At 69.4% G+C, this 56,885-nt stretch carries 57 protein-coding genes (2 of these 57 only partly in view); 24 read left to right on the top strand and 33 right to left on the bottom strand.

Going from position 1 to position 56,885, the window contains the following annotated elements; genetic code table 11:
* Positions 1-173, top strand: the 3' end of a protein-coding gene (locus DMH01_RS09830) for a hypothetical protein (RefSeq protein WP_125675272.1). 1,030 nt of this gene lie to the left of the window's left edge; the window shows 173 of its 1,203 coding nt (coding positions 1,031-1,203); the start codon falls outside the window, past its left edge; it ends in the stop codon at positions 171-173.
* On the opposite strand, the gene DMH01_RS09835 is transcribed toward DMH01_RS09830, so the two are convergent.
* Both DMH01_RS09835 and DMH01_RS09840 read right to left on the bottom strand, forming a co-directional pair.
* Entirely contained in the window at positions 165-374 is a 210-nt protein-coding gene (locus DMH01_RS09835) for a hypothetical protein (RefSeq protein WP_125675274.1), read from the bottom strand. The genes DMH01_RS09830 and DMH01_RS09835 overlap by 9 nt on opposite strands.
* Positions 371-958 (bottom strand): hypothetical protein, encoded by a 588-nt coding sequence (locus DMH01_RS09840; RefSeq protein WP_125675276.1) that lies wholly within the window; start codon positions 956-958, stop codon positions 371-373. The genes DMH01_RS09835 and DMH01_RS09840 overlap by 4 nt, the downstream gene beginning before the upstream one ends.
* 110 nt (positions 959-1,068) lie before the next feature.
* Between DMH01_RS09840 and DMH01_RS09845 the strand changes: the two genes are divergently transcribed.
* The 3 genes from DMH01_RS09845 (at position 1,069) to DMH01_RS09855 (ending at position 4,528) form a co-directional block, all read left to right on the top strand.
* Positions 1,069-2,247 carry a sensor histidine kinase gene (locus DMH01_RS09845; RefSeq protein ID WP_125675278.1) on the top strand — a complete coding sequence of 393 codons (1,179 nt, stop codon included), beginning with the start codon at positions 1,069-1,071 and terminating at the stop codon, positions 2,245-2,247.
* Complete coding sequence (locus DMH01_RS09850) at positions 2,244-2,897, top strand: response regulator transcription factor (protein ID WP_125675280.1); 654 nt, start codon at positions 2,244-2,246, stop codon at positions 2,895-2,897. The genes DMH01_RS09845 and DMH01_RS09850 overlap by 4 nt, the downstream gene beginning before the upstream one ends.
* 191 nt (positions 2,898-3,088) lie before the next feature.
* On the top strand, positions 3,089-4,528 hold the full coding sequence (locus DMH01_RS09855) for an APC family permease (RefSeq protein WP_125676659.1): 1,440 nt from the start codon (positions 3,089-3,091) through the stop codon (positions 4,526-4,528).
* On the opposite strand, the gene DMH01_RS09860 is transcribed toward DMH01_RS09855, so the two are convergent.
* The 3 genes from DMH01_RS09860 to DMH01_RS09870 are packed head-to-tail and all read right to left on the bottom strand — an operon-like array spanning position 4,503 to position 6,428.
* A complete protein-coding gene (locus DMH01_RS09860) occupies positions 4,503-5,171 on the bottom strand; it encodes a hypothetical protein (RefSeq protein ID WP_125675282.1) in 669 nt (222 codons plus the stop codon). The two genes, DMH01_RS09855 and DMH01_RS09860, sit on opposite strands and share 26 nt — an antisense overlap.
* Entirely contained in the window at positions 5,171-5,587 is a 417-nt protein-coding gene (locus tag DMH01_RS09865) for a GNAT family N-acetyltransferase (protein ID WP_125675284.1), read from the bottom strand. Before DMH01_RS09865 ends, DMH01_RS09860 begins: the two co-directional genes overlap by 1 nt.
* 46 nt (positions 5,588-5,633) lie before the next feature.
* Complete coding sequence (locus DMH01_RS09870) at positions 5,634-6,428, bottom strand: DMT family transporter (RefSeq protein ID WP_125675286.1); 795 nt, start codon at positions 6,426-6,428, stop codon at positions 5,634-5,636.
* Between the two features lie 339 nt (positions 6,429-6,767).
* On the opposite strand from DMH01_RS09870, the gene DMH01_RS43235 reads away from it, so the two are divergent.
* The 3 genes from DMH01_RS43235 to DMH01_RS09885 all read left to right on the top strand — a co-directional run bounded on the left by DMH01_RS43235 (position 6,768) and on the right by DMH01_RS09885 (position 8,504).
* A complete protein-coding gene (locus tag DMH01_RS43235) occupies positions 6,768-6,947 on the top strand; it encodes a hypothetical protein (RefSeq protein ID WP_016332937.1) in 180 nt (59 codons plus the stop codon).
* Positions 6,948-7,054: 107 nt separating this feature from the next.
* A complete protein-coding gene (locus tag DMH01_RS09880) occupies positions 7,055-7,918 on the top strand; it encodes an alpha/beta fold hydrolase (protein ID WP_125675288.1) in 864 nt (287 codons plus the stop codon).
* Entirely contained in the window at positions 7,899-8,504 is a 606-nt protein-coding gene (locus tag DMH01_RS09885) for a TetR/AcrR family transcriptional regulator (protein WP_125675290.1), read from the top strand. The genes DMH01_RS09880 and DMH01_RS09885 overlap by 20 nt, the downstream gene beginning before the upstream one ends.
* A 15-nt stretch (positions 8,505-8,519) precedes the next feature.
* Here DMH01_RS09885 and DMH01_RS09890 read toward each other — a convergent pair whose 3' ends face one another.
* The 5 genes from DMH01_RS09890 to DMH01_RS09910 form a co-directional block, all read right to left on the bottom strand.
* Entirely contained in the window at positions 8,520-9,701 is a 1,182-nt protein-coding gene (locus DMH01_RS09890; RefSeq protein ID WP_125675292.1) for an ROK family transcriptional regulator, read from the bottom strand.
* An 11-nt stretch (positions 9,702-9,712) separates the two neighbouring features.
* Positions 9,713-11,173 carry a sugar ABC transporter permease gene (locus DMH01_RS09895; RefSeq protein ID WP_125675294.1) on the bottom strand — a complete coding sequence of 487 codons (1,461 nt, stop codon included), beginning with the start codon at positions 11,171-11,173 and terminating at the stop codon, positions 9,713-9,715.
* 23 nt (positions 11,174-11,196) lie between these two features.
* Entirely contained in the window at positions 11,197-11,970 is a 774-nt protein-coding gene (locus tag DMH01_RS09900; RefSeq protein WP_005164482.1) for an ATP-binding cassette domain-containing protein, read from the bottom strand.
* An 87-nt stretch (positions 11,971-12,057) separates the two neighbouring features.
* Positions 12,058-13,191 carry a sugar ABC transporter substrate-binding protein gene (locus DMH01_RS09905; protein WP_125675296.1) on the bottom strand — a complete coding sequence of 378 codons (1,134 nt, stop codon included), beginning with the start codon at positions 13,189-13,191 and terminating at the stop codon, positions 12,058-12,060.
* A gap of 336 nt (positions 13,192-13,527) precedes the next feature.
* Positions 13,528-15,282 (bottom strand): DEAD/DEAH box helicase, encoded by a 1,755-nt coding sequence (locus tag DMH01_RS09910; protein WP_125675298.1) that lies wholly within the window; start codon positions 15,280-15,282, stop codon positions 13,528-13,530.
* Positions 15,283-15,546: 264 nt separating this feature from the next.
* Between DMH01_RS09910 and DMH01_RS09915 the strand changes: the two genes are divergently transcribed.
* Entirely contained in the window at positions 15,547-16,671 is a 1,125-nt protein-coding gene (locus tag DMH01_RS09915; protein WP_125675300.1) for a YihY/virulence factor BrkB family protein, read from the top strand.
* 132 nt (positions 16,672-16,803) lie between these two features.
* Positions 16,804-19,932, top strand: a complete 3,129-nt coding sequence (locus DMH01_RS09920) for an efflux RND transporter permease subunit (protein WP_125675301.1) — start codon at positions 16,804-16,806, stop codon at positions 19,930-19,932.
* A 206-nt stretch (positions 19,933-20,138) separates the two neighbouring features.
* Here the strand turns inward: DMH01_RS09920 and DMH01_RS09925 are convergent, their stop codons facing one another.
* A complete protein-coding gene (locus DMH01_RS09925) occupies positions 20,139-20,975 on the bottom strand; it encodes a hypothetical protein (RefSeq protein WP_125675303.1) in 837 nt (278 codons plus the stop codon).
* A 123-nt stretch (positions 20,976-21,098) separates the two neighbouring features.
* A complete protein-coding gene (locus tag DMH01_RS09930) occupies positions 21,099-21,341 on the bottom strand; it encodes a DUF3039 domain-containing protein (protein WP_005164469.1) in 243 nt (80 codons plus the stop codon).
* Positions 21,342-21,399: 58 nt separating this feature from the next.
* On the opposite strand from DMH01_RS09930, the gene DMH01_RS09935 reads away from it, so the two are divergent.
* From DMH01_RS09935 to DMH01_RS09950, 4 genes are read left to right on the top strand one after another with little or no spacing between them, the layout of a single operon-like run.
* Positions 21,400-22,206, top strand: a complete 807-nt coding sequence (locus DMH01_RS09935) for a sporulation protein (protein WP_125675305.1) — start codon at positions 21,400-21,402, stop codon at positions 22,204-22,206.
* On the top strand, positions 22,206-22,850 hold the full coding sequence (locus tag DMH01_RS09940; RefSeq protein ID WP_125675308.1) for a hypothetical protein: 645 nt from the start codon (positions 22,206-22,208) through the stop codon (positions 22,848-22,850). The genes DMH01_RS09935 and DMH01_RS09940 overlap by 1 nt, the downstream gene beginning before the upstream one ends.
* Positions 22,851-22,859: 9 nt before the next feature.
* Positions 22,860-23,777: a pseudouridine-5'-phosphate glycosidase gene (locus DMH01_RS09945; protein WP_125675310.1), complete on the top strand. Its 918-nt coding sequence runs from the start codon at positions 22,860-22,862 to the stop codon at positions 23,775-23,777.
* On the top strand, positions 23,774-24,646 hold the full coding sequence (locus tag DMH01_RS09950; RefSeq protein ID WP_125675311.1) for a carbohydrate kinase family protein: 873 nt from the start codon (positions 23,774-23,776) through the stop codon (positions 24,644-24,646). The genes DMH01_RS09945 and DMH01_RS09950 overlap by 4 nt, the downstream gene beginning before the upstream one ends.
* A gap of 234 nt (positions 24,647-24,880) precedes the next feature.
* Here DMH01_RS09950 and DMH01_RS09955 read toward each other — a convergent pair whose 3' ends face one another.
* Both DMH01_RS09955 and DMH01_RS09960 read right to left on the bottom strand, forming a co-directional pair.
* Positions 24,881-25,234 carry a DUF3099 domain-containing protein gene (locus tag DMH01_RS09955; RefSeq protein WP_125675314.1) on the bottom strand — a complete coding sequence of 118 codons (354 nt, stop codon included), beginning with the start codon at positions 25,232-25,234 and terminating at the stop codon, positions 24,881-24,883.
* A gap of 17 nt (positions 25,235-25,251) precedes the next feature.
* Positions 25,252-26,517 (bottom strand): amidohydrolase, encoded by a 1,266-nt coding sequence (locus tag DMH01_RS09960; RefSeq protein ID WP_125675316.1) that lies wholly within the window; start codon positions 26,515-26,517, stop codon positions 25,252-25,254.
* 27 nt (positions 26,518-26,544) lie between these two features.
* Here DMH01_RS09960 and DMH01_RS09965 point away from each other — a divergent pair, with 27 nt between their 5' ends.
* From DMH01_RS09965 to DMH01_RS09980, 4 genes are all read left to right on the top strand, one after another.
* Positions 26,545-28,041: a methyltransferase gene (locus DMH01_RS09965; protein WP_125675318.1), complete on the top strand. Its 1,497-nt coding sequence runs from the start codon at positions 26,545-26,547 to the stop codon at positions 28,039-28,041.
* Complete coding sequence (gene dtd, locus DMH01_RS09970; protein ID WP_125675320.1) at positions 28,041-28,466, top strand: D-aminoacyl-tRNA deacylase; 426 nt, start codon at positions 28,041-28,043, stop codon at positions 28,464-28,466. Before DMH01_RS09965 ends, dtd begins: the two co-directional genes overlap by 1 nt.
* Before the next feature lie 246 nt (positions 28,467-28,712).
* Entirely contained in the window at positions 28,713-29,744 is a 1,032-nt protein-coding gene (locus tag DMH01_RS09975; RefSeq protein WP_125675322.1) for a sigma-70 family RNA polymerase sigma factor, read from the top strand.
* 392 nt (positions 29,745-30,136) lie between these two features.
* Positions 30,137-31,795, top strand: a complete 1,659-nt coding sequence (locus tag DMH01_RS09980; protein WP_125675324.1) for a fumarate hydratase — start codon at positions 30,137-30,139, stop codon at positions 31,793-31,795.
* A gap of 90 nt (positions 31,796-31,885) precedes the next feature.
* Here DMH01_RS09980 and DMH01_RS09985 read toward each other — a convergent pair whose 3' ends face one another.
* The 9 genes from DMH01_RS09985 to DMH01_RS10025 all read right to left on the bottom strand — a co-directional run bounded on the left by DMH01_RS09985 (position 31,886) and on the right by DMH01_RS10025 (position 39,430).
* Positions 31,886-32,218 (bottom strand): hypothetical protein, encoded by a 333-nt coding sequence (locus DMH01_RS09985; RefSeq protein WP_233621465.1) that lies wholly within the window; start codon positions 32,216-32,218, stop codon positions 31,886-31,888.
* Positions 32,219-32,459: 241 nt separating this feature from the next.
* A complete protein-coding gene (locus DMH01_RS09990; protein WP_125675326.1) occupies positions 32,460-32,936 on the bottom strand; it encodes a hypothetical protein in 477 nt (158 codons plus the stop codon).
* A 35-nt stretch (positions 32,937-32,971) separates the two neighbouring features.
* Positions 32,972-33,769, bottom strand: a complete 798-nt coding sequence (locus DMH01_RS09995; RefSeq protein ID WP_125675328.1) for an ABC transporter permease — start codon at positions 33,767-33,769, stop codon at positions 32,972-32,974.
* On the bottom strand, positions 33,747-34,601 hold the full coding sequence (locus DMH01_RS10000; protein ID WP_125675330.1) for a 2-aminoethylphosphonate ABC transporter permease subunit: 855 nt from the start codon (positions 34,599-34,601) through the stop codon (positions 33,747-33,749). Before DMH01_RS10000 ends, DMH01_RS09995 begins: the two co-directional genes overlap by 23 nt.
* On the bottom strand, positions 34,598-35,659 hold the full coding sequence (locus tag DMH01_RS10005) for an ABC transporter ATP-binding protein (RefSeq protein ID WP_125675332.1): 1,062 nt from the start codon (positions 35,657-35,659) through the stop codon (positions 34,598-34,600). Before DMH01_RS10005 ends, DMH01_RS10000 begins: the two co-directional genes overlap by 4 nt.
* Positions 35,656-36,675, bottom strand: a complete 1,020-nt coding sequence (locus DMH01_RS10010; protein WP_125675334.1) for a 2-aminoethylphosphonate ABC transporter substrate-binding protein — start codon at positions 36,673-36,675, stop codon at positions 35,656-35,658. Before DMH01_RS10010 ends, DMH01_RS10005 begins: the two co-directional genes overlap by 4 nt.
* A gap of 16 nt (positions 36,676-36,691) precedes the next feature.
* Entirely contained in the window at positions 36,692-37,366 is a 675-nt protein-coding gene (locus DMH01_RS10015; RefSeq protein WP_125676663.1) for a phosphonatase-like hydrolase, read from the bottom strand.
* Positions 37,360-38,472, bottom strand: a complete 1,113-nt coding sequence (locus tag DMH01_RS10020) for a TIGR03364 family FAD-dependent oxidoreductase (RefSeq protein WP_125675336.1) — start codon at positions 38,470-38,472, stop codon at positions 37,360-37,362. Before DMH01_RS10020 ends, DMH01_RS10015 begins: the two co-directional genes overlap by 7 nt.
* Positions 38,473-38,653: 181 nt before the next feature.
* Positions 38,654-39,430 carry a GntR family transcriptional regulator gene (locus DMH01_RS10025; RefSeq protein ID WP_007033614.1) on the bottom strand — a complete coding sequence of 259 codons (777 nt, stop codon included), beginning with the start codon at positions 39,428-39,430 and terminating at the stop codon, positions 38,654-38,656.
* 349 nt (positions 39,431-39,779) lie between these two features.
* Here DMH01_RS10025 and DMH01_RS10030 point away from each other — a divergent pair, with 349 nt between their 5' ends.
* The gene (locus DMH01_RS10030) at positions 39,780-40,586 is read left to right on the top strand and encodes a trypsin-like serine protease (protein ID WP_125675337.1); all 807 of its coding nucleotides are present in this window, start codon (positions 39,780-39,782) and stop codon (positions 40,584-40,586) included.
* 211 nt (positions 40,587-40,797) lie between these two features.
* Here the strand turns inward: DMH01_RS10030 and DMH01_RS10035 are convergent, their stop codons facing one another.
* Positions 40,798-41,904 carry a nitronate monooxygenase family protein gene (locus DMH01_RS10035; protein ID WP_125675340.1) on the bottom strand — a complete coding sequence of 369 codons (1,107 nt, stop codon included), beginning with the start codon at positions 41,902-41,904 and terminating at the stop codon, positions 40,798-40,800.
* Positions 41,905-42,051: 147 nt separating this feature from the next.
* Entirely contained in the window at positions 42,052-43,668 is a 1,617-nt protein-coding gene (locus DMH01_RS10040) for an acyl-CoA synthetase (RefSeq protein WP_199745423.1), read from the bottom strand.
* A gap of 61 nt (positions 43,669-43,729) precedes the next feature.
* Here DMH01_RS10040 and DMH01_RS10045 point away from each other — a divergent pair, with 61 nt between their 5' ends.
* Entirely contained in the window at positions 43,730-44,518 is a 789-nt protein-coding gene (locus tag DMH01_RS10045; RefSeq protein ID WP_125676665.1) for a crotonase/enoyl-CoA hydratase family protein, read from the top strand.
* Positions 44,519-44,587: 69 nt separating this feature from the next.
* On the opposite strand, the gene DMH01_RS10050 is transcribed toward DMH01_RS10045, so the two are convergent.
* Positions 44,588-46,159 carry an acyl-CoA synthetase gene (locus DMH01_RS10050; protein WP_125675344.1) on the bottom strand — a complete coding sequence of 524 codons (1,572 nt, stop codon included), beginning with the start codon at positions 46,157-46,159 and terminating at the stop codon, positions 44,588-44,590.
* Positions 46,160-46,212: 53 nt separating this feature from the next.
* On the opposite strand from DMH01_RS10050, the gene DMH01_RS10055 reads away from it, so the two are divergent.
* Genes DMH01_RS10055 through DMH01_RS10065 form a run of 3 tightly spaced genes read left to right on the top strand, consistent with a single transcriptional unit; the run spans position 46,213 to position 49,462 of the window.
* Positions 46,213-47,241: a Zn-ribbon domain-containing OB-fold protein gene (locus DMH01_RS10055; protein ID WP_370323359.1), complete on the top strand. Its 1,029-nt coding sequence runs from the start codon at positions 46,213-46,215 to the stop codon at positions 47,239-47,241.
* 8 nt (positions 47,242-47,249) lie between these two features.
* Entirely contained in the window at positions 47,250-48,305 is a 1,056-nt protein-coding gene (locus DMH01_RS10060; protein WP_125675348.1) for a thiolase domain-containing protein, read from the top strand.
* Entirely contained in the window at positions 48,302-49,462 is a 1,161-nt protein-coding gene (locus DMH01_RS10065) for a thiolase domain-containing protein (protein WP_125675350.1), read from the top strand. The genes DMH01_RS10060 and DMH01_RS10065 overlap by 4 nt, the downstream gene beginning before the upstream one ends.
* 7 nt (positions 49,463-49,469) lie before the next feature.
* Here the strand turns inward: DMH01_RS10065 and DMH01_RS10070 are convergent, their stop codons facing one another.
* From DMH01_RS10070 to DMH01_RS10085, 4 genes are read right to left on the bottom strand one after another with little or no spacing between them, the layout of a single operon-like run.
* Positions 49,470-49,676 (bottom strand): hypothetical protein, encoded by a 207-nt coding sequence (locus DMH01_RS10070; protein WP_125675352.1) that lies wholly within the window; start codon positions 49,674-49,676, stop codon positions 49,470-49,472.
* A gap of 17 nt (positions 49,677-49,693) precedes the next feature.
* Positions 49,694-50,716, bottom strand: coding sequence for a YhjD/YihY/BrkB family envelope integrity protein (locus tag DMH01_RS10075; RefSeq protein WP_125675354.1), 1,023 nt, complete (start codon positions 50,714-50,716; stop codon positions 49,694-49,696).
* A 48-nt stretch (positions 50,717-50,764) separates the two neighbouring features.
* Positions 50,765-51,553: a transglutaminase family protein gene (locus DMH01_RS10080; protein WP_125675356.1), complete on the bottom strand. Its 789-nt coding sequence runs from the start codon at positions 51,551-51,553 to the stop codon at positions 50,765-50,767.
* A gap of 28 nt (positions 51,554-51,581) precedes the next feature.
* Positions 51,582-52,808 carry a cytochrome P450 gene (locus tag DMH01_RS10085; protein ID WP_125675358.1) on the bottom strand — a complete coding sequence of 409 codons (1,227 nt, stop codon included), beginning with the start codon at positions 52,806-52,808 and terminating at the stop codon, positions 51,582-51,584.
* Between the two features lie 244 nt (positions 52,809-53,052).
* Here DMH01_RS10085 and DMH01_RS10090 point away from each other — a divergent pair, with 244 nt between their 5' ends.
* The gene (locus tag DMH01_RS10090; protein ID WP_125675360.1) at positions 53,053-54,216 is read left to right on the top strand and encodes a steroid 3-ketoacyl-CoA thiolase; all 1,164 of its coding nucleotides are present in this window, start codon (positions 53,053-53,055) and stop codon (positions 54,214-54,216) included.
* A gap of 249 nt (positions 54,217-54,465) precedes the next feature.
* Here DMH01_RS10090 and DMH01_RS10095 read toward each other — a convergent pair whose 3' ends face one another.
* Positions 54,466-54,951, bottom strand: a complete 486-nt coding sequence (locus DMH01_RS10095) for a pyridoxamine 5'-phosphate oxidase family protein (RefSeq protein WP_125675362.1) — start codon at positions 54,949-54,951, stop codon at positions 54,466-54,468.
* Positions 54,952-54,992: 41 nt separating this feature from the next.
* On the bottom strand, positions 54,993-55,838 hold the full coding sequence (locus DMH01_RS10100; protein ID WP_125675364.1) for a hypothetical protein: 846 nt from the start codon (positions 55,836-55,838) through the stop codon (positions 54,993-54,995).
* Positions 55,839-55,902: 64 nt separating this feature from the next.
* On the opposite strand from DMH01_RS10100, the gene DMH01_RS10105 reads away from it, so the two are divergent.
* On the top strand, positions 55,903-56,769 hold the full coding sequence (locus tag DMH01_RS10105) for an N-acetyltransferase (RefSeq protein WP_125675365.1): 867 nt from the start codon (positions 55,903-55,905) through the stop codon (positions 56,767-56,769).
* Positions 56,770-56,859: 90 nt separating this feature from the next.
* Here DMH01_RS10105 and DMH01_RS10110 read toward each other — a convergent pair whose 3' ends face one another.
* Positions 56,860-56,885, bottom strand: partial view of an SDR family oxidoreductase gene (locus DMH01_RS10110; RefSeq protein ID WP_125675367.1) — the 3' portion only. 880 nt of this gene lie beyond the right edge of the window; only the last 26 of its 906 coding nucleotides appear in the window; its start codon lies beyond the right edge, outside the window; its stop codon occupies positions 56,860-56,862.

Consider the following 56,885-nt stretch of genomic DNA (forward strand, 5'->3'; position numbering starts at 1 on the left):
TGGAGCGGATCATCGCCCAGCTCGACCGCCAGGCCGAGGCGATGGACGAGGAGACCCGGTACGCCTACGAGAACACGGTGAGCGCGCGGGTCACGCGGCTCACCGTGGTCACCGTCGTCCTGACGGTCGTCACCATCGTCCTCGGCGTCCTTCAGGTGCTGGTCTCACTCTGACCGGCGGCGCTGCTTGCGGGCCCGTTCGGCGAACAGCAGCCCCACGCCCCCGGCCACCATCAGCGCGCTCACCACCACGTGCATCCCGGACGGGAGCAGGTGGAGCTGGACGAACCAGCTCGGGTTCGTGCTGCCCAGCAGCCGGTTGATCAGCCCGCCCCCGCCCTGCACCAGCAGGAGGATCCCCAGTAGTTCGATCATCGTCGAGCCCCTTCCTTGACCCTCTCGTCCTTGGGGGAGAGCTCCTGCCACAGCGGCCCCGTGGCGAACCAGATGGCCGTCACGACCCCCAGCCTCGGCAGCCAGCCCCACAACGGCTCGACCTGCTCGGTGTCGCCGACCATGAAGATCAGCAGGAGCAGCACCCCCGCGGCCAGCCCGCAGGCCAGCACGCATTTGACCCAGTCACGCCATTCGGCGCGCAGCTTTTCCCGGCCCCTCGGCTTGGGCGGCGGTGGCGGGCCGCCCGCGAACCGGTGGGCGAACCGGACGTCGGCCCACTTGATCATCGAATGCCCGAACACGACGCTGAAGCCCAGGTACACCGCGGCCAGTCCGTGCACGAAGTTCGCCGTGGCGCCGTTGCGCAGGTCGATGACCGTCGCGACCAGCACGACGAGATCGATCACCGGGGTCAGGAGCAGCAGCACGGCACTGGTCCGCTTCAGCTTGAGCAGATAGCGGGCCGCGAGGCCGGCGACGATGGCGACCCAGAAACCGATCTCCCCGCCGGCGACCACGGCCGCCATCGGGTTTTCCGCGATGAAGTCCCAGATCTTGTTCACGATCCGAGTCTGTCTCGCGAGCGGGAGAGCCCGCGTCGGCGTACGGCACGAGATCACCGTCATCAGTTAGTAGGACCCCGCGTCGCGTCCCGGTGTGCTGGGATGGTGCGGTGCCCACGTTCGTCCCGCGCCTGCACCACCTCGCCGAGTGGAAACAGGACCTCGTCATCGCCTTCGGCACCTGGGTCCTCGGTGTGCTGGTCTACCTCAGCGGGATGCACGTGCTGCTCGGCGGCAAGGACGACACTCCACTGTGGATCCGGCTGACCGAACTGACCGTGCTGTGCCTCCTGCAGGTGCTGCGCCGCAAGGTCCCTTTAGGACTGCTGTGCGGGCTCGTCGTCCTCGCCGTGGACATCGCGTTCGGTCCCTCGCTGCCGATCTTCGTCATCTTCACCGACTTCCTCTACTCGACGACTCTGTACGGTTCACGACGGGTCAGCCGGGTGATGATCGGCGTCGCCGCGGTCGGGACGCTCGCGGCGGTCTGCCTGGCGCTCCTCTTCTCCGCTCAGTGGCGCACGGCGATCCTCGTCGCGTTCGCGTTCCTGCCGTTCCTGGTCACCCCGGTGTGGTGGGCGGCCAACGTCCGTCAGCAGCGGGACATCGCCCACAACGAGCGGGCGAACGCGGTCCAGCTGGCCACGATCGGCGAACTCGACCGGCAGGCCGCCGTGGCGGGCGAACGGTCGAAGATGGCGCGGGATCTGCACGACGTCATCGCCGGGCATCTCTCGGCGATCGCGATCCAGTCCGAAGCCGCACTGTCGATGGCCACCGCCGACCCGAAGCTGTCCAGGAAGGTCCTGGAATCGGTGCGGGAGAACAGTGTCAGCGCGCTGGAGGAGATGCGCGCGATGATCGGGCTGCTGCGCGCGGACACCGAGATCGAGCCGACCGCGCCCGCCCGGCTGGCCGAACTGTCCAAATTGGTCGAATCGGCGCGGGCGAGCGGGCTGGCGGTCGAACTCGGCTCCGTGCCGGACCGGTCCGACCAGCTGCCCGCCGCGGTCGACCTGACCGCGTACCGGATCGCGCAGGAGGCGCTGACCAACGCGATGAAACACGCCCCCGGCGGGCGGGCCGTCCTCGACATCCGTTCGAGCGGCGGCATACTCACCGTCGAGGTGCGTAACGATCTTCAGCCGGGCCGCCCCGGCGACGGCGGGACCGGCCTCGGCCTGCTGAACATGCGGGAACGCGCCGCCGCGGTGGGCGGCACCTTCACCGCCGGACCGTCCGGCGGTCGCTGGCTGGTCCGTGCCGAACTGCCTCTGGAGGGGTCTTGACCGTCAAAGTCCTGGTCGCCGACGACCACGGCGCGATCCGTGCCGGATTGATGATGATCCTCGGCAACGCCGAGGGCATCGAAGTGGTCGGCGAGGCCGCGGACGGCGCCATCGCCGTCCGGCAGGCGAAGGCGCTGAAACCGGACGTCGTGCTCATGGATGTGCGCATGCCCGGCGTCGACGGCATCGCGGCCACGCGGGAGCTGACCGCGGAGGGACTGTGCGAAGTCCTCGTGCTGACGACCTTCGATCTCGACGAGTACGTCCACGCCGCGCTGCGGGCGGGCGCGGCCGGGTTCCTGCTGAAGTCGGTCGAAGCGTCGCGGCTGATCGAGGCGGTGAAACTGGTCGCGGCGGGTGAGGGAGTGCTCGCGCCGCAGGTCACGCGGAAGCTGATCGCCGCCTTCGCCGCCGGGACCCGCGAGCCTTCACTGGCCCCCGACGGGCTCGAAGACCTGACCGAACGCGAGCGCGAAGTGCTGGCGTGCCTGGGCGGCGGCCTGTCCAACGCGCAGATCGGGACCCGGCTGCACATCGGCGAGACCACGGTGAAAACGCATGTCTCCCGGGTGCTGACGAAGCTGGACCTGCGCTCACGGGTGCAGGCGGCGATCCTCGCCCAGGAGAACGGCGTCGTGCTGGAGGGATGAAATGCCCGGTGGACACCTCTCTGGGCCGTTCCCTTGCTGTCGCGTGGGCTGAAGGCTCCCTTCACCGCGTCTGATGCGGCGAAAGCTCCCTTCGCTGCGTCTGATGCGGTGAAAGCGTCCTTCGGCTCCCACCGATCTGCGAGGCAGCCGGTGATCTTCTAGCGTGACCGTTCATGCGGCGAACTCTGGACGTGGACGAGGTCCTGAAACGGCAGGACTCGGGTGAGCTGAAACGCCGGCTGCACGGACGCGACCTGATCGGGTTCGGGGTCGGCATCATCATCGGCACCGGGATCTTCACCCTCGCCGGGGTCGAGGCGAAATCGCACGCGGGACCGTCGGTCACCTTGTCGTTCGTGCTCGGCGCCGTCGTGGCCGGGATGGCCGCCCTCTGCTACGCCGAACTCGCGTCCAGCGTGCCGACGGCGGGAAGCGCCTACACCTACGCCTTCGCCACCCTCGGTGAGACCTTCGCCTGGATCATCGGCTGGGATCTGCTGCTCGAATTCGCCCTCGGCGCGGCCGTCGTGTCGCGCGGCTGGTCCGGCTATCTCGCGAATCTGATGGGGCTCTCCCCCGAGTGGTTCGGCGAAGACGCGAAAGTGAACATAGGCGCGGTGGCGATCATCGCCGTGCTGACCGTGATCGCCGTCCTCGGGATCAAGGAATCGGCGCGGGTGACGAATCTGCTCGTGCTGGTCAAGGTCGCGGTCTGCGTGCTGATCCTCGCGGTCGGCGTGTTCTTCATCCGCGGCGAGAACCTCACCCCGTTCATCCCGCCCGCCCAGGCGCCGACGGAGACGGCCGGGACCCTGCACCAGCCGATCGTGCAAGCCGCGCTCGGGCTCGAACAGTCCGTCTACGGGATCGCCGGGATGGTGACGGCCGCCGCCGTCGTCTTCTTCGCCTACACCGGTTTCGAGGCGCTCGCCAACCTCGGCGAGGAGACCGTGAACCCGAAACGCGATCTGCGCGTCGGCATCCTCGGCGCGCTCGGCGTCTGCGCGCTGCTCTACATCGGGGTCTCGCTGGTGCTGACCGGGATGGTGCCGTTCACCGAGATCGACGCGGGCGCCCCGCTCGCCGACGCCTTCGACCGCGTCGGGCAGCACTGGGTGGGCGCGCTGATCTCGCTCGGCGCGGTCACCGGGCTGACGTCGGTGATGATGGTGGAACTGGTGACGATCGGCCGGATCGGGTTCGCGATGGGCCGCGACGGCCTGCTGCCGAAGAAGTTCGGCACGGCGCATCCGCGCTGGGGCACCCCGCACCGGATGACCATCGCCGGCGCGGTGCTGATCGCGGCGCTGGCCGCGTTCGTGCCGATCTCCGAACTCGCCGACATGGTCAGCATCGGCGCGCTGTCGGCGATGATCATCGTCGCGGTGGCCGTCCCGGTGCTGCGGAAACGCCGTCCGGACCTGGAACGCCCGTTCACCGTGCCGTTTTCGCCGTACCTGCCGATCGTGGCGGCGCTGGCGTGCTTCTACCTGATACTGAACCTGGACGTGATGACGTGGCTGCGGTTCGCCGCGTGGCTGCTGCTCGGCTTGCTGATCTACGTCTTCTACGGGCGCACGCATTCCCGGTTCGCGAAGGACGGGCTCAGCTCCACAGACCGGCCGTCGTGATCGCGGCGACGGCGGCCTCGGCGTCGCCGTCGTCGACCACGATCAGCATCCGGCCGAGTGCCGCGGCCACCCATTCCACCGGCTGGTCGTGCAACCCGTTGTCCCCCAAGGACGGATAACCGTCCATAATGGACACCAAGGTTCCTTCGGCGCCGATCCGCATCCCGGCGGCCAGCACGTGGTGCGCGGCGGGCGGGCGCCAGCGGGACGACCACAGCGGCGGGATCCCCGTGTCGAGGTAGTCGAGCAGCGCTCGCGCCGGGGTGTCGTGCGCGCCGAATTCGGCCGGGTCGACCTCCGCGATCACCGCGACGCGCGGCAGATGCCACAGCGCGGCCAGGAGCAGGAACAGCGACTGCGGCGCCCAGTTCCCGCTGGCGGACACGGCGGCGAGCCGTCCGCCCGACAGCGCCCCGATCGCCCGGGACAGCCCTTCGGTCGTGGTACCGGACAGCGCCGCGACCTCGTCCTGGCCCGCGACGCCGAACCCCGCCGCGCGCAGGACGGCCAGCGCCGTGAACGGCCCGGCGAACCCGTCCTTCTGCGGCAGTTCGGCCCGCGCGACGGCGACGAGGTGCTCCCCGCCGGGGAGCCAGCGCCGCCCGGACAACCCCGTCCGGTCGCCGTCGATTCCGGAGGACATCAGTCTTCGAACGTCCACGACTGCATGACGAACGGCCCGTCGTTCGATGCCCCGGCCGAGGTGTAGGTCGCCAGCGCGGCCTTGTTGTCCGTTTCGACCCCGACCCACATCCCGCGGCAGCCGCGCTCCCGCGCGATCCCGGCCAGCGCGTCGACCAGGTCACGGCCGATCCCGCGCCGCTGATAGTCCGGGCTGACGTCGAGTTCGTTGAGGAACATCTCGGTGCCCTTGTCCGGATGCGTCACCTCGGTGCCGGTGATCATCCCCGCGGGTTCGCCGTCCTCGTAGGCGATCAGGAGATGGTTCTCCGCCCCCGCCAGGAACTTCTCGGACGCGTCCCGTTGCGCGGGCCCGTCGAACAGGTGCTGAGCGGCGACGACCTCCTCGACGGTGACCGCCCGCCGGATCTCGGCCACATGTCCTCCCGGTGCTCGCAGCGCCACAGACTGGTCAGTATCCCGCTCAGGGAGGCGCCGGGCCATCACGTTTGCCCGGCGATCGCAGCGCGACCCCGGCGACGACGGCCAGGGTGCCGATCGCCTCGGGCAGGGTGGGGACCTGCCGGAGCCACAGGAAGCCGATCAGTCCCGCCGTGACCGGCAGCAACGCGAGCAGCAGCGCGAACCGCGCCCGCCCGGCCTTGCGCAGGACCACCTGGTCGAGCGCGTACGGCACGACGGTCGAAAGCACCCCCACCCCGATGCCGAGCAGCAGCAGACGTGGCGAACCCCACACCGCGCCGGTGCCGAGCGCCAGCGGCGACAGCACCACGGTGCCCACGGCGAACCCGACGGCCAGCCCGTCGATCCCGTTCCCGCCGTCCGCGACCCGCTTCCCGAGCAGGATGTACCCGGCCCACGCCGCCGCCGCGCCGAGCGCGAACAGCACGCCGAGCAGGCTCCCTTCGAGCCGGACGTCCGCGATGGCGACCACCCCGGCCGCGACCAGCAGCAGCGCGAAGACGTCACGGCGCGTGCGCGAACCGAACGCCGCCACCACCACGGGCCCGGCGAACTCGAGGGCGACCGCGGTGCCGAGCGGCAGCCGCGCGATCGCCTCGTAGAAGAGCACGTTCATCCCGGCGGTGACGACGCCGAAGGCACCCGCGAGCAGGAACGCACGCCCGGTCCACGCCGAGCGGGGTGGCCTGCGCCACGCCAGGAGGACCACCGCCGCCCCGAGACAGCGGAGCCAGGCCACCCCCGCGGGTGAGGCGACCGAAAAGAGACCTACGGCGATGGCCGCACCGGCGTACATGGAAATTCCGCTGAGAACGAACAAGACCGGCGACGGCACGCTCGTAAGACGGTTCCGGACGACTGCGATACCCACCGCCGCATGGTGCCTGACGTGGGAAAAGACGGTGCGACGGGGAGTCGTCTCCCACGTTGCGTGATTACGCTACGGCATCCGAGGTAATTACCAGTGACAAATGAGACACCCGCACGGGAACACTTGCGGGTCGCCAAACGTCTGGAAGAGTGGAAGCACGAACACGGCGGGGCCGGGAACGAACGTTGCCGGCATCAGTGCCGAAGTGGTCGTAGCTGGATCGATGGCACCGGGCCACCGGTGCCGGGACGGAGGGAGACTCCAATGACTTCACCGACGCTCACCCGCCCCGAACTGACCGCTGCCGACCGATGCGACCGGTGTGGAGCTGCAGCCCAGGTTCGAGCCATTCTCAGCACCGGTGGCGAGTTGCTCTTCTGTGGTCACCACGCCCGCGCACACGAAACGAAGCTCAAGGAAATGTCCGCGGACATTCAGCGGTAGCCCACCAGTCCACGACCACCCGGCGGCCGGCCGCTCCTTCAGGGAGCGCGCCGGCCGCCCTGTTTTCCGCCCTTCAAAAACATACAGACAGCATGTATGTTACTTGCATGACGACCAGCGACCTCCTCGGCGAGGTGCACGAGACGGACCTCGGCGGCGCCCGCATCCGCTACCGCGACCGCGGCGAAGGCCCTCCCGTGGTCTTCGTGCACGGGCTGCTGACCAACGGCCTGCTCTGGCGCAAGGTGGCCCCCGCGGTCGCCGACGCCGGCTTCCGCTGCCTGACCCCGGACTGGCCGCTCGGTTCGCACGAGATCCCGGTCCCGAACGCCGACCTGAGCCCGCCCGGGGTCGCCGCGCTCATCGCGCGGTTCCTCGAAGTGCTCGACCTGACCGACGTCACCGTGGTCGCCAACGACACCGGCGGCGCGCTCACGCAGCTGCTCATGACCACGAACCCGGAACGGGTGGGCCGGGTCGTGCTGACCCCGTCGGACTCCTACGAGCGCTTCCTGCCGCCGCTGTTCGCGGGGATGAGCACGCTGGCCCGGATTCCCGGCGGCGTCCGGCTGATGGTCGAGGCGCTGCGCTGGCGGTGGCTGCTGACGAAGACGGACTTCCTCTGGTTGGCCAAACACCCGGTCCCGGACCACATCCTGGACGCGTATTTGCTGCCCAGCCGCCGGAGCGCGGAGATCCGCGACGATCTGCGCCGGTTCACGGCGAGCGTCGACAACCGGTACACGCTGACCGCCGCCGAGCGGCTGCCCGCGTTCACCAAGCCCGTGCTGCTGGCCTGGGCACCCGAAGACCGGCACTTCCCGCTGTGGCTGGGCCGCAAGCTCGCCGGGGTCCTGCCGAACGCCGAACTGAAGACGATCGAGGACTCCTACGCCTTCGTGCCGGAGGACCAGCCGGAGCGGCTGAGCGGCATGATGGTGGAATTCCTGCGTGCCCACGCCACGACGTAGCCAGACCGAACGATCGCACTCGACGCAGGCCGCGTTGATCACGGCGGCGCGGACGCTGTTCGCCGAACAGGGTTACGCCGCCGTGCCCGCCGACGAGATCGTCCGGGCGGCGGGCGTCACCCGCGGCGCGCTGTACCACCACTTCGGGGACAAACAGGGCCTGTTCCGGGCCGTGATCGAGCAGATCGAAACGGAGATCACCGAGGAACTGCAGACCGTCCTGCGGGCCACGGACGACCCGTGGGCGGGGGCGCTCGGCGTGCTGAGCCGGTTCCTGGACCTGTGCCTGCGGCCCGAGGTGGTGCGGATCGCGCTCACCGACGCCGTCTCGGTCCTCGGCTGGCAGGAATGGCGGGAGCTGGAGAACCGCTACGGGCTGGGCCTGATCACGGAGATCCTGGAGGCCGCCGCGGCGGACGGGCTGCTGATCGACGCGCCGATCCCGGAGCTGGCGCAGCTGGCGCTGAGCGCCTGCGCGGAGGCGGCGCTGATGATCGCGCACGCCGAAGACCCCACCGCCGCCAAGGAGAAGTCCCTCGCCGCCCTGGTGGCCCTGCTGTCCGGCCTCGTGAAAGACCGCGTTTAGTCCTCTGAACGCGGGCTAGACGGTGTCCAGGATCATCTCGAAGGCGGCTTCGGCGGCGCCCAGCAGCTTCACGTCCGCCCCAAGCGCCGAGCTCACGATCTGCGTCCCGCCCACGGCCCGGCTGACCAGGCTCCGCCGCCGGACCTCGGCCGCCACCGACTTCACGACCGAATCGGGCAGCACGGTGAGCAGGTCGCCCAGCACGACCAGCTGCGGGCCGAGCAGGTTGACCACGTTCACCAGGCCCAGCGTCAGCCATTCCGCGAACTCCGACAGCCGCTCCTCGGCCGCGCGCGGATCCCGGCCCAGTTCGCGCAGTTCGAACAGGATCGCCCCGCGCGGGGTGTCCTCGGGCAGGTCGAGAGCGCGGCACAGCGCCGCCTCGCCGACTTCGGTCTCCCAGCAGCCGCTCGACCCGCAGTAGCAGGGACGGCCGCCCGGCCGGATCGCCATGTGCCCGATCTCGCCGACGTAGCCGGCGCCGCCGCGCAGCGACGAACCGTCCGCGATGATCCCGCCCCCGACACCGACGTCGGCGGAGACGTACACGGCGTCGGAAGAGCCCCGCGCGGCACCGCGCAGGTGTTCGGCGATGGCGCCGAGTTCGGCGTCGTTGCCGACGAGGATCGGGATGCGCAGCACACCGCCGAGCCGTTCCCCGAGCGCCACGTCCGTCCAGCGCAGGTTGGGCGCTTCGTGGACGTACCCGTCGGCCCGGCGGACGACGCCGGGCACGGACACCCCCGCGGCGATCGGCTGCACGCCGAGGTCGCCCGCCAGCACGGTGGTCGACTCGATCACGTGCGTGATCACCTCGTCGGCCTCCCGCATCCGGCCGTGCAGGTTCCAGCTGTTGCGTCCGAGGATCTGCCCGCCGAACCCGACCAGCGCGATCGCCACGTGTTCGACCTGGAGGTCGACCGCGAGCACCACCGCCGCGTGCGGCTGCGGCAGGACCAGGAGCGAGGGGCGGCCCGCCCCTCGTCCCGGCCTCGGGACCCGCTCCTCGACGACACCCGCTTCCGCGAGGCCGTCGACGAGGGTCTTGATGGTGCTGCGGTTGAGCCCCAGCTCGGTGGCGAGGGTCGCCCTGGTGCTCGGGCCGCTGACGTGCAGCAACCGGAGCAAGGTCGTGCGGTTGTGCCTGCGCACCTCGTCTGGTCGTGCAACGGGTGTGCTGGTCACGGGCTTCATCATTCCATGCGGACTCAGCGCGGCGACGCAGCCGCGCGGCGCCGGGACAGCGCGTCCACCGTGGCCGCGAGAAGCAGCACCAAACCGGTGACGATGTTGACCACCGCCGCCGACTGCTTCAGCAGGCCGAGCGCGTTCTCCACGACCGCCAGCACGAGGCCACCGATCACCGCGTCGACGACCCGGCCCTTGCCGCCGAACAGCGAGGTACCACCGATGACGGCGGCGCCGACCGCGAACAGCAGCGTGTTGAGGCCACCGGCCTGCGGGTCGACCGAACCGACCTTCGACGAGTAGACGATCGCGCCGACCGCCGCCACCGCCGAGCAGATGACGAACACCGAAGCGCGGATCTTCTCGACGTTGATACCGGCGCGTCGGGCCGCCTCGCGGTTGCCGCCGACGGCGTAGATGTGGCGGCCGTACTGGGTGCGGTTGAGCACGTAGGTGCCCAGCACCAGCAGGCCGAGCACGATCGGCACGACGTACGGGACACCGGAGATGACGATGTTCGGGTTCGGCGCGCGGTTCAGCGTCAGCAGATAGGTCGCGATCGCGGCGACCACGGCGATCGCGCCGACCTTGAACAGCACCATCGGCGTCGGCTGGGTGACCAGGCCGCGTTTGAGCCGCGAGAAGTGCTGGCCCAGTGTCACCGCCGCGAACCCACCGGCGGCGATCAGGAAGAGGACCCAGCTGCCCACTGTGGACAGATTGCCGTTGGCGACCTTGAACAGCACGTCCGAGGTGCTGATGCCGAGCGTGCCGCCCTCGCCGATGAACTGGAGGATGACCCCTTGCCAGGCCAGGAAGAGCGCCAGCGTCACCACGAACGAGGGCATCCCGATCTTGGAGACGAGGAACCCGGTGAGGACACCGATCGCGCCGCCGACGCTGATCGCGAGCAGCATCTCGATCCACGGGTTCGCCGCGGTTCCCGAGAGCACGAGCGCGATGGCGAGCACGGCGAACCCGACGCCCGCCCAGATCCGCAGGACCACGCCGAGCAGCGCGGCGATCGCGAGCACCACGAGGAACGCGATGAACACGCCGTTCCCCATGCCGCCCAACAGGTTTCCGTTGCGGACGTAGTGCATCGCCAGCACCGCGGCGGTGACGCCGGACGCGGTGCCCGCGGACAGGTCGATCTCGCCGAGCAGCAGCACGAACACGATGCCCATCGCGATGATCGCCTTGCCGGCGCCCTGTGCCATCAGGTTCGCGATGTTGTTCATCGTCAGGAAGGTGTCCGACAGCGAGGCGAACACGATCACCAGCACGAGCAGGCCGAGCAGCGCCGGGAGCGAACCCAGCTGTCCCGCCTTGAGCCGGGAGAAGTAGTCGCCGACGGCCTCGCGGGTCGACATCGATGTCGTGTCGATGCCGAAGTCCGTGATGGCCGCCGACGGGTTGAGCGCGGCGGCCGCCGACTTGCCCCCCTCCGGCGAGGCGGGCTTTGCAGGTGTCTCAGTCATTTCCGGTTCTTTCTCGCCTCGGGTCAGAGGACGGCGGCTTCGGGGCGGGCAAGGCCGAGGTCGCCGGAGCGACCGGCGGTGATCAGTTCCACGACCTGGCCGTGGGTGACGTCCTTGGTGTGCACTTCGGCGACGAGACGGCCGAGGTAGAGCACCGCGATACGGTCGGCGACCTCGAAGACGTCGGCCATGTTGTGGCTGATCAGCACGACGCCGAGGCCCTGCTCGGCGAGGCGGCGGACGAGGTCGAGCACCTGGCGGGTCTGCGCGACACCGAGCGCGGCGGTCGGCTCGTCGAGGAGGACGACCTTCGAGTCCCACAGCACGGATTTGGCGATCGCGACGGTCTGCCGCTGCCCGCCCGAGAGGGCGGAAACGGGCGTACGGACCGATTTCACGGTGCGGACCGACAGGGACGCGAGCGTCTCGCGGGCGGCCTTTTCCATGCTGGCCTCGTCGAGCAGCCATTTGCTGCCGCGTTCCCTGCCGAGGAACATGTTCTGCACGATGTCGAGGTTCTCGGCCAGCGCGAGGTCCTGGTAGACGACCTCGATCCCCAGATCCGCGGCGTCGCGCGGACCGTGGATGTTCACCTGCTTGCCCTGGAACGTCACCGTTCCCGAGTCGTAGCCGTGGATCCCGGCGATCGACTTGACCAAAGTGGACTTACCGGCACCGTTGTCGCCGACCAGCGCGGTGACCTCGCCGGCGCGCACGTTGAAGTCCACGTCGTGGAGGACGTGGACCGGCCCGAAGCTCTTGTTGAGCTGCTTCAGTTCGAGGATGGGTTCACTCATGGGGGTTCTCGAATTCTCCCGGCTGGGTACCGGGCCGGTGCGCGCTGTCGGGAGCACGCACCGGCCCGGTCGTCTGGATTGAACGGGTCAGGAGATACCGAGCTGCGTGCACGCCGCGGCCAGGTCGCCGCCGCAGATCTCGGCCGCCTTGACGTAGCCCTGCGTCACGACCTCCTTGACACCGTCCTTGGTGGTCATCTTCGGCTCGAGGAGCACGGACTTGACCTCGCGGTTGCCCTTCGGGTCCTTCGCCTTGCCGGTGGCCAGCGCGTCGGCGCCCGCCTTGTCGCCCTTGGCCAGCAGGACGGCGAGCTTCGCCGCGGCTTCGGCCTCTTCCTTGATCGGCTTGAAGACGGTCATGTACTGGTCGCCGCGCAGGATCGCCATGAGGCCGTCCGCGGTGGCGTCCTGGCCGGTGACCGGGACCTTGCCGTTGAGGCCGTTCTTCTTCAGCACGGTGATGACCGCGCCGGCGAGACCGTCGTTCGCGGCGACGACGCCGTCGACCCTGCCCTTGTTGTCGGTCAGGATCTGCTCGAAGGTCTGGCCGCCCTTTTGGTTGTCCCAGTTGTCGATGGCCTGTTCCCGCACGAGCTTCAGGTCGCCGGCGGCGAACTTCGGCTGCAGCACGGACTTCTGGCCGTTGGCGAACAGCGTCGCGTTGTTGTCGGTCGGGGCACCCTCGATCATGACGACCTCGGCGCCCTTCTTGTCCTTCAGCGCGTCGGCGAGGCCCTGGCCCTGGAGCTGGCCGACCTTCTCGTTGTCGAACGAGACGTAGTAGTCCGAGCTGCCGCCGAGGTTGAGGCGGTCGTAGTCGATCGTCGGGATGCCCGCGGCCTGCGCCTTGCGGGCGACCGCCCCGCCGACCTCGCCGTTGATGGCGGCGATGATCAGGACCTTGACGTTCTGCGCGATCATGCCGTCGGCCAGCGTGGTGAACTTCTGGACGTCGCCCTGGGCGTTCTGGACGTCGGCGTCGAAGCCCGCGTCCTTGAGCGCCTTGGTCAGGAACGGCTTGTCGAAGGACTCCCAGCGCGCGGAGGTGGCGGTCTCCGGCAGGATGACGCCGACCTTGCCACCGGCGGCGGCACCGCCGGGGGCGGGTGCGGACTGCGAGGAGTTGCCACTGCCCGAGTCGGCGGTGTTGGCGCCACAGGCGGAGAGCACCAGGCCGGCGCCCACCGTCGCGGCGAGGAGGGTAAGGGTTCTGCTGCGCATCCTCTGTCCTTCCGGATCTTGCTCGCGGGCGGCGATCCTGGCGGACCGGTCGCACCATCGCGCATATGTTGTGGGCGACAACATATGCCGCCGAACGGGTTTCGCGGAAGACGGCTGAATCGATTAAGCCACATCAAATGGACACGGTTTGGCAACGTGGCCGTAGCAAGACGTACGAAGTCTAGGTGCGCTGACGGTGTGACCGCCACCACTCACTGAGCGTGATTAGCGCAGTTGGCCGAAGGGGACTTTCCCCGCGTCACATGCAGTGAAGGGAGCTTTCCTCGCATGACATGCGGGGAAAGCTCCCTTCAGCTCCTCACGGAAGTACTGGCGCTACCAGGAACGCAGGGTGACGATCCGCTCTTCGAGCTGCTCCACCGAAGCCATCGCCGTCGGCGGCCCGCCGCAGACCCGGCGCAGTTCGTTGTGGATCGCGCCGTGCGGCTTCTTCGTCCGGTGGTGGTGCACGCCCACCAGCGCGTTCAGCTCCTTGCGCAGGCTGCCGAGCCGCTCGCTGACCGACTGCGGCCGCGCGACCGGCGCGGCTTCCTCGGCCTTGGGCTTGCGCCGCTTCTCGTCGGAGAGCTGCTCTTCCTGCCGCTTCCGCAGCAGGGCGCGGACCTGGTCCGGCTCCAGCAGACCGGGCAGGCCGAGGTACTCCTGCTCCTCGTCGGAACCGGAGAACACCGCGGTGCCGAAGGAGTTGCCGTCGTAGATGACCTGGTCGAGCTCGGCGGAGGCGCCCAGCGAGGTGAACGCCTTCTCCTCCTCGCCCGGCTCGTCCTCGGTGCGGTTGGCCTGGGCCAGGAGTTCGTCGTCCCAGCCCTCCTTCTCGCGGTGCGGCTTGCCGAGGACGTGGTCGCGCTGCGCCTCCAGCTCACTGGCCAGTTCCAGCAGCACCGGCACGCTCGGCAGGAAGACCGAAGCGGTCTCGCCGGGTTTGCGCGAACGCACGTACCGGCCGATGGCCTGCGCGAAGAACAGCGGGGTCGACGCGCTCGTGGCGTAGACGCCGACCGCCAGCCGCGGCACGTCGACGCCTTCGGACACCATCCGGACCGCGACCAGCCAGCGGTCGGTCGAATCGGAGAACTCCTTGATCCGCCCGGACGCCTTGGGATCGTCGGAGAGGACGACCGTCGGGGTCTGGCCGGAGATGCGCTCCAGGATCTTGGCGTAGGCGCGCGCGGAGTCCTGGTCGGTGGCGATCACCAGACCGCCCGCGTCCGGGATGCCGTTGGCGCGAAGCTGCGCGAGACGCGTGTCCGCAGCCTGCAGCACCGAGGGGATCCATTCGCCTGCCGGGTCGAGCGCCGTGCGCCAGGCACGCGCGTTCTGTTCCGCGGTCAGCGGCTCGCCGAGCCGCGCGGTGAACTCCTCCCCCGCGCTCGTGCGCCAGGAGGCCTCGCCGGAGTAGGCGAGGAAGACGACCGGCCGCACCACGCCGTCGGCGAGCGCGTCGGCGTAGCCGTACGAATGGTCGGCCTTGCTGCGCTGGAAACCCGAGCCGTCGGCCTCGTAGGTGACGAACGGGATCGGCGAGTCGTCGCTGCGGAACGGGGTCCCGGTCAGCGCCAGACGGCGGACGGCGGGCGTGAACGCCTCACGGATCGCGTCACCCCAGGACTTCGCGTCACCGCCGTGGTGGATCTCGTCCAGGATGACCAGGGTCTTGCGGTTCTCGGTACGCACCCGGTGCAACGTCGGATGCGCGGCGACCTGCGCGTAGGTCAGCGCGACACCTTGGTAGTCGCGCGAGGTGACCCCGGTGCCGTTGCGGAAGTTCGAATCGATCGCGATACCGGCGGCCGCGGCCGAGGCGGCCCACTGGTGCTTCAGGTGCTCCGTCGGCGCGACGATGGTGATCCGCTCGACGGTCCGGTCGCTCAGCAGCTCGGCGGCGATCCGGAGACCGAACACCGTCTTGCCCGCGCCCGGCGTCGCGACGGCCAGGAAATCCTGCGGCTTCTTCGTGAGGTACTTCGTCAGCGCGCGCCGCTGCCAGGCACGCAGCGGGCGGGCGGTGCTGTCCTTCGCCGCGGGAGGCGCGCCCAGCTCGCCCCGATCGCGTTCAACCGTTTCCGCCATGCCGGTCCCCTCCTCCCACATCCGAAAACACCAGGTCATCCGCCCTGTCACAAGCGAAAACCCCCACTTGGGTATCCGGCCGCGACGCCGGCGCCTGAGGTGAGGGCACTCCGAGCAGCCTACCTCGCGGCCCGGTGGAACGCCGGAAGCGCCACCCCCGTTGTCGGGTTACTCACCCGAAAAACCAGGGGTGGCGAGCCGAATGGCGCGGCATGGACCATGCTGGACACGGTCAAGGGCGCTCGGCGCCGTCGGAGGAGCTGCATGAGCGAGGAGAACGGCCGTCCGGATACGGCCGCCGAGGTCGCGAAGGGCCGCAGGGGTCCGTTGCGCCTGCTCAGCCGCACGCTCAGCAAGGCCTGGGACGGCAACATCTTCTCCGAGGCCGCCGAAGCCGCGTTCTGGCAGACGCTGTCGCTCCCGCCGCTCCTGCTGGGTCTCCTCGGTTGCCTCGGTTTCGTCGGCGACTGGTTCGGCCAGGAGGTCGTGACCGCCGTCCACGACCGGATCATCACCTTCAGCAAGACGATCTTCAGCGACAACGCCGTCCACGACATCATCGAGCCGACGGTCAACAGCATCCTGTTCGTCGGCAAGGGCGAGATCGTCTCCGTCGGCTTCCTGATCTCCCTGTGGGCGGGTTCGTCGGCGATGTCGTCGTTCGTCGACGCGATCACCGTGGCACACGACCAGTACGGCGTCCGCAACGACGTCTGGCAGCGGATCTTCGCGCTGCTGCTGTACTTGGCCGGGCTGGTCATCCTGGTGGTCGGGCTGCCGCTGCTGGCGATCGGGCCGGATCTGCTCCCCCAGTTCTTCCCCACCGACTGGCGCGCCACGGTGTCGTACTGGGTCGGCACGCTGTACTACCCGGTGCTGGCCGTGATGATCGTGCTCGCGCTGACGACGCTGTACAAACTCGCCCTGCCGCGCAGGCTGCCGTGGCACCGCGGGCTCCCGGGCGCGATGCTCGCCATGGTCGTGTTCCTGCTCTCCAGCATCGGACTGCGGATCTACCTCAACTGGATCACCAAGACCGGCTACACCTACGGCGCGCTCGCCGCGCCGATCGCGTTCCTGTTGCTGATGTTCTTCATCGGGCTCGCGGTCGTCGGCGGCGCGTACTTCAACAGCGCGATCCAGGAACTGTGGCCCGCCAAGGCGACGAAACGGCAGCGCCGGAAATGGCGGCGACTCGAAATGGAACGCGCGAACGAACGGATCCGCGCCGAAGAGGGCCGCAAACTGTGGGAACGGACGACGGTCCCGCTCCGCCGTCCCCGCCAGAACGGCGATTCCCCGGGCAGTGACGCCGAACACGTGCCGGAACAATCGGTGAACGAAGAAACGCAGAGCGAAACCGATCAGGTGACAGAACGGCGAAATTGAGGCCGGTCGGCGTAGGACCTCATCCCGAAGTCGTACTCCGATTCCACCCGTGGTGTGAATCCACTCCACCCCCCGCCGTGAAAAGCTCGCGGTAACCCGCCCGTCCCGAGCTATTTCCTGGGGGATACCGCCATGTCCACGCTGGCCAGACTGAGCCTGCGCAACCGAAGTCTCATCGGGCTGCTCGCCCTGGTGGTGATCGGCTTCGGCGCCTTCGCCCTGCCACAACTGAAGCAGCAGCTGTTCCCGTCACTGCAGTTCCCGCAGGCGCAGATCATCACGCCGTACGCGGGCGCGTCGCCGGACGCGGTCGACCGTCAGGTCACCGAGCCGCTCGAAGGCGGGCTGCAGGGGTTGAAGGGCCTCGAAGAGCTGAACTCGACGTCGTCGGAGGGGCTGTCGCGGATCACCGCGCAGTTCGAGTTCGGCACGGACATCGACGCGGCGGTCGGGCAGATCCAGCGCGTCGTCGACGGGCTGAAGGCACGGCTGCCGCAGAACAGCGAGCCGTCGGTGTCGGCAGGCTCCACCGATGATCTCCCGGTCGTGCTGCTCGCCGCCGGGACCACCGGCGACCCGCAGGCGCTCGCGCCCGCGCTGACCGGGGAGGTCGCGCCGGAACTGCGGAAGATCGACGGTGTCCGCGAGGTCGAGGTGACCGGTGCGCGGCAGCCGCGGGTGACCATCGCGCTGGACTACGCGAAGCTTGCCGCCGCGGGGGTCGACCCGTCGTCGATCGCCACCACGCTGCAGACCGCCGGTGCCGCCGTCCCGGCCGGGACGCTGACCGAAGGCGACAAGACGCTCACCGTCCAGGTCGGCGGCGGACCGACCACAGTGGACACGATCAAGAACCTTTACCTGACCCCGTCGCAGCCGTCGCGCCCCGGGGCGCAGGCAGGCAAGCCCGTGAAGCTCGGTGATGTCGCCGATGTCCAGGCCGGGTTCGCGCCGCAGACCTCGATCACGCGCACCAACGGCAAGCCGAGCCTCGGGCTCTCGATCACCATGGTGGAGAACGGGAACGCGGTCGCGATCTCGGAATCGGTACGGGACAAGCTGCCCGAACTGTCGAAGAAGATCGGCGCCGAGATGAGCGTCGTGTTCGACCAGGGCACGCCGGTCAAGGACGCGATCAGCGGCCTGACCACCGAAGGGCTGCTCGGGCTGGCGTTCGCGGTCTTGGTGATCCTGCTGTTCCTGATGTCGGTGCGCTCCACCCTGGTCACGGCGGTGTCGATCCCGCTGTCGGTGGTCGTGGCGCTGCTGGCGTTGTGGACCGGCGATCTGTCGCTGAACCTGCTCACCCTCGGCGCGCTCACCATCGCCATCGGGCGGGTGGTCGACGACTCGATCGTGGTGCTGGAGAACATCAAACGACATCTGGCGTACGGCGAGGAGAAACAGCGCGCGGTCCTGGACGGCGTGCGCGAGGTCGCGGGTGCCGTGACGTCGTCCACCCTCACCACGGTCGCGGTGTTCCTGCCGATCGCGTTCGTGGGCGGGTTCGTCGGCGAGCTGTTCTCGCCGTTCGCGATCACGGTCACCGTGGCGCTGCTGGCGTCGCTCCTGGTGTCGCTGACGATCGTGCCGGTGCTCGCGTACTGGTTCCTCAAACCGCCCAAGACCCCGGCGAACGAGCACGAGGCCGAGCTCACGCGCCAGGCCGCCGAGGACAAGGAACGCCGCGGGCTGCTGCAGCGCGGGTACGTTCCGGTGATCCGGTTCGCCACGCGGCGCCGCGTCACCGTGGTGTTGCTTGCGCTGATCATCTTCGGTGGCACGGTCGGGCTGGCCTCGCAGCTGAACACCAACTTCCTCGACCAGTCCGGCTCGACGACGCTGAGCCTTTCGCAGAAGCTGCCGCCCGGCACCAGTTCCGAGGCCAAGGAGAAGGCCGCCGGCGCGGTCGAGCAGGCGCTCGCCGCCGAACCCGACGTCGAGACCTACCAGGTGAGCATCGGCGGGGGCGGTTTCTTCGGTGGCGGCGGGATGGCGACCAACATCCAGGTCACCGTCGCCAAGGACACCGATCTCGACGCGCTGTCGGATCGCTTGCGGGGCAAGCTGGACAAGCCGGAACTCGGCGAGGTCAAGATCGGCGCGGAAGCGGGCGGGTTCAACACGGACCAGGTCTCGATCACCGTCAGGGCACCGGACGAGGCGGCGCTGAAGCCCGCCGCCGAGCAGGTCCGCCAGGCGCTGTCCGGCGTCCCGGACCTCACCGAGGTGACCAGTGACCTCGCGCAAGGTTCGCCGCGGGTGCAGGTCGAGGTCGACGCCGCCAAGGCCGCCGCGAGCGGGCTTTCGGCGACCACGATCGGCCAGATCGCGAACCAGGCCATCGCCGGCCGCACGGTGACCCAGCTGCCGGTCGACGGTCAGCGCACGGACATCGTGCTGCGTGCGGGCACGGCCCCGGTGTCGGTCGACGCGGTCAAGGCGCTGCCGATCCCGAGCGCCGCCGGCGTCGTCCGGCTCGATTCGGTCGCGAACGTGTCCACAGTGGACGGACCGGCCGCGGTGCACCGCACCTCCGGCGAGCTGAGCACCACGGTCACCGCCAAGAACACCGGCGCGGACCTGGCCGCCACCACGAAGGCCATCCAGTCCAAGTTGGACGGGCTGGACTTCACCGGCGGCGCGGCGTACAAGCTCGGCGGCGTCAGCGAGGACCAGCAGGAGGCCTTCGGGAACCTGTTCCTCGCGCTGCTGGCCGCGGTCGCGATCGTGTACCTGATCATGGTGGCGACGTTCCGCAGCCTGATCCAGCCGCTGATCCTGCTGGTGTCGATCCCGTTCGCGGCGACCGGCGCGATCGGGCTGCTGCTGGCCACCGGGACCGCGCTGGGCCTGCCCGCGCTGATCGGGATGCTGATGCTCGTCGGCATCGTGGTGACCAACGCGATCGTGCTGATCGACCTGATCAACCAGTACCGGGCTTCGGGGATGAGCGTCGCCGACGCCGTCGTCGAAGGCGGCAGGCGACGGCTGCGGCCGATCCTGATGACCGCCGCGGCGACCATCTTCGCGCTGGTCCCGATGGCGCTCGGGCTGACCGGCCAGGGCGGGTTCATCGGGCAGCCGCTGGCGATCGTGGTCATCGGCGGCCTGGTCAGCTCGACCCTGCTGACGCTGATCCTGGTGCCGACGCTCTACACGATGGTCGAGACGCGGAAAGAGAAGCGTCGCGCGAAGAAGGAGGCCCGGCGGTCTTCTGCCCCGGCCACCGAGACGCTGACCCCGGAGCCGGCCGCGTAGACCTGGGGGCGGGGGACGGAAGGCGCGCCGGGGCCGGGTGGGCACCCGGCGCGCCTTCCACATTCAGTCGACCAACTGCGCAGGTGCGCCGTCAGGACCAAGTAGGTGAAGGCCCCCAACCTCGACGGCGTCGCCGCAACCCGTAACTCGCGTGATTGGACCAGGTACGCCTCCAATCACGCGAGTTACGCGTCTGATCACGCGAGTTACGCCTTCCGGAACCGCCAGGTCTTGCTGTCGAACGCCACGCACCACGAGGGCGAAAGCATGACGACCCGCAGGGTCCCGTCGGCGGCGACGTCGATGCCCTCGGTCTCGAAGTTCCCGCTGCAGGTGCTCTTCAACGGCAGCTGCCCCAGCGACGTGACCCGCCCGGTCACGTCCGAACCGGACAGCGCGCCGGAAAGGTCGACCTGCAGGAGCGGCTTGGTGGTCCCGAACAGGGCGCCCTCGGGGTCGTCGGACGCGCACAGCAGGCGGGTCGCGGTGACGAAGTCGCAGCCCTGGATGTCCCGCACCGGCTTGTCGAGCCGGATCGCGGACGCGTACGGCAGGTTCGCCGACGGATTCGTGTGCGCGACGCCGGGCATCGGGTGCACGAGGAGCCGGTCCATCGTGCCCCACTCGCCCGCCACCATCCAGCGCGCGTCGGGGGTCACGGCGGCGAACGAGTTGTTGTTCGCCTCCCACGACTCCAGCGTGTGCGTGTAGTTCGCCCAGGTCCCGTTGGGCGACTCGACGCGGAAGAGCTTCGCTCCCCTGTCGTCGCGCTGGTACGGCTCGACGTACCAGCCCTGCGCGGAGCCCGGATCGCCGACGTGGTTCCAGCCCTGGGACGAGAGGTTCACGGGAACGGTCGCGATCCCGGTGTAGCGGTAGATGGTCCCGGACGGCCGTTCGATGGTGGCCAGGCCCTGGCCCTCGTCGAGCGGGCGGGCGTTGTCCGAGCCGACCGTGGTCCAGCCGGTGACGGCTTGGGCGGCGGCGGGTGAGAACACCGCGACCAACGCGGCGATGGCGAGCACGATCCCGGTTCTACGCATGAAGGCTCCGTCCCGGCGGGTTTTCGCTGGCGCGTACTGATTACCAGCGAAGACCGGGACGGGCAGCCACCATGTGAAGGATTTTCAGATTTTGTCCGGTTTCGGGCACCGGCCGATCAGGTGTCAGTCGCCCGGCTTGAGACCGTCGTAGATCTTCTTGCAGTCCGGGCAGACCGGCGAACCGGGCTTCGCCGACTTCGTCACCGGGAAGACCTCACCGCACAGCGCCACCACGTGCGTGCCCATGACCGCGCTTTCGGCGATCTTGTTCTTGCGCACGTAGTGGAACATCTTCGGCGCGTCGTCGTCGGTGCCGTCGGTGCCCTCGGGACGGGTATCCGGCTTCGGAAGGGTCTGTGTACTCACCCCTCCATAATGCCCCAAATCCTCCTGCGCACACCGGCGACCTGGCAGGATCTCGCCCATGTTCCAGAAGGTGCTCGCGACGTTCGGCTCGGGCGGGGCGAAGATCGACGCCCGGCTGCTCGACCGCACGGTCTCCCCCGGCCGCCCGCTGCGCGGCGAGGTTCTGCTGCTCGGCGGCGAAGTCGATCAAGAGATCAACGGTCTCTCGGTGAAGCTGCTCGCCCGGGTCACCCTCCCGGACGAACGCCGTCCCGGCGTCGAGGACCTCGAGTTCGGCATCCAGCAGCTGGCGGGCAACGAGCGGATCGGGCCGGGACAGCAGGTCCGCATCCCGTTCGAGGTGGCCCTGCCGTGGGAGACGCCGATCTCCAGCGTCTTCGGCAAACCGCTGACCGGGATGGCCGTCGGCCTCCAGACCAGCCTCGACATCGCGAACTCCGTGACCGACCCGGTCGACGTCGACGGCGCCGCGATCGAGCCGCTGCCCGCGCAGAAACGGATCTTGGACGCCTTCAGCCGGATCGGCTTCGTCTTCCGCGAAGCCGTGCTGGAACGCGGCCGGGTCGACGGCGCCGTCCAGCAGCTCCCGTTCTTCCAGGAGATCCGCTTCACCCCTTCGCCGCGATTCGCCCCCGTCTTCACCTCGGTGGCGGTGACCTTCCTGTCCTCGCCGTCGGAGACGCAGGTCGTGCTGGAGGTGACCAAACGGGTCCGGGTGTCCAAGAGCGGCGGGTTCGGCGGACGCGGTCAGGAGTTCCTCGGCCTGTTCAAGGTCGACCACGCGGCGCTCGACCGGGTCAAGTGGGAGCCGCAGCTCGAAGGCTGGCTGCACGAGGTGGCCAAAGCGCGCGGGATCTTCGACTGATGGACTGGCCCACCGCGATCACCCGGCTCGGCGGCGATCACCTGCTCGCCGCCGTCGCGTGGGACGACCTCCGAACCCGCTACGCCGAACCGCATCGCCGCTACCACGATCTCCGGCACGTCACGGCGGTCGCGCACGACAGCGGCGACCTCGCCGTCGCCTTCGGCTTGGGGTCCCGCGAGCGAGCCCTCGTCGCCGTCGCCGCGTGGACGCACGACGTCGTGTACGACGCCCGTCCCGGCGAGGACGAACGGGCGAGCGCGGCCTGGACACGCGACGAACTCACCAACGCCGGCGTTCCCGCGGCGGACGTCGAACGCGCCGGAGAGCTGGTCCTGAGCACGATCCACCACTCCGCGCCGGACGACGACCTCCTCGCCACCGCGCTGCTCGACGCCGATCTCGCGATCCTCGGCGCCACACCGGAGCGCTACGAGGAGTACGCGAACGGTGTCCGGGAGGAGTACTCGATCTACTCCGACGAGGACTGGCGGGCGGGACGCGCGGCCGTGCTGGAGAACCTGCTGGCCAGGCCGCGGCTGTACCGCAGCGACATCGCGCGGGCACGCTGGGAGGGCAAGGCGCGCGCGAACCTCGCGAACGAACTGACCCGATGGCGTGACGCGGACCCACATCACCGATGATGTTCGTTCGTGACTCCGCAACTGTCCCTTCACGAAGAGGTCGCCTCCGCCCTCGCCGGCGGTGACCCCGTCGTCGCGCTGGAGAGCACCATCCTCTCCCACGGTCTCCCGCCCGGCCGCAACCTCGACGTCGCCCGGCGGCTGGAGAAGGTCGTGCGCGACGGCGGCGCCGTCCCCGCGACCATCGCCGTCCTCGACGGCGTCCCCCTGATCGGCCTCACCGGCGAGCAGCTGGAACGGGTCTGCGCGCCCGGCGCGGATCTGGACAAGCTCTCCCTGCGCGACATCGGCCCGGCCGTCGGCCTCGGCCGTTCCGGGGCGACGACGGTCGCCAGCACCGCGGCGCTGGCCGCCGCGGCCGGCATCGGGATGTTCGCCACCGGCGGGCTGGGCGGCGTGCACCAGGGTGCGGCGCAGAGCTGGGACGTCTCGGCGGATCTGGGCGTGCTCGCGAAGGTGCCGACCACGGTCGTCTGCTCCGGGGTGAAGTCGGTGCTCGACATCGCCGCGACCCTCGAAGTGCTGGAGACCAACTCCGTGCCGGTGCTGGGCTACCGCACCGGCGAGTTCCCGGCGTTCTACCTCCGCTCGTCCGGCTTCGAGGTGCCGTGGCGGGTCGACGACGCCGCGCAGGCCGCCTCGGTCATCGCCGCCCACCGGGCCCACGCGAATTCCGGTGTCCTGCTGGCGAACCCGATCCCGGAAGCGTCCGAAATGGACAGGGAGCTGCACGACCGGCTGCTCGCCGAAGGGCTGGAGCTCCTCAAGTCACGTGGCGTGCACGGCAAGGACGTCACCCCCGTGCTGCTGGAGCACTTCCACACCGCCAGCGAGGGCGTGAGCCTCGACGCGAACGAGGCGCTGGTGCTGTCCAACGCCGAACTGGCCACCGAAGTGGCCGTCGCGCTCGCCGGGACCGCGGCGTGAGCGGCATCGTCGTGGTCGGCGACGTCGGTCTCGACGTGGTCGCGCGGCACGAAGGCCCCATCCCGCACGGCGGCGACATCCGCGCGAAGGTCCACTTCACCAGCGGCGGCGCGGGCGCGAACACCGCGCTGTGGCTGCGGGCCGAGGGCGCGGAGACCACGCTGGTCGCGCGGATCGGGGACGATTCCGGCGGCCGCATGGTGAAGAGCGAACTGGAAGCGGCGGGCGTCCGCTGCGAGTTCGCGGTGGACCCCGAGGAACCGACGTTCTGCGTCGTGGTGCTCGTCGACGGCGCCGGTGAGCGGAGCATGCTCGCCGACCGCGCGGCCAACGCGAAGTTCAGCCCTGCCGACATCACCGAGGCCGCGTTGAGCGGGGCGAGCCACCTGCACCTCTCGGGCTACGTCCTGCTGTACCCGTCGTCACGGCCCGCGGCGCTCGCGTCGCTGGCGGCGGCGAAGAAGGCCGGGCTGACGACGTCGGTCGACCCGCAGGCGGCGACGCTGATCACCGATCCGGCGGCCTTCCTCGACGACGTGCGCGGCGTCGACCTGCTGATGCCGAACACCAGCGAACTGGTCGCGCTGACCGGGTCGAGCGATCCCGAGGCGGCGAAGGAACTGCTGGACTACGTCGGCGAGGTCGTGGTCACCGCCGGTCTCGACGGCGCCAGCTGGGTGGACGCGAGCGGCACCATCACCTCGGTGCCGTCGCAGCCCGCGGAGTGCGTCGACTCCACCGGTGCCGGTGACGCGTTCGACGCCGGTGTGCTGGCGGCGTGGCTGCGTGGGGAGTCCACGGTGGAGGTGCTTCGGGCCGGGACGCGGCTGGGTGCCCAGGCGGTGGCGAAGGTCGGGCCGCAGCCGTAGTCCCCTCGTGAGTGGTGAGGACGGTTCTAACCGTCCTCACCACTCACGAGGCCAGAGCCATTCCGTACCGGGGTTCTGTTGGGTGCTGGGCTTGGCCGGGGTTGCGAAAGCCACTTTCGCAACGTTGAAGGTTGCGAAAGTGGCTTTCGCAACGTCAGCCGTGGCCGCGCCCGGGCCCGGGCCCGGGATCAACGGCGGCCGGAAGGTACCGCCACTCACGAGGCGCGAAACGGGTCAGCCGCCGTCGATGACCTGATGACCGCCGCTCTCGATCCGCGTCGGTTCGGCCTGGTAGCGGTTGACCTTCTCGCTCTTGCGCGGCGGCCGGTCGTTGGCGATCAGGACGGCGACCCACGGCAGCGGGATCGAGATCGCGATCAATGCCAGCGCCAGCCACCAGGTCTCGTAGAAGATCCCGGCGAGGATCAGGCACGGGATGCGGAACGACATCATGATGATGTACTTCCGCTTCCGTTTGGCCAGCTGGTCTTCGTAGGACGGGGCGGCTTCGGTGATCAGCACCGGAGCGGGTTCCCTCGGCTCGGGACCGTGGGCGGGCGCGTTCACAGCACCACCTCCGGCTTCCATGCTCCCACTCGCCGGGCTCATCCGACACCCGGGTGGGTGAGCCGGTGCAGAGCCGCGACCACGAGCGTCTCGACACCTGCCGAAAGCGTCGGATGCGGGATCGGCGCGAAGAGCGGCGAATGGTTCGACGGGATGTCCTGTTCGAAGCGCCCGGCGGTCATCGCGGCGATCACCTTGCCCTCGTCCAGGCCGCCGACCAGCCAGAACACCGAGGGGACGCCGGCCGCGCGGCCGAACTCGCTGAAGTCCTCACTGCCGGTGACCAGGGGCGCGGGCATCACCCGGCTCTCGCCGAAGTGGTCGCGGAAGGCGGCGGTGAGCCCCTCGGTGGCCGCGTCGTCGTTCTCGGTGACCGGGAACGCGCCGATCCGCTCGATCTCCGGCGGTTTCGGCGCGCCCGCGGTGGCCGCCTCGCCCTGGACGATCCGCTCGACCGCCGCGACGACCTTCTCCCGCACGGCCTGGTCGAACGACCGGATGTTGACCTCGAGGACGGCGTGGTCGGCGATGATGTTGTGCGCGGTGCCGACGTGCAGCGACCCGACGGTCACCACGGCCGACTCGGTCGCCGAGATCTCCCGCGACACGATGGTCTGGAGCTTGAGCACCACGGAAGCGGCGAGCACCGCGGGATCCACCGTGGTCTCGGGCCGCGAACCGTGCCCGCCGCGGCCGTGCAGGGTGATGCGGAGCGCGTCGGTGGCCGCCATGATCACGCCCGGCCTGGTCAGCACCCAGCCCGCCGGACCGGGCACGACGTGCTGGCCGAGCACGACGTCGGGCTTCCCGGCGGGACCGAAGACCCCGTCGCGGACCATGCCGACGGCGCCGTCTCCCGCCTCCTCCCCCGGCTGGAACACGACCATCAGCGTGCCGGACCAGTGCTCGCGGCCGGCCGCGAGCAGCGAGGCGGCGCCGGAGAGCCAGGTGGCGTGCATGTCGTGGCCACAGGCGTGCATCACCGGGACCTCGCGGCCGTCGGCGTCGACCCCGCGCGCGGTGCTCGCGTACGGCAGGCCGGTCTTCTCCTCGACCGGCAGCGCGTCGATGTCGGCGCGCAGCATCACCTTCGGGCCGGGCCCGTTGCGCAGCACGCCCAGCACACCGGTGCGCCCGATGCCGGTGTGCACCTCGTAGCCGTCGGCCTCCAGGCGCTTCGCCAGTTCGGCGGCGGTGCGGGTTTCGGCGAACGACAGCTCCGGATGCCGATGGAGGTCGGTGTACAGGTCTTCCAATCCGGGCAGCGCCGCCTGCAGCGGTGCCAGGACACGTTCGAGGCTCACGACGTCATCCTGGCAGTATTACCCACCGTGAGCACACGAGCGGCCCTCCCCGACCTGTCCGACGACGTCTGCGCGAGGTTGCGGGACGCCTTCCGCCGGACGGGGTACGACACCGACGGCGTGGTCGGCGCCCTCGGCTCCGCGCACGCCGCCCTCGGCCGCGGCGAACCGGAACTCGCCTACCGAGCGACCCGCGACGCGGGTGAACTCGGCACGCTGATCCGGCTGTTCCTGCTGGGCTCGACCGAACCGGAGAAGGACGTCGAGGCCGCTTTCGCGCCACTGTCCCTCGATGACGCGGTCGCCGCCACGTTGCTCGTGCCCGCCGCCGACGGTTACCGGGCCGGCCTCGACGTCCGCCCGCACGGCGACGACGAGGGCTCGTGGTGGGTCGTTTCGGATCTCGACGCCGACGTCCTCGGCCAGACCGTGCCCGAGGACCACGTGCTCGGCGTCGGGCACGCGTCCCTCAGCCTGATCCGGGCCACGAGCCGCCGCGAGGTCGGCAGCCTGCTCGACGTCGGCACCGGCAACGGTGTCCAGGCGCTGCACGCCACGCGGCACGCGAAGCAGGTCACCGCGACCGACGTCTCGGCCCGCGCGCTGGCCCTGGCGGCGGCGACGTTCCGGCTCAACGAACTGGACGTCGAACTCGTCCGGGGCGAATGGTTCGCGCCGGTCGCGCGGCGCCGGTTCGACCAGATCGTGTGCAATCCGCCGTTCGTGGTCGGCCCGCCGCGGGTCGACTACACCTACCGCGACTCCGGTCTCGCGGGTGACGACGCCAGCGCCCTCGTGGTGCGGCAGCTGCCCGGGTTCCTCAACGACGGCGGCACCGGTCAGCTCCTGGCGTCCTGGCTGCACGTCAAGGGTGAGGACTGGGGCGATCGGGTGACCCGCTGGCTGCCCGCCAAGACCGACGCGTGGTTCGTCCAGCGGGACATCGCGGACCCGGGACTGTATGTCGGCACGTGGTTGCGTGACGCGGGTATCGATCCCCGTTCCCCCGAAGGCCGCGCGAAATCCGGAGCGTGGCTCGACTGGTTCGCCGAAAACGACGTCCAGGGGATCGGGTTCGGCTTCGTCACCCTCCGGCGGGCGGACGGCGCGACCCCGACGATCGTGTGCGAAGACCTGCGCCAGGCCTACGACGACCCGCTGGGAGCCGAGGCCGCGAACTGGCTGGATCGGGTGGAATGGCTTCGCGCCAACGGTGATTCGCTCCTCGACGTCCGGTTCCGGGTGCCGGAAACGGTTCTCCTGGAAAGCGTCGCCGAGCCGGGCGAGGAAGGCTGGGCCACGACCGTCCAGCGGCTGCACCGCACCGACGGTCCCGGGTGGTCGCACGAAGTGGACGAACTCGCGACACGGCTGCTCGCGGGCTGCCAGGGCGCGCTGCCCCTGGAGGACTTGATCGTGCTCCTGGCGGCCGCTCAGGGGCTCGAACCGGAGGAGCTGGCCGAAGCCGCGCTGCCCGTCGTCCGGGAACTGGTCCGGCACGGCATGCTCCTCCCGGCCGTCTGATGCGGGCGGTGGTGGCGAGGGTCACGGAAGCGAGCGTGACCGTCGGCGACGAGGTGACCGGCGCCATCGACGAGCCGGGTTTGCTGGTGCTGCTGGGAATCCACGTCGACGATGACCTATCCAAGGTGCCGACGATGGCCCGCAAACTGCACGAAGCTCGCATACTTCGCGACGAGGAGTCCTGCGCCACCACCGGCGCTCCCCTGCTCGTCGTAAGCCAGTTCACTCTTTACGGCGACACCCGCAAAGGCCGCCGTCCGTCCTGGACGGCGGCTGCGCGGCCCGAGGTCGCCGAACCCCTCGTGACGGCCGTCGTCGACGCGCTGCGCGAACGCGGCGCGCGGGTCGAAACCGGCCGCTTCGGGGCCATGATGGCGGTCCGGAGCGTGAACGACGGTCCGTTCACCCTCCTCATAGAGGTCTAGACCACGTTTCTTTGTCCCCGGCACGGGCATTCTCAGGAAAAGCTCAGGGTTGGTGGAGCAACGCCCCAGGTCAGCCGCCCGTCTCCTCTGTAGCGGCCGGGAACGTTTTCGGACCTCCCGGCGTTGAGCCAAGTGTCCAGCCAAGCTGGGCCGAGGAGGAGTAGCCGGTTTTCCACAGGGCCTGCTACGCCGAGACGGACCCGGCGGACAACCGCAGCACGTTCAGCCCGTGACCGGGGAGGCAGAATGTCAGTCCAGACTCTCGAACGCGAAGCGCGCGGGATTCGCGAGCGCCGTATCCCGGCGCAATCCACCCAGGAGCCGGTGAGCACGGGGGCGCTCACCGACGCCGACCTCGACGCCCAGAGCCCGGCCGCGGACCTCGTTCGCGTGTACCTCAACGGAATCGGCAAGACGGCGCTGCTGTCCGCCGCCGACGAGGTCGAGCTGGCCAAGCGCATCGAAGCGGGCGTGTTCGCCCAGCACATGCTCGACACGGCCGAGGGGCTCACGCCGAAGCGGCGTTCGGAGATGTCCGCTCTCGTGCGTGACGGCCACGTCGCGAAGAACCACCTGCTGGAGGCCAACCTCCGCCTCGTGGTCTCGCTCGCGAAGCGCTACACCGGCCGGGGGATGCCGCTGCTCGACCTGATCCAGGAGGGGAACCTGGGTCTCATCCGCGCGGTGGAGAAGTTCGACTACTCCAAGGGGTTCAAGTTCTCGACGTACGCCACCTGGTGGATCCGCCAGGCCATCACCAGGGGGATGGCCGACCAGGGACGCACCATCCGGCTGCCGGTCCACCTGGTGGAACAGGTGAACAAGCTGGCGCGCATCAAGCGTGACCTGCACCAGCAGCTCGGCCGGGACGCCACCCACGAGGAGCTGTCCGCCGAATCGGGTATCCCGGCGCACAAGATCTCCGACCTGCTCGACCACTCGCGTGACCCGGTGAGCCTCGACATGCCGGTCGGCACCGAGGAGGACGCCCCGCTCGGTGACTTCATCGAGGACTCCGAGGCGACCGACGCCGAGAGCGCCGTGATCTCCGGCCTGCTCCAGGACGACCTGCGCCGCGTGCTCGCGACGCTGGACGACCGCGAGTCCCAGGTGATCCGCCTGCGCTACGGCCTCGACGACGGCCAGCCGCGCACGCTCGACCAGATCGGCAAGCACTTCGGCCTTTCCCGTGAGCGCGTTCGGCAAATCGAGCGAGAGGTCATGTCGAAGCTGCGTCAGGGTGAGCGGGCGGACCGCCTGCGCGCCTACGCTTCGTAATGCCGCAACCCCTTTCGACGCGGAAAAAGCAACACCCGTTCGGCAGCGTTGACTTATGACCTGCGTCACGAGACCGTCGATCAGGCAATAAGTCTTCGCGGTCGGGCGTGCGCGCCCGGATCGCTTTCCCCGGGAGGTCGGGTCCGTCGGGGTGGGCCCGGCCTCCCGAACTAATTTGTGCGGCCCGGCGACAAAATGCAGAGTGCGAATTGCACTCGGTCCCATGGGTCGTGAGTGGTAAGGACGGTTCTAACCGTCCTTACCACTCACGAGACCCAGCACCGGCGCCCACTGGCAGTGGCCCCGGTTACGTCAGCCATGGCCTCGCGGACGCCGTGGCCGGGCTTGGGTACCGTGAGCGGGTTCCCGATGCCGGCAAAGGAGCCCGCGCAGTGGCGCCCACCACGTTCCAGTACACCGAAGTCCTTCCCCTCGCGAAGGACACCCACACCGAGTACCGGCTGATCGGCACCGAAGGTGTCGAGGTCGTCGAAGCCGCGGGCCGGAAGTTCCTCAAGGTCGAGCCCGAGGCGCTGACCAAACTCGCCAAGACCGCGATCACCGACATCCAGCACCTGTTGCGCTCGTCACACCTGGCGCAGCTGCGCGCGATCGTCGACGACCCCGAGGCCAGCGGCAACGACCGCTTCGTCGCGATGGACCTGCTGCGCAACGCGGCGATCTCCGCCGGCGGCGTGCTCCCGATGTGCCAGGACACCGGCACCGCGATCGTGATCGGCAAACGCGGCGAAGGCGTGCTCACCGGCGCCGACGACGAGCGTGCGCTGTCGCGCGGTATTTTCGACGCCTATCAGGAGTTGAATCTGCGCTATTCGCAGATGGCGCCGGTGAATTTCTGGGATGAGCGCAATACGGGCACCAACTTGCCCGCGCAGATCGAGCTCTATCACAAAGACGGGCAAGGCGACCCGAGCTATGAATTCCTGTTCATGGCGAAGGGCGGCGGCAGCGCGAACAAGACGTTCCTCTATCAGGAAACGAAAGCCGTCCTGAACCCGAAGCGGCTCGCGAAGTTCCTCGACGAGAAGCTGCGCAGCCTCGGTACCGCGGCCTGCCCGCCGTACCACCTCGCGATCGTCGTCGGCGGCACGTCGGCGGAGTTCAACCTGAAGGTCGCGAAGCTCGCCTCCGCGCGCTATCTCGACGACCTGCCCACCGAGGGTTCCGAGCTGGGCCACGGTTTCCGCGACGTCGACCTCGAACAGCAGGTGCTCGAGATGACGCGCCAGTTCGGCATCGGCGCGCAGTTCGGCGGCAAGTACTTCTGCCACGACGTCCGCGTGATCCGCCTGCCGCGCCACGGCGCGTCCTGCCCGGTCGGGGTCGCCGTCTCGTGCTCGGCCGACCGCCAGGCGAAGGCGAAGATCACCGCCGACGGCGTCTTCCTGGAGCAGCTCGAACGCGACCCGGCGCAGTTCCTGCCGGACGTCACCGAGGACGACCTGTCCGACGAGGTGGTGACCGTCGACCTCAACCGGCCGATGGCCGAGATCCGCGCGCAGCTCTCGCAGCTGCCGGTGAAGACCCGCCTGTCGCTGACCGGTCCGCTCGTCGTCGCCCGCGACATCGCGCACGCGAAGATCGCCGAGCGGCTCGACGCGGGCGAAGAGATGCCTCAGTACCTTCGCGACCACCCCGTGTACTACGCGGGCCCGGCGAAGACGCCCGAGGGTTACGCGTCGGGTTCCTTCGGGCCGACCACCGCGGGCCGCATGGACTCCTACGTCGAGCAGTTCCAGGCCGCCGGCGGCTCGCTGGTGATGCTGGCGAAGGGCAACCGGTCCAAGAAGGTGACCGCCGCGTGCAACGAGCACGGCGGGTTCTACCTCGGCTCGATCGGCGGCCCGGCCGCGCGGCTCGCGCAGGACTGCATCAAGAAGGTCGACGTCCTCGAGTACGCCGAGCTGGGGATGGAAGCGGTCTGGAAGATCGAGGTCGAGGACTTCCCCGCGTTCATCGTCATCGACGACAAGGGCAACGACTTCTTCGAGGCCACCTCGGAACCGGTGCTGCAGATCAGCTTCCGCTGACGTCCGTGAAGGCCTCCTTCACTACCTTCAGGGTAGGCAAGGAGGCCTTCACGGAACTTCCGGCACGTTCCCGGGACGCGCCCGTGAGCGTTATCGCATCTGCTTCAGGACCACGGTCCGCTCCCCCAGCGGCGCCGACAGCGCCACCGAGATCACCGGATGCCGGATGTCCATCGTGCACATCTGGCCGGTCTGGCCCTTCAGTTCGGTCAGGTTGACGGTGACCCTGGTCCCGTCCTGCTGCGCGGCCTCCGCCGTCGCGTGCCCGCAGCCGCCTTCCTGGCCGCGGACGTTCAGGATGGTCCCGCCGTTGCTGGTGTACACCTCGCGCGGGTAGTCCGCGGGCAGCGCCGACGCGTCGAGCTGCTTGTCCGGCAGCTTGGTGCTGCCTTCCGGAACCTCCTGCCGAGGCGCGCCCGGCACGCCCGGCTGGCTTCCCGGCTTGCTGCTCGGCGCGGGGGCCGGCGACGAAGACGGCGGTGCGGTCGGCGACGGCGGAACGGTACTCAGGGTGCCGCTCCCGGGTCCGGCCGCGGGTTCCGCTGCCTGGTTCTGCGCCCCGCAAGCGGATACCGCAACGACGATCAGGCCAAGGCCGATGACATTCGTTAAGTACCTCATGTGCCTAGGACGGAACGAGCCCGCGATGGGGTTGCACATGATCTCAACCCGCTTCCAGGACGACGGTCCGCGGCCCGAGCGGCTCGGCGAGTTTCACCGGCAGGACGGCGTAGCGGATGACCTGCGGGCACATCTGCCCCGGCTTCCCGTGGTCGATCTTCACCTTGACCACGACCCGCTGTGCGTTCTCCTCGGCGAGATCCGCCTTCGCCTCGTCGCAGCCGCTCAGTTCGATGTGCACGTTCAAGCCGCCGTTCTCCGCGCTGACCTGGGCGGGCACCTTCGCGTCGACCTGGGACGGCGGCAGCATCTTGTCCGAGGGCGGCGGGCCGGCGGTCGGCCGGGACATCGGCGGTTTCGCGACCGGCGGGCTCGCCGGGAGCGAGGTGGGCAGATCCGAGGGTGAGGTGACGACCGGAGGGGTACTCGTGTTCGCCGGTGCTCCGGGGCCGCCCGCGCCGCAGGCCGCCGTCGCGGCGAGCACGAGCCCCGCGCCCAGCGTCTTCGCTGCGTTCATCATGGTTTCAGGACGGAAGCAAGCGGCGAACGGTTGCATCAGCGCTGCGCCGCGCGGCCGCGGGCCAGCCCGAGGATCACCACCCCGGCGAGCGTGACGGCCAGCAGCAGCACGGTGCTCGCGGACGCCAGGAACACCTGACCCCGGTCGGTCAGCGCGAAGATGCTCGCGGGCAGCGTGCGCCAGTCCGGCGGGTACAGCATCATCGTCGCACCCAGTTCGCCCATCGACATCGCCAGCGCGAGACTGGCCGACGCCGAGATCGACGGCAGCAGGACCGGCAGCCGCACCCGCAGCAGCACCCGGACCGGCGAAGCGCCGAGACTCGCCGCCGCCTGCGCCAGCAGCGGGTCCATCCGCGCGATCGCGGCCGAGACCGTGCTGTAGGAGAACGGCAGCAGGATCATCACGTGTCCCAGCAGCACGATCCAGCGCGTGCCGTTGAAGGCGAGCGGCGGACGGCTGAACGCGACCAGCAGCGCCAGCCCCAGCACCACCGAGGGCACGGCGATCGGCAGGTGGAACAGGGTGTCGACGGCTTTCCGCAGCTTGGACGGCGCGGACTGCGACGCGAGCGCGGCCCACGTCCCCAGCAGCACCGAGACCACCGACGCGATGACGCCGGTCTGGATGCTCACCGAAAGGCTCGCGAACGTCTCCCCGGACAGCGCCTGCCCGAAATGCGAGCCGGTGAGCGCCCCCGGCAGCAGCCCCGTCCAGTTCCCGGCGACCGACGCCAGCACGATCATCAGCAGCGGCGCCAGCACGATCGCGGTGAACAGCACCGCGAACACCGCCCACAGCAGGACGCGGCTACGCCTGGTCCACAGCAGCACGACGGCCTCCCTTCGTCAGTCGCCGGTAGGTTCCGTACAGGGCAAGGGAGAAGACCACGTTGACCACCGCGATGACACAGGCCTGCGGGAAGTCGAAGGTGACGATTCCCTTGCCGTAGACCAGCATCGGCAGCGTCGTGACGTCCTTCGCGCCGAGGAACAGCACGATGCCGAACTCGTTCATCGCCAGCAGCATGGTCAGGCAGGCGCCGGAAGCCAGTGACGGCAAGGCTTCCGGCAGGATCACCTGCCGCAACACGCGGCCGGGCTTCGCGCCGAGGCTGGCCGCGACCTCCATCTGCGCCGACGAGACCTGGCCGAACGCGGCGAGCGCCGGCCGCATCACGAACGGCGTGTAGAAGGTGATCTCCGCCAGCAGGATCCCGAACGGCGAGTACAGGAACCCGCCCGCGCCCAGGATCCCGGCGCTGCCGTAGATGAAGGTGAACGCGAGCGCGATGAGGAACGACGGGAACGCGAGCACGGTGTCCACCAGCCGCGAAAGCGTCCGCGCGCCGGGGAACGGCACGAACGCGATCACCAGCGCGAGGAAGGTCCCCAGCACCACACAGCCCGCGGTGGCGCCGAGCGCGAGCGCGACGGTCTTCCAGGCGGCGTCCCGGAATTCCGCCGAGCCCAGCACGTCGAGCCACACCGAAAGACCGACCTCGCCGGTCTTCGACTCCAGTGATTGGAGAACGACCAGCACGAGCGGGTAGCCGAAGAACCCGAGCAGGACGAGCACCGGCGGCAGCAGGAGCCAGCCGCGGCCGGGCTGTTTCTCCCGGCGCCGCGCCGGTGCCGCCGTCGCGGCCAGTGCCAGGCCGGTCATCCGACGCCCACCAGCGGGCAACCGTCCGGAATGGACACTCCGACCCGCTCCCCCACACCCGGAAGTCCTTCGATGTCCGGCACTTCGGCCCGGACCTCGTCCCCGTTGTGCGCGAGTTCGAGGTCGAGCCGGAAGCCCGTGCCACGCCACTGGACACCGCGCAGCACCGCCGGCAGCGCGCCGGGGGCGTCCACCGTGGTGATCCCGACCCGGTGCGGCCGGACGCCGAGCGCGACCGGCTGTCCCGCCCGGATCGTGCCTGCCGGATCCGCGGCCAGCTCGCGGTCACCAAGCCGGACCCTGGTGCCGCCGGAATGGATCAGCTCGACCGGGATGAGGTTGGAAGCGCCGAGGAAGCTCGCGGTGAACTCCGTCGAAGGGCGCTGGTAGAGCTCGCGGCTCGGGCCGAGTTCGACCAGTTTCGAGTCGCGCATGACGGCGATCCGGTCGGCCAGCGCCAGTGCCTCGCCCTGGTCGTGGGTGACGTAGATCAGCGTGGTGTCGGGGAGTTCGGCCCGCAGCCGCAGGAGTTCCGCGACCATGTCCTCGCGCAGGGCGGCGTCCAAAGCGGACAGTGGTTCGTCGAGCAGGAGCACGCGTGGCCGGATCGCCAGCGCCCGCGCGAGCGCGACCCGCTGCTGCTGCCCGCCCGAAAGCTCACGCGGGTAGCGACGGGCGTACTTGCCCATCCCGACCAGCTCCAGCGCTTCGGCGACCCGGCTCGCCGTCTCGGCACGAGGCGTTTTGCGTGCCCTGAGGCCGAAAGCGACGTTGGCCTCGACCCGCATATGCGGGAACAGCGCGTAACTCTGGACGACGACGCCGAGACCGCGCCGGTGCGGCGGCAGCTCGGTGACGTCCTCGCCGTCGAGCAGCACCCGGCCGGTGCTCGGCACGACGAAACCCGCGAGCGCCTTCAAGGCCGTCGACTTGCCGGATCCCGACGGGCCGAGCATCGCCAGCGTCTCCCCTCTCGCCACGGTGAGATCCAGTGGAGAAAGGGCGGTCGTCCGGCCGAAGCGGACGGACACGCCGCGGAATTCGACCGCCGGGGTCATCGGCCCACGGCCTTCTTGTACGCGGCCAGGTCGGCGTCGAGCTTCGCGAGGACGGCGTCCCAGTCCGGCTGCCAGATCTCGACGCCGTCGAGAGCGGCCTTCACCTTGTCCGCCCGCGGGCCGGACGGCGTGACGTCGGTCCGCGACGGGGCACCGAAGGCGTCGACGACCTTGCCCTGCACCTCGGGCGAGAGCAGGAAGTCCAGGAACTTCTTGGCGTTCTCGGCATGCGGCGCGTTGTTCACCAGGCCCGCGTAGTACGGGAGGGCGAAGGTGGAGCGCTTGCCCTGCGCGTCGGCAGGGAAGAAGACCTCGAAGCCGCCGCTCTTCTCGATCGCGGCCAGGTTCATCTGGACGTCGCCGTTGGCCACCAGGATCTCGGCCTTGGCCACCTTCGGCTGCAGCTTGCCGGTGGAGGACGACGGGCCGACGTTGTTGGCTTCGAGTTTCGCGAGGTAGTCGAGCGCGCCCTGGTCACCGAGGACGTGCTGGAGTTGCAGCAGGACCGCGGTGCCGTCGCCCGCCTCGCCGGGGGTCGAGTACTGGAGCTTGCCCTTGAGCGACGGGGCCAGGAGGTCGTCCCAGGTCTTGGGTGAGACCTGCGGGTTGCGGATGAAGCTGAGGTAGTTGTTCATGATGGCGAAGTAGCGGCCCTGGCCGTCCTTCTGCCCGGCGGCGACCTGGTCGATCCCGGCGGGAGCGGTGGGGGCGAGCAGGCCCTGCGACGCGGCCCGCTGGATGAACGGCGGGAGCGTGATCAGGATGTCGGCCTGGGTGTTGGCCTTCTCCTTCTCCACCCGCGAGGCGACCTCGCCTGATCCGGCGGTCACCGCCTGCACGGTGATCCCGGTCTTGGCCTTGAACTCCTCGAAGCGCTGGGCGTACCAGTCTTCCAGACCGTCCACTGTGTACAGCGTGACGGTCTGGTCGCCGGAAGCGCCACCGGCGGTTCCGCCGCAGGCGCCCAGGGTGAGGGCGAGCAACCCGGCGAGGGCGGTGGCCGCGAGTTTCTTCATGTCGTCAAAGCTCCTTTTAGGACAGCAGGGCAGGGAGGTCGCGGACGGATTCGAGGACGTGGGTGGCGCCGGCGGCCTCGAATTCCGGCTTCTTCGCCGATCCGGTGAGCACGCCGGCGACGATCGAGGCACCGGAGCGAAGCCCGGTCTGGACGTCGGAAGCGGTGTCACCGGCGACAGCGATCCCGCGGACGTCGGTGATTTCGAGCCGCAGCGCGGCGGCGAGGACCAGGTCGGGGAACGGGCGTCCACGGACACCCTCGCCCGGCGCCAGCACGGCGTCGGCGAGGCCGTGCCAGCCCAGCGCGTCCAGGATCGCGTTCTGCGTGGCCGGCGCGAAGCCGGTGGTGAGCGCGACCTTCACCCCTTGGGCGCGCAGTTCCTGGATCGTCTGCTCGGCGCCGGGGATCGGCTCGCAGTGGCCGTCGGCGACGAGTTTCTCGTAGGCGTCCTGGAAGGCGGTGTTCGCGCGCCGGGCGAGTTCTTCGTCTCCGTCGAGCAGCGCGCGGAAGACGACGATCTTGGACTGCCCCATCGTTTCGACGACGTAGTCGAGCATGCCGGGGAACCGGCTGTCCTCTTCGGACACTCCGGCGGCGGCGATCGCCGCGGTGAAGGCGCGGATCACCAGGCCGTCGTCGGCGACGGTGGTCCCGGCCATGTCCAGGACGACGAGTTCGGTGTTCACCAGGACAGCTCCTCTGCGGTGTCTTCGGCGATGGCGGGGGAACAGGTCATCCCCCGGCCGCCCGGTCCGGTGACGAGCCACGCGTTGTCCGCGACGCGGGCGCGATGCACGATCCGGGTGGTGTCAGTGGTCTGGGCGTAGACGCCGGCCCAGCGGCGGGCGATGCGCGGGAGCGGCCGTCCGAGCAGCGCCCCGGCGACCTCGGCCAGGTGGTCGTACGGGTCTTCGGTGGTGTCGAACGAGAACGGCTCGTCGTATTCGTGGGTGTCACCGATGGTCAGCGAGCCGTCGAGGCGCTGGACCATGAGCAGCTGCATCTTGTTGACCGAGGCGATCTCACCCTGCGGCTGACCGGCGTTGAGGCCGTCGAGCGCCTCGCCGCGGTACGCCGGGTAGTAGCGGAAGCTGTCCGCGTCGGCGACCGTGGTGGTGAGGGTTTCCCCGAGCGGCTCGGTCTGGGCCATCTGCAACCGCACCCGGCGGACCGGGGTCTGCCCGGCGAGTTCCTTGACCAGGCCACCGGTCCAGGCGCCGGTGCACAGCACCACGACGTCGCCCTCGTGGGTCTCACCCGCGTCGTCGACGACGCCACGATCGGTCAGGTCGCGGATCTCGCGGCCCGGCAGCCAGGTGTAGCGGCCGGTTTTCGCCAGCTCGGCGCGCAGGGCGGGCTGGGCGACGCGCGGTTCGACGGCGGCGTCGCGGTCGCACCAGAGCGCGCCGAGGAAGTCGCCGCGCAGGGCCGGGTTCAGCTCCCGGGTCTCGGCGGCGTCGAGCAGCTTGAAGCCGCGGTCCTCCGTGCTCGCGGCCGCGGCCTCGGCGACGGCGAGTTCGGCCTCCGTGCGGACGACGGTGAGTGAGCCGTTCGGCCGGAAGCCGATCCCGTCGACGCGTTCCCCGATGCGCTCCCACAGCACTCGCGCCCGCGCGGCCGTCTCCAGTTCGGCGCCACTGGCACGGCCGCCGACCCAGACCAGCCCGAAGTTGCGTACGGACGCGCCCCTGGCCTCGGGTTCGCGTTCGATCTGGACGACGTCGTGGCCGCGTTCGACGGCCTGCCAGGCGTGCTGGGTGCCGAGCACTCCGCCGCCGATGATGAGGATTCGCACACCGCAGACGCTCGCCTGCGCGCACCAACGCTCCGTGACCCCCGCCCTAACCGCAGGTGAAGTGCCCCCGAAATGTGGACCAGACCTGTTATCTGAGCGTTACTTTACACCGCGTTTCGTCCTCTGGATGCGGTCGTTGAAAGTGCAAATACCGCGGTCAGAGGACTGGACGCGTGGCCGGCTACTCCACGCGGCCCAGTCGGGTCTCGAAGGACAGCCGGTCGCCGCGGAACAGCGACCGGACGCGCTCGAACGGGATACCGTCCGGCCCCCACGACGTCCGGTGCATCAGCAGCATCGGCAGCGCCGGGTTCGTCCCGATCAGCAGGGCCTCCCGGGGCGTGGCGAGCACGGTCTCGACCCGCTCCTCGGCTCCGTCGAAGACGACCCCGAGCCGCTCCCGCAAACAGGCGTAGAGCGACTGTGTGGGATCGAACACATCCATCAGCGTCGGGAATCGCGCGGCGGTGAGATAGGTCGATTCCAGCCCGACCCGCTCGTCGTCGGCGAGCAGCACCCGTTCGATGTGGATCACATCGTCTTCGGGATCGATTTCCAGTTCCGAAGCCAGCGACGGGCCCGCTTCGCGGCGTTCCAAAGAGATCAGATTCCGGCCGGGCTGAATGCCCTGCCTCCTGAGTCCTTCGGTGTAACTCACCAAAGCGAGCGGCTGGACGAGCTTCGGGCCCGCGACGTACGTGCCGCTGCCCTGCCGCCTGCTCAGGCGCCCTTCGAGCACGAGTTCACCGACGGCCTGGCGGACCGTCGCGCGGGAAACCTCGAATCGTTCGGACAGTTCCCTTTCGGTGGGAAGTACCGCTCCTTGCCCCAATTCGGAGATCACGTCGAGCAGATCGACTTTGACCGCGTAATAGCGGGGAATACGGCCGTGCTCGGGAATTCCGTCCCGGACCGGGCCGTCGGCGGGTGGATGAAGTCTTGGCGAACGCGCTTTCACGATCCAGATCCTAGGCCCGTTTCCCCATGCCTGTACTGACCCGAACGAAGTGTTCATGCCACGCTCACACTCGTGGACGAAAGGGGCACCTCGTTCGGCGGATCGGGCAGGTGTGACGGAGCGTTCAGCCTTCCGGCGGTTCCGGCGCTCGCCGGCCAAGGAGTAGAGGCGTTGGGCACTCCGGACTACGCCATTCGTCGGCACTCGGGGCCGGACGTCCGTTAATCACCACCATCGACCCAAAGATCCGAAGAAAGTCGGTTGTCCCGGTGTATGCCCACCTGCTGTAGTCAGTTGGCCGCAGTCAGTCTCCCTGCCTCCACTGTGGACAGCCGGAAGGAATGAACCCTTGGACATCAAGCGTCGGTTCAGCCTGCTCAAAAAGACCCTGATCGCCGTCGCGGCGGCCGGAACCCTGGCGGGTCTCGCCACGGCTCCGCAAGCCGCGGCCGCCGAGCCGCCGTCGACCGACGTGGTCGGTGGCACGCGCGCCGCTCAGGGCGAATTTCCTTGGATGGTAAGGCTTTCCATGGGCTGCGGTGGTGCGCTCTACACCCCGCAGATCGTGCTGACGGCCGCGCACTGCGTGTCGCGGACCGGGGCCAACACGGGGATCACCGCCACCCTCGGCGTCGTGGACCTGCAGAGCACGGCGGCCAAGAAGGTCAAGTCGACCTACGTGCACCGGTCGCCGACCTACCCCACCTCCACCGGCGGTGACTGGGCGCTGATCAAGCTCGCCAGTCCGGTCAGCGGCATCCCGACGCTGCCGATCAACACCTCGGCGGCCAACAACAGCGGCACGTTCACCGTGGCGGGCTGGGGTGCCGCGACCGAGGGCGGCGCGCAGCAGCGTTACCTGCTCAAGGCCAACGTGCCGTTCGTCTCCGACTCGACCTGCAAGGCACAGGGCGGCAGCTACGCCGACCTGATCGCCAGCGCCGAGATCTGCGCGGGCAACGTCAGCTCCGGCGGCGTCGACACCTGCCAGGGTGACTCGGGCGGCCCGATGTTCCGTCGCGACAGCGCCGGTGCCTGGATCCAGGTCGGCATCACCAGCTGGGGCGAGGGTTGCGCGCGGGCGCACGCTCCCGGCGTCTACACCGAGGTGAGCACCTTCGCGACCGCGATCAAGAACGCGGCCGCCGGTCTCTAGCCTCTCGCACGGCATGCCCTGAAGGTCCCCTTCACCACAACGGCGTGGTGAAGGGGACCTTCTCGTTTACGGGCCCTTCTGGGTCGCGGCGAGGGCAGTTTCTCCCGGCCGCCCCTGCCACCGTGTCTGTGGCCCAGCCACACCTCACCGACGTAGCGAAGGCCTCCTTCCCTACCCTGAAGGTAGGCAAGGAGGCCTTCACGGCAAAACCTCAGCGGGTCTTGTCCAAACGCGACAGTGTCTCTTCGTAGCCCGACACCAGCTCCGCGATCACGTCGGCGACCGGGCGCACCCGGTCCATCCGCCCGACGATCTGCCCCACCGGCATCGAGACCACGCTCGGATCGGCCGCGTGGTGGATCCGGTTGTGCGCGTGCGACACCAGCAGGTTCTGCAACGGCATCGGCAGCGGTTCGGGCGCGTCGGGCGCGGCCCACGCCTCGGTCCACCGCGTCTTGAGCAGGCGCGCCGGTTTGCCGGTGTAGATCCGTGTCCGGACGGTGTCGGACGAACCCGCCGCGACCAGCGCGCGCTGCATCGCCTCGGACTCCCCCATGGTCTGGAGGTATTCCTCGGTGGCGAGCCAGAAGGAACCCATCCACACCCCGGACGCGCCCAGCGCGAGCGCCGCCGCGACCTGCCTGCCCGAGCCGATCCCGCCGGCGGCGAGCACCGGGACGCGGTCGCCGACGGCGTCCACCACCTCGGGCAGCAGGACCATCGACGCGATCTCGCCGGTGTGCCCGCCCGCCTCATAGCCTTGCGCCACAACGATGTCGACGCCGTTGTCGACATGCCGCACGGCGTGTTCGGCCTTGCCGGCCAGGGCCGCGACCGGCACGCCCTTAGCGTGACACTGCTCGATGACGTCCACCGGCGGCGACCCCAGCGCGTTGGCGATCAACCGGATGGGGTGTTTCAGCGCGACCTCGACATGGGACCGGGCGACCGAATGCAGCCAGCCCAGCACTCCCGCGCGTTCGTCGGTGTCGTCCGGCAGCGGCGGCACCGCGAGGTCGCGCAGCGTCCGCTCCACAAAGTCGCGATGTCCCTGCGGGATGTGTTTCGCGAGATCGATCGACGTCCCTTCGGCCGGGATCTTCGCGGGCATCACGATGTCGACGCCGTAGGGCTTCCCGCCGGTGTTCTCGTCCATCCAGGACAGGACGGCGTCGAGCTCGGCGGCGTCGTTGAACCGCACGCAGCCCAGCACGCCGAGACCGCCCGCCCGGCTGATCGCCGCGGCGACGTGCTCGGACGGGGTGAACCCGACGATCGGCAGATCGATCCCGAGCCGGTCGCACAGAGACGTCCGCATGAAACTCCTTACGTGCCGGTTGGTGAACCCGCGTCCGCGATCGACGCCGGCAGAACGCCGATCGCCATCCGCCTCACCGATGCGGAGAGGCGGGTTCACGCGTTTGGTCGCTTTCCAGGTGACTCTTCAGCTCCGCCGACAGGCTGCTCACGCCGGTTGGCTGGTGATGGGCTCGTGCTCGGAGGCGTAGCGCTGCGCCCAGGGATAGTCCGGTTTCCCGCTGGGTGACCGCCCGATCTCCTCGGCGAGCCAAAGACTGCGCGGCACCTTGTAGCCGGCGATCTCGGTCCGCACGTGCGCTTCGAGCGCGGCGAAATCGAGCTCCTTGCCGGACCGTGGCTGGATCACCGCGGCCACCCGCTGGCCGAGCCGGTCGTCGGGGATGCCGATGACGAGCGCGTCGAAGACGTCCGGATGCGATTTGAGCGCACCCTCGACCTCCTCCGGGTACACCTTCTCGCCGCCGGTGTTCACGCACTGAGACCCCCGGCCGAGCAGGGTCACCGTGAGGTCGTCCTCGTAGCGCGCGTAATCACCCGGGACGACGTAGCGCTTGCCGTCGATCTCGACGAAGATCTTCTCGGTCTTCGCGGGATCCTTGTAGTACCCGAGCGGGACGTGCCCGCGCCGGGCGATCAGGCCGATCGCGCCCGGTTTCGGCTCGACGAGCGCGCCGTCGTCGTCCACCAGGATCGCGTCCTTGCCGAAGTTGACCCGGGGACCGGCGGAATGATCGCTGTCCTTGCTGACCATGCCGATGCCGGTGAACCCGCTTTCGGACGATCCGATCGCGTCGGTGATCACCACGTGCGGGAGCAGCGACAGGAATTCCTGCTTCACCGATTGGGAGAACAGGGCGGCGTGACTCGACACCGCGACGATCGACGACGCGTCGTAGTCGCCCTCGCGGTAGGCGTCGATCAGCGGCCGCGCCATCGCGTCGCCGACGATGGTGAGCACCTGGACCTTGTTGTCCTGCACGGCTTTCCAGACGTCGTGCGCGTCGAACCGCGGGACGAACACGACCGGGCTGCCGGTGAACAGCGCGCCGAACGCGGCCCACTGCGCGGCGCCGTGGATCAGCGGCGCAGCCGGGAGCCGGACCAGGCTGCCCGACTTGCCCTGTTCGGCGAGCGTCCATTCGTCCGGGACGTACTCGCCGGTGACGAAGTTGATGCCGCCGCCGAGCGCGCGCCAGATGTCCTCGTGGCGCCACAGGACGCCCTTGGGATACCCGGTGGTGCCGCCGGTGTAGAGGATGTAGATGTCGTCGGCGCTGCGCTCGGCGAAGTCCCGCTCGGGGGATCCTTCGGCGAGCGCGGCTTCGTAGTCCACGCCGCCGTAGGACGAGTAGTCGCCGTCGCTTCCGTCGTCGACAACGACAACGTGTTTCAGTTTCGGCGTCTCCGGCAGCACGGCGGCCACCTTGTCCGAATATTGGCGCTCGTGGACCAGTGCCACGAGGTCGGCGTTGTCGAACAGGTACCGCAGTTCGCCGTGGACGTAGCGGTAGTTGACGTTGACCGCGATCGCGCGCAGCTTGTACGCGGCGATCATCGATTCCAGGGCCTCGATCGAGTTCCGGGAATAGACACCGATGTGGGATCCGGGTCCCACGCCGTGTGCGGCGAGATGGTGCGCCAGCCGGTTGGCGCGCTCTTCCAGTTCGGCGAAGGTGACCCGCCGATCGCCGCAGACGACCGCGATGCGCTCCGGCACGGCGTCGACGGCGTGCTCGAGTAGATCCGCGATGTTGAGTGCCACTCCCACAAAGTAGAACATGTTATCGTTCCGGGCAATGGCCGCTCTTTTGACGGAGGTCCCGGTGGGCGAACCGCACGCGCTGGTGGAAAAGATCGAACACACCCTCGTGGTCACGATGAACCGGCCGGAGGCCCGCAACGCGCTCAGCGGCGAGATGCTCGGGATCATGGTCGAGGCGTGGAACCGGGTCGACGAGGACGACGACATCCGGTGCTGCGTGCTCACCGGCGCGGGTGGCGCGTTCTGCGCGGGCGCGGATCTGAAGTCGATGTCGAAGAACTCGCCGTCGGACTCGTTCGAGAAGGGCACGTTCGATCCCAGCCGCATCGAGGGCCTGCTCAAGGGCCGCCGGCTGACGAAGCCGTTGATCGCCGCCGTCGAAGGCGCCGCGATCGCCGGCGGCACGGAGATCCTGCAAGGTACGGACATCCGCGTCGCGGGCGAGAGCGCGAAGTTCGGCGTCTCCGAGGCGCGGTGGAGCCTGTTCCCGATGGGCGGTTCGGCCGTGCGGCTCCCCCGCCAGATCCCGTACACCGTCGCCGCCGACCTCCTGCTGACCGGACGGCACATCAAAGCGGCCGAGGCGCTGGAGATCGGCCTGATCGGCCACGTCGTCCCGGACGGGAAGGCACTGGACAAGGCGCTCGAACTCGCGGGCCTCATCTCCGCGAACGGTCCGCTCGCGGTCCGCGCGATCCTCAAGACCCTGCGCGACACCGAGGGCATGCACGAGGAAGAGGCCTTCAAGCTCGACGCCCAGTACGGCATCGAGGTCTTCGCGAGCGAAGACGCGAAGGAAGGCCCCCGCGCCTTCGCCGAAAAGCGCAAACCCGTCTTTCGGGGCCGCTAATCCCCCGCGTTTAGTCCTCTGACTGCGGTGGTTCGACGGCGAACTACCGCATTCAGAGGACCAAACGCGTCAGGGGACGGGGTGGCCGGCCCAGTAGGGGTCGCGGAGCTTGCGCTTGTAGAGCTTTCCGTTCGGATCGCGCGGGAGTTCGGGCAAGTAGTCGACCGAACGCGGGAGTTTGAACTTCGCGAGGCGCGACGCCGCGTACTCGAGGATCTCCGCGGTCAGCTCCTCGGAGGGCTCGACGCCGTCCGCGGGCTGGACGACGGCCTTGATCGCCTCGCCCCAGTCCTCGTGCGGGACGCCGAACACCGCGACGTCGGCGATCTTCGGATGCATCACCAGTTCGCCCTCGATCTCCGCCGGGTAGATGTTGACCCCGCCCGAGATGATCAGGTCCGCCTTGCGGTCGTGCAGGAAGAGATAGCCGTCCTCGTCGAGATGCCCGACGTCGCCGAGGGTGAACAGTTCCCCGACCCGCGCCTTGGCCGTCTTGGCCCGGTCCTTGTGGTACTCGAACTTCGAGTCGCCCATCTTCATGTACACCGTGCCGGTCTCGCCGGCGGGCAGTTCCGTGCCCTCGTCGTCGAGGATCTTGATCGTCGAACCCGGCCACGGCAGCCCCACCGAACCCGGCTTCCTGAGCCATTCCTCCCCCGAGATCGCCGTCCCGCCGCCTTCGGTGGCCGCGTAGTACTCGGTGACGACCGGGCCCCACCAGTCGAGCATCCGGCGTTTGACCTCCAGCGGACAGGGCGCGGCACCGTGGATCATCACGCGCAGCGAACTCAGGTCGTAGGCCGCGCGGACGTCGTCCGGCAGCGCGAGCAGACGGCGGAACTGCGTCGGGACCATGTGGCTGTGCGTGACGCGGTGCCGCTCGATCAGCCGCAGCATGTCCTCGGCGTCCCAGCGGTCCATCAGCACCGCGGTATGCCCCAGCTGCAGGGAGATCGCGACGAAGTTCAGCACCGCCGTGTGATAGAGCGGCGACCCGCACAGGTGCACGTGGTCGTCGTGCGGCGCGAGCCCGAAGATGCCGAAGAACCACGTGGACGCGCCCGGGACGGAGTCGGGGTCGGCGCCGGTCAACGGCCGCCGGACGCCCTTGGGCCGTCCCGTGGTGCCTGACGTGTAAAGCATCGGCGAGCCCGCCGTGCGCCTTTCCGGACGTCCGTCGCCCGAGCTTCCCTCATTGTCACTGCCGAGTTCCTCGATCCGGCGGAAACCCTCGACGTCGCCGACGGCGAACCGTCCGCGCTCCGGGATCCCGGCCTCGTCCGCGGCCGCGATCGCGACGTCGGCGAAGCGTTCGTGCGCGAGGAAAGCCTTGGCGCCGCTGTCGGAGAGGATGTAGGCGACCTCCGGCCCGACCAGATGCCAGTTCACCACCACGATGTACAGGCCGGACTGGATGGCGGCGAAATAGGCCGCGACGAGTTCGTCGCCGTTGGGCTGCAGGACGACGACCACGTCCCCGGCCTCGAGCCCGAGGGCTTGCAGCCCCCGCGCGTACGCGTTCGCTTTCGCGGCGAGCTCTCCGTATCCGATGGAGCGGCCGTCCGGATCGACGAGTGCGACCCGCTCCGGCTCCTGTGCGGCGATGTTCCAGACCCCAAGTGTCCCGGTGGCAGTCGACATACCCGCAAATCTAGAACGCGTTCCACTCAAGAGCAACCGTCAGCAAGGCCCAGATGAGCAGTCTTGCTCGAAAATCGAGAACGTGTTTCACTCAGGATGTGAGCGCACCTGAACTCCCGCTGTCGGCCCCGCTCAACGTGGGCTTCGACTACACGCGTTCGGTCGGCCCGGTGCTCGGCCGGTTCGTCGACGCCCTGCGCGAGCGCCGCGTCGAAGGCGTCCGGGGCAGCGACGGCCGCGTCCACGTGCCACCGCTGGAATACGATCCCGTGACCGCCGAGGCGCTGACCGAATTCGTGCCGGTGGCCTCCGAAGGCGTGGTCGTCTCCTGGTCCTGGATCGCCGAACCCGTCGACGGCCAGCCGTTGTCCCGGCCCTTCGCGTGGGCGCTGATCCGGCTCGACGGCGCCGACACCCCGATCCTGCACGCGGTCGACGCCGGCTCCCCCGCGAGTGTCCACACTGGACAACGAGTGCGAATCCGCTGGGCGGACGAGACGGTCGGCCACATCCGCGACATCGCCTACTTCGTCCCCGCAGACGGCCCCGACACCGAAGCGACCGAGGCTCCTCCCCCGGTCGCGAAACGCGAAGAGGGCGCGCCGGTCAGCGTGGTGATCACGCCGATCCACCTGCGTTACGAGCATTCGGCGTCCCCGGAGGAAAGCCGGTACCTGCGCGGGCTCGCCGAGGGGAAGCTGATCGGCCAGCGCTGCCCGTCGTGCGAGAAGGTCTACATCCCGCCGCGCGGCGCGTGCCCGACCGACGGCGTCCCGACCACCGACGAGGTCGAACTGCCCGACACCGGCATCGTCACGACGTTCTGCATCGTGAACGTGCCGTTCCTCGGCCAGAAGATCAAACCGCCGTACGTGGCCGCGTACATCCTGCTCGACGGCGCGGACATCGCGTTCCTGCACCTGGTCCTCGGCTGCGACGCCGCCGACGTCCGGATGGGCATGCGGGTCCGGGCCGCGTGGAAGCCGCGGGACGAATGGTGGACGTCGCTGGAGAACATCGGCCATTTCGAACCGACCGGCGAACCCGACGCGCCGTACGAATCCTTCGCCCACCATCTGTGAGGACCACCGTGCCAGATGTAGCAGTCGTGGGCTTCGCGCAGGCCCCCAACGTCCGCAGCACCCCGGGCACCACCAACGGCGTGGAAATGCTGGTGCCGATCTTCGCCGAGGTCTTCGAGCGCACCGGCCTGTCCAAAGAGGACATCGGGTTCTGGTGCTCGGGTTCCTCGGACTACCTCGCCGGCCGCGCCTTCTCGTTCATCGCCGCCGTCGACGCCATCGGCGCTTTCCCGCCGATCCACGAGTCGCATGTCGAGATGGACGCCGCCTGGTCGTTGTACGAGGCTTGGCTCAAGATCCGGATGGGCGAGGTCGACACCGCACTCGTCTACGGCTTCGGCAAATCCTCCGCCGGGCAGCTGCGCCGGGTGCTGGCCCTGCAAATGGACCCGTACGTCGTCGCGCCGCTCTGGCCGGACTCGGTGAGCGTCGCCGGGATCCAGGCGCGACTGGGGCTCGAATCCGGGCTCTGGTCGGAAAAAGATCTCGCCGAGGTAGCCGCGCGCAGCCGCGCCGACGCCGCGGGCAATCCGGCCGCGCAGGTCTCGGGAACGGTCGAGCTCGCCGAACTCCTGGACGCCCCGTACTTCGCGGATCCCTTGCGGGCCCACGACATCGCCCCCATCACCGACGGCGCCGCCGTGCTCGTGCTCGCGTCCGTCGAGCGGGCCGCGGACCTCGTCGACAGTCCCGCGGTGATCACCGGGATCGAACACCGCGTCGACTCCCCCGCGCTCGGCGTCCGAGACCTCACCAAGTCGCCTTCGACGGCGGCCGCCGGGCGGGCGCTCGATCTCGACGGCGTCGAGGTCGCGGAGCTGCACGCGCCGTTCACGCATCAGGAATTGATCCTGCGTGAGGCGCTGGGTCTCGGCGACCAGGTGCGGATCAATCCCTCCGGCGGCGTCCTGACCGGCAACCCGATGTTCTCGGCGGGGCTGGCGCGGATCGGCGAGGCGGCGAATCGCATCCTCGACGGCAGCGCGCGCAAGACCCTCGCCCACGCGACCAGCGGCCCCGTCCTCCAGCAGAACCTGGTCGCGACCTTGGAGGTCCTCTCGTGAAGCACCTCGCGGCCGTACTGGGAACCGGACAGACCCACCACAAGGCCAAACGCACCGACGTGTCCATGCCCGGCCTGCTCCGGGAGGCCATCGACCGGGCGATGCTCGACGCCCAGACCGGCTGGGACGACATCGACGCCGTCGTCCTCGGCAAGGCGCCGGATCTGTTCGAGGGCGTGATGATGCCCGAACTGTTCCTCGCCGACGCGCTCGGCGCGACCGGGAAACCGTTGCTGCGCGTGCACACCGCCGGTTCGGTCGGCGGGTCGACCGCGCTCGTGGCCGCGTCGCTGGTACAGGCAGGCGTGCACAAGCGGGTGCTGACCGTGGCCTTCGAGAAGCAGTCCGAGTCGAACGCCATGTGGGGCCTGTCGATCCTGCCGCCGTTCCAGATGCCGGTGGGCGCCGGGGCGGGCGGCTATTTCGCGCCGCACGTGCGCTCGTACATCCGGCGATCCGGCGCACCCGACCACGTCGGCGCGATCGTCGCGGCCAAGGATCGCCGCAACGGTGCCCTCAATCCGTACGCCCACCTGCGGCAGGCCGACATCACGGTGGAGTCGGTACAGGCGTCGCAGATGCTGTGGGACCCGATCCGCTACGACGAGACGTGCCCGTCTTCGGACGGCGCCTGCGCGATGGTGATCGGAGACGAGGCGGCGGGCGACGCCGTTCCCGGTGGCGCGGCGTGGATCCACGCGACCGCGATGCGCACCGAGCCGACCACGTTCGCCGGACGGGACCAGGTGAACCCCCAAGCGGGCCGGGACGCCGCCGCCGCGTTGTGGCGGGACGCGGGGATCACCGACCCACTGTCCGAAGTGGACGCCGCCGAGATCTACGTGCCGTTCTCGTGGTTCGAGCCGATGTGGCTGGAGAATCTGGGGTTCACCGACGAGGGGCAAGGCTGGAAACTCACCGAAGCCGGCGAGACCGCGCTCGGCGGGCGCCTGCCGGTCAACCCGTCGGGCGGCGTGCTGTCGTCGAACCCGATCGGGGCATCCGGGATGCTCCGATTCTCCGAAGCGGCCAAACAGGTGATGGGCCGGGCCGGGGACTACCAGGTCGACGGTGCGCGGATCGCGCTCGGGCACGCGTACGGCGGTGGTTCGCAGTTCTTCTCGATGTGGGTGGTGGGATCGGCCAAGCCGAGCTGAGCGGGCTTCAGCCGACCTTGGCTTCCTCGACCTTCCCGCGCCTGGCATACAGGCGGATTCTGTTCGGCCGGTGATCCAGTGTCACGGCTCCGTGTCCTTCCAGATCCACGACCTGGACCTGGAAGCCGTCGGCCTCGCCTTTCGCCCGCGCCTCGTCCACCCGCGTACCCACGAGTTCGGACAGCGCGAACGACGGTACTCGATCGTCGAACATCCGGAATTCTCCTTCGGTCAGGGGCGCCGGCGCGGCCGGAGGCGTTGCGCGGCCAGGGTCGCGACCACCCCGGTCACCGCGCCCACCAGCACCGGCTTGAGCCCGTGCCGGTCCGGTGCCGCCACCACGGGCCGGACCACCACGGGCGGGGGTGGGCGGACCGGGTCCGGCGGGGCGTCGCGCGCGGTCGCCGTCCAGGCTGTCACGAACACCAGCATCCGGGCCACCAGCGAGATGAAGAAGATGAGGCCGATGATGGAGCCGAACGCGACCCCGGTCGGCGAGTTCCCGATCAAGCGCAGGTAGATCCCCCCGGCCAGCTTCAGGAGTTCGAAACCCAGCGCCAGCGCGACCGCGCCGCGCATCGCGCTGCGGACCCCGACCGGTTTCCGCGGCAGCCGGGTGAGCACCCAGAGGAACACGAGCCAGTTGGCCAGCAGTGCCAACGGAATCGAGATCGCCGACAGCACATTGTGTCCCCAGGCGGTGTCGTCCACCCCGGCCAGCCCCAGCAGATACCGGCCGAGCGCGGACCCGGAGATCGTGATGGCGAAGGAGACCAGCAGCGCGCTCGCGAGGCCGAGCAGCGCGAGCAGATCCGCCGCGATCGTGCGCAGCAACGGGAGATCCGACCGGTTCTGGCCCCATAGCGCGGTGAGCGCGTCGCGGAGCGAGTTCATCCAGTTCCAGCCGGAGTACAACCCGATGATCAGACCGATGATCCCGACGCTGGTGCGCTGCTCGACGAACCCGGTGAGCAACTCCCCCGCCTTGTCACCGAGACCGCCGGGCAGGGTGCCGGTGATCGCGTTCAGCATCGACTCGATCAGCTGCGGCTGGCTCGCCAGGACGAAGCCCGCCACCGAAACCGCGACCATGAGGATGGGCACCAGCGAGAACAGGCTGAAATAGGTGATCGACGCGACGTAGTGGTAACCGCCGTACTCGATGTAGCGGTTCACCGCCCGCGCCACGTGGTCCAGCCAGCGGTAGCGGGCACGCAGCCGCTGCCATTTCGTCGGTGCTTGCTTCTCCCTCACACGCCAATGTCTACCTCAGCGAGGTCACGGCTCGTGGTCAACACGCGATCAAGCGAGCGCGATCAGCTCCGAGCCGTCGTCCTCCGGCAGCGACGGGCCCACGGTCGCCAGCACGGTGTTGCCGAGAAAGTCCAGCTCACAGCCGAGTGTGGAGAGAAACGCGGTGTCGGCGGCGTCCCGGCCGGTGGCGATCCGGCACAGGCTCTGCCTCGGCGCGAGACCGGTGGCGTCGAACACGTACCAGCGGCCGTCGATCGCTGCCTCGAACACGGCGTGGAAGTCCATTGGGGACAGTCCGGGCGCGTAGACCGCCGCGAACCGGGCGGGGATGTCGAGCACGCGGCACAGCGAGATGCAGACGTGCGCGTAGTCGCGGCAAACCCCCTCCCCGGCGAGGTAGGTGTCGACGGCGTCATCGGTCGGCGACCCCGAACCGACCACATAGGACAGGTGCCCGCCCACGTGCCGGACGATCGCCTCCACCTGGGCACGCGCGCCGGGCAAGCCGCCGAAGCGGGACAGCGCGAGCCCGCCCATCCGGTCCGAGGGGCAGTACCGGCTGGGCCTGGTGTAGCGGATCAGATCATCTTGGCCGACGGGCTCGGCGTCGGCCGGGTCGAGCGCGCGTTCGGCCCGGTAGCGCACGACGTGTTCCCCGGACGGCAGGTCGACGACCTGGGCCCGGGTCCCGTGTTCGAACGCCACCTGGCGCGGCGGCGCGGGATAGGCGAACTCCTCCTGGGCGGCCCCGCCCGCGAGCGCGACCACGAACGCGGCGGGGCCGGGTTTCGTGACCCGGAAGGACATTTCGACGTCGACCTGAACGTGGGGACCCATGGCCACCATGGTGCCCCACGGCACCGGCTCAGGCGTAGCGGACCTGGTAGTGCTTGATCCCGTTGAGCCAGCTCGATCGGAGCCGGTCCGGCGGGGCCACTTCCGCGATGTCCGGCATGACATCGGCGATGGCGTTGAAGATCAGGTCGATCTCCAGCCGCGCGAGGTTGGCGCCGATGCAGTAGTGCGAACCCGTGCCGCCGAAGCCGACGTGCGGGTTGTCCTCACGGAGGATGTCGAACTTCTCCGGCTCGTCGAAGTGGTCCGGGTCGAAGTTCGCGGAACTGTAGAACATCCCGACCCGGTCGCCCTTGCGGATGTGCTGCCCGCCGAGTTCGGTGTCCCGGGTCGCGGTGCGCTGGAAGGCGACCACCGGCGTGGCCCAGCGGACGATCTCGTCCGGGGCGGTCTTCGGCCGCTCCTTCTTGTACAGCTCCCATTGATCGGGGTGATCGAGGAACGCCTTCATCCCGTGGGTGATCGCGTTGCGCGTGGTCTCGTTGCCCGCGACGGCGAGCAGGATGACGAAGAAGCCGAACTCGTCGGAGGCCAGCGACTCGCCGTCGACGTCGGCTTGGATCAGCTTCGTGACGATGTCGTCCATCGGGCACTTGCGCCGCTCTTCGGCCATGTTCCAGGCGTAGCCGACGATCTCTGCCGACGCGGCGAGCGGCTCGACCTCGTACTCGGGGTCGTCGTAGGAGACCATCTGGTTCGACCAGTCGAAGACCTTCATCCGGTCTTCCTGCGGGATGCCGATCAGTTCGGCGATGGCCTGCAAGGGAAGTTCGCATGCGACGTCGACGACGAAATCGCCGGAGCCCTTCTTCTTGGCCTCGCTGACGATCCGCTCCGCGCGATCGCGCAGGGTGTCTTCGAGTTTCGCGATCGACCTCGGCGTGAAGCCCTTCGACACGATCCGCCTCAGCTTGGTGTGCTGCGGGGCGTCCATGTTGAGCAGGACCAGACGGTTGGCTTCGAGACTGTCGTCCGTCATGTTCTCGTCGAACCGGATGATCGCGGTCTTCTCCCGGGAGGAGAACAGCTCGCTGTCCCTCGACACCGCCTTGACGTCTTCGAGCCGGCTGACCACCCAGTAGCCGTCATCGCGGAAGCCCGCGGTGTTGTGCGGCTGTGGGTTCCACCAGACCGGTGCCGTGCGGCGGAGTTCGGCGAACTCCTCCAGAGGCAGTCTGGTGGCGTAAAGATCCGGATCGGTGAAATCGAAACCGGCGGGGATCAGGGGAGCGGCCACGGGCTACCTCCTACGCGGTTCGCCAATGAAACACGTTCTAGACCCGATTGAAGCATACGGCGTTTACCAAGTGAAGAGTTTCTAGTGAAACCTGTTAACTAGACCGGCTTGGAGCATCCGACCCCAGGAAGGAGCGGGAACCGCGACCAGTGATCAAAAACGAGCCGACCCTGCGGCTACTTGCCCAAATCAGGAACGTGTTCTACTTTTCCAGGTAGTGAACAGTGTTCCCCAGGAGGCGAACGTGGGTAGTCCGGTGATCGTCGAGGCGGTCCGCACCCCTATCGGCAAGCGCAGGGGTCACCTGGCGGGGTTGCACGCCGCCGAGATCCTCGGCGCGGCGCAGCGCGCCCTCCTCGAACGCGCGGGACTGGATCCCGCGCTGGTCGAGCAGGCGATCGGCGGCGCGGTGACCCAGGCAGGCGAGCAGGCGGGCAACGTCACGCGCACCGCGTGGCTGCATGCCGGGCTCCCCGAGACCACGGGCGCGACCACCATCGACGCCCAGTGCGGCTCGGCGCAGCAGGCGACGCATCTGATCGCCGGGCTCATCGCGGCCGGCGCGATCGACGTCGGCGTCTCGTGCGGGGTCGAGGCGATGAGCCGGGTCCCGCTGGGCGCGAACCGCGGCGAGGGCATCGGCACGCCCCGTCCGGAGTCGTGGTCGATCGACATGCCCAACCAGTACGGCGCGGCCGAGCGGATCGCGGAACGCCGCGGGATCACCCGCCAGGACGTCGACCGGTTCGGCACGGAGTCCCAGGTCAAGGCCGCCGCCGCCTGGGCGGCCGGCCACTTCGACCGCGAGGTCGTCGCGGTGAAGGCCCCCGTGCTCGGCGAGGACGGCGCGCCGACCGGTGAGACCCGGCTGGTGGCCCGCGACCAAGGACTCCGCGAGACGACCGTCGAAGGGCTCGCCAAGCTCAAGCCCGTCCTCGACGGCGGCGTGCACACGGCCGGGACCTCGTCGCAGATCTCCGACGGCGCGGCCGCGCTCCTGCTGATGGACTCGGACCGGGCCAAGGCGTTGGGCCTCAAGCCGCGAGCGCGGATCGTCTCGCAGGCGCTCGTCGGCGCGGAGCCGTACTACCACCTCGACGGCCCCGTGCAGTCGACCGAACGCGTCCTGGCCAAGGCGGGGATGACGATCGGCGACCTCGACCTCTTCGAAGTCAACGAGGCCTTCGCTTCAGTTGTGTTGTCGTGGCAACGGGTGCATCGGCCCGACGAGGACAAGGTCAACGTGAACGGTGGCGCGATTGCGCTCGGGCATCCCGTCGGCAGCACCGGCGCCCGCCTGCTGACCACGGCGTTGCACGAACTGGAACGCCGTGACGTGAGCACCGCGCTGGTGACGATGTGCGCCGGCGGCGCGCTTTCCACCGGCACGATCATCGAACGGATCTAGGGCGCGTTTCCTAAGCCAGGTTCGCGCGAAGGTGGCGTGATCGACACCTCCGCGGGGCGCGTTCCGCTCGAAGCCGACGCCCGGCGCTCATGTCGCGAAAGCCACTTTCGGGACGTCTGGTGTCCCGAAAGTGGCTTTCGGGACACATCCGACAGCGCTGAGACCTCCGGCCACGATCTCCCATCGACGTTGCGAAAGAGGCTTTCGCACCACGCCACCTTTGGCTCACCCCTCATTAGGAAACACGCCCTAGCCCAAGCCGACCTCGACCACCGGACCGTTGTCCGGCCTCGCGAGCCGTTTGCTCCCCTGGCCCTCCTTCCAGAAGTCGAAATAGATGGTGTTGCCCTCAACCCAGGTCAGCACCGCCTCGGTGAGGTCGAGCCGGAAGACATGAGCCTCGCCGTCGTCGCCCTGCAGGCGGGCGACCTCCGCCGGATCGGTGATCTCGACGGCCTTTCCCGACACCTTCGCGTCCGCGCCGCCCTCGTCGATCGCCGAGGCGGCGTGGATCGCGAACCTGCCGTCGCGTTGCAGATCCTTCGCCTTCATCGCGCCGATCATCGAACCGATCAGCAGGTCCCGCTCACGGAAATCGACCTCACTGCCACTGACCCGGGGCGAGCCGTCCCGCCGGACCGTCGCCAGCACATGCGACTTCGCCGCGGTGAACCGCTCTTTGATCTTCTCCGCCAGCGCGGGGGCCTCTTCACTGAACTGCTGCCACGTCGCCATGCGGAACAGCGTCCCACCGGGGTCCGACAGTTTTCGAGCGGTCAGGGCCGCGGCGCCCCCATCGGGTTCGGCAGCGGGATCGCCCCGGTGTCGAAGACGCGGCGGCTCAGCGGGACGGCGATCCGCACGGCCTCGGCGGCCCCGCCCTCGCCGAGTGCTTCGAGCGGACCGGCGGCGAGACGATCGGTTTCGTCCTCGATCCGTTGGCGCAGCGCGATTCCCGGACCGGTCAGGGTCAGGTCGCCGTTGAGGATGCCTCGTTCGGACAGCCGTGCCACGCTCTCGTCCCACTCCTCGTCGGACCAGCCGCGGTTGACCTGGATGACCTCGCGGGTCACCGCTCCGCTGCCGATGTGGGTCAGCGTCGTGTCGAGCCCGCGCAGGCCGGCGGCGACGGCGGAGAGCACGTGACCGTCCCCGCGATGCTCGCGCAACACCGTCGCCGCGAGCCAGACCCGGCCGGCAGGTGTGGCGGGCTTGGTGACCGCGGACCAGGCGGCGGCGAGCGGCCTGGCCGCGTAGTCGGCACCGGCGACGGCGAGTTCCAGCAACTCGGCGAGTTCCGCGAGAGGCGCGTCGGCGGGCAGGATCCGGTTCAGTGCGTCCTCGACGGCGGCCATCCGGCTCTGGAGCACCGCCGCGGGTTCGGCGTACTTCCACGCGTCGGGCAGAGATCGCGCGACCATTCTCGGGGCGAATCCGAAGAGCATCGCGGTCGCGGGTGGTTCCGGCAGTGGCCCGAGCGGCGCGACCCGGCCGGCGAAATAGCCCATCCACCAGCTCGGCAGGCCCACCGCCTTGGCCGCGGCCGCTGTTTCCGGGGCGAAGTAGACGACGGCGTGCAGCGGCTCGACCGCTTCCCAGAAACGGCGCTGAAGTGACTTCACGTCTCCATCTTGCCGCGCCGAAAAACCGGATGCGCCCGATCGCGGTGTGGTGTGTGATCACGCCATGGCGATCACCGTGGAGAAGCCGGGACCCGACGGACTGAACGAGGCCGTGGAGGCGCTGCGAGAGTGGCAATCCGAGGGCGTGGCCTGGCAATTGCATCCCGGTGACCTCGGCTGGTTCTGGCGCTCGGGAGCGGAGGCGACGGCCGCGGCGATCCGGATCTGGCGCCGGGACGGGCGGATCCTCGCCGTCGGGCTCCTGGACGGAGCCGACCTCCTGCGTGTGACGACCGCGCCCGATGCCCGCCGGGACGAGGAGCTGGCGCGGCGGATGGCCGAAGACGTGATCGCGCCGGAGCGCGGTGTGCTGCCGCCAGGCGAGGTGGCCGTCGAGGCGCCGATGGACGCTCTGCTCCAGGATCTGCTGCCCGGGCACGGCTGGCACGCCGGCGAACCGTGGACGCCGCTGAGCCTCGATCTCGCCGAACCGGTGAAGGCCCCGGACCTGCGGATCGAGACGATCGGACCGGACAACTGCCACGTCTGGGCCGACGTGATGCGAGGAGCGTTCGACGGCTCGACGTTCACCCCCGAAAAGTGGCGCGTGATGGCGGCCGGTGCGCCGTACGCCGACTCCCGGTATCTGGTCGGGTACGACGAGCGGGGCGACGCCGTCGCGGCGGTCGCCGCGTGGTCGGCAGGCGCGGGGAAGCCCGGGATACTCGAGCCGATGGGCGTGCACCGGGACCATCGCGGGCACGGCTACGGCAAGGCGATCACCGTCGCCGCGGCGGCCGCGCTCCAGGAGCTCGGCTCGTCGAGCGCGGGCGTGAACACGCCTAGTTCCAACGTCGCCGCCGTCGCGACCTACGAATCGGGTGGGTTCCGGCGGCTTCCCGAGGTCCGGGACCTGGCGCGAGACGCCTGAGCTGAAGGACGCTTTCCCCGCATCTCACGCGGTGAAGGGCGCTTTCACCGCATGCCATGCGGGGAAAGCGTCCTTCAGCCCCCGGAAGCCTTAAGCCCCGTAAACGGGTTCGGGCA

This window comes from Amycolatopsis sp. WAC 04182, assembly GCF_003947465.1.
Taxonomy (GTDB): Bacteria; Actinomycetota; Actinomycetes; order Mycobacteriales; family Pseudonocardiaceae; genus Amycolatopsis.

Bases quoted from the DNA above. Each gene is read 5' to 3' on its own strand.
- DMH01_RS09870 (WP_125675286.1), bottom strand. From the start codon at position 6,428: ATGTACGCCGGTGCGGCCATCGCCGTAGGTCTCTTTTCGGTCGCCTCA.
- DMH01_RS09835 (WP_125675274.1), bottom strand. From the start codon at position 374: ATGATCGAACTACTGGGGATCCTCCTGCTGGTGCAGGGCGGGGGCGGG.
- DMH01_RS09935 (WP_125675305.1), top strand. From the start codon at position 21,400: ATGTTCCAGAAGGTGCTCGCGACGTTCGGCTCGGGCGGGGCGAAGATC.
- DMH01_RS09920 (WP_125675301.1), top strand. From the start codon at position 16,804: ATGTCCACGCTGGCCAGACTGAGCCTGCGCAACCGAAGTCTCATCGGG.
- DMH01_RS10050 (WP_125675344.1), bottom strand. From the start codon at position 46,159: ATGTCGACTGCCACCGGGACACTTGGGGTCTGGAACATCGCCGCACAG.
- DMH01_RS10070 (WP_125675352.1), bottom strand. From the start codon at position 49,676: ATGTTCGACGATCGAGTACCGTCGTTCGCGCTGTCCGAACTCGTGGGT.
- DMH01_RS09860 (WP_125675282.1), bottom strand. From the start codon at position 5,171: ATGTCCTCCGGAATCGACGGCGACCGGACGGGGTTGTCCGGGCGGCGC.
- DMH01_RS09890 (WP_125675292.1), bottom strand. From the start codon at position 9,701: ATGATGAAGCCCGTGACCAGCACACCCGTTGCACGACCAGACGAGGTG.
- DMH01_RS10010 (WP_125675334.1), bottom strand. From the start codon at position 36,675: ATGAAGAAACTCGCGGCCACCGCCCTCGCCGGGTTGCTCGCCCTCACC.
- DMH01_RS09940 (WP_125675308.1), top strand. From the start codon at position 22,206: ATGGACTGGCCCACCGCGATCACCCGGCTCGGCGGCGATCACCTGCTC.
- DMH01_RS09955 (WP_125675314.1), bottom strand. From the start codon at position 25,234: ATGGAAGCCGGAGGTGGTGCTGTGAACGCGCCCGCCCACGGTCCCGAG.
- DMH01_RS09895 (WP_125675294.1), bottom strand. From the start codon at position 11,173: ATGACTGAGACACCTGCAAAGCCCGCCTCGCCGGAGGGGGGCAAGTCG.
- DMH01_RS09910 (WP_125675298.1), bottom strand. From the start codon at position 15,282: ATGGCGGAAACGGTTGAACGCGATCGGGGCGAGCTGGGCGCGCCTCCC.
- DMH01_RS09880 (WP_125675288.1), top strand. From the start codon at position 7,055: ATGACGACCAGCGACCTCCTCGGCGAGGTGCACGAGACGGACCTCGGC.
- DMH01_RS09990 (WP_125675326.1), bottom strand. From the start codon at position 32,936: ATGATGAACGCAGCGAAGACGCTGGGCGCGGGGCTCGTGCTCGCCGCG.
- DMH01_RS10080 (WP_125675356.1), bottom strand. From the start codon at position 51,553: ATGGGTCCCCACGTTCAGGTCGACGTCGAAATGTCCTTCCGGGTCACG.
- DMH01_RS10000 (WP_125675330.1), bottom strand. From the start codon at position 34,601: ATGACCGGCCTGGCACTGGCCGCGACGGCGGCACCGGCGCGGCGCCGG.
- DMH01_RS43235 (WP_016332937.1), top strand. From the start codon at position 6,768: ATGACTTCACCGACGCTCACCCGCCCCGAACTGACCGCTGCCGACCGA.
- DMH01_RS10005 (WP_125675332.1), bottom strand. From the start codon at position 35,659: ATGACCCCGGCGGTCGAATTCCGCGGCGTGTCCGTCCGCTTCGGCCGG.
- DMH01_RS09915 (WP_125675300.1), top strand. From the start codon at position 15,547: ATGAGCGAGGAGAACGGCCGTCCGGATACGGCCGCCGAGGTCGCGAAG.
- DMH01_RS10105 (WP_125675365.1), top strand. From the start codon at position 55,903: ATGGCGATCACCGTGGAGAAGCCGGGACCCGACGGACTGAACGAGGCC.
- DMH01_RS09905 (WP_125675296.1), bottom strand. From the start codon at position 13,191: ATGCGCAGCAGAACCCTTACCCTCCTCGCCGCGACGGTGGGCGCCGGC.
- DMH01_RS09925 (WP_125675303.1), bottom strand. From the start codon at position 20,975: ATGCGTAGAACCGGGATCGTGCTCGCCATCGCCGCGTTGGTCGCGGTG.
- dtd (WP_125675320.1), top strand. From the start codon at position 28,041: ATGCGGGCGGTGGTGGCGAGGGTCACGGAAGCGAGCGTGACCGTCGGC.
- DMH01_RS09900 (WP_005164482.1), bottom strand. From the start codon at position 11,970: ATGAGTGAACCCATCCTCGAACTGAAGCAGCTCAACAAGAGCTTCGGG.
- DMH01_RS09975 (WP_125675322.1), top strand. From the start codon at position 28,713: ATGTCAGTCCAGACTCTCGAACGCGAAGCGCGCGGGATTCGCGAGCGC.
- DMH01_RS10035 (WP_125675340.1), bottom strand. From the start codon at position 41,904: ATGCGGACGTCTCTGTGCGACCGGCTCGGGATCGATCTGCCGATCGTC.
- DMH01_RS10055 (WP_370323359.1), top strand. From the start codon at position 46,213: ATGAGCAGTCTTGCTCGAAAATCGAGAACGTGTTTCACTCAGGATGTG.
- DMH01_RS10095 (WP_125675362.1), bottom strand. From the start codon at position 54,951: ATGGCGACGTGGCAGCAGTTCAGTGAAGAGGCCCCCGCGCTGGCGGAG.